Raw genomic sequence first — 57,671 nt, forward strand, 5'->3', positions numbered from 1 at the left:
AGTGCTTGGTTTAGGTATTGCAGTGCTTTTTGTTTTTCTCCTAAAGCGTCGTAAACTGTCCCGATATTATTGACAGTTGTAGCTTCTCCACCCCTGTCGCCCACCGCACGACGCAGTGGAAGTGCTTGGTTTAGGTATTGCAGTGCTTTTTGTTTTTCTCCTAAAGCGTCGTAAACTGTCCCGATATTATTGACAGTTGTAGCTTCTCCACCCCTGTCGCCCACCGCACGACGCAGTGGAAGTGCTTGGTTTAGGTATTGCAGTGCTTTTTGTTTTTCTCCTAAAGCGTCGTAAATATGCCCAATATTATTGAGTGTTACAGCTTCTCCACTTCTGTAGCCCACCGCACGAACCAGTAGAAGTGCTTGGTTGTAGTATTGCAGTGCTTTTTGTTTTTCTCCTAAAGCGTCGTAAACTGTCCCGATATTATTGAGAGTTGTAGCTTCTCCACCCCTGTCGCCCACCGCACGACGCAGTGGAAGTGCTTGGTTTAGGTATTGCAGTGCTTTTTGTTTTTCTCCTAAAGCGTCGTAAATATGCCCAATATTATTGAGTGTTACAGCTTCTCCACCCCTGTCGCCGACTGCACGATACAAAGGTAGTGCTTGGTTGTAGTATTGCAGTGCTTTTTGTTTTTCTCCTAAAGCGTCGTAAACTACCCCAATATTATTGAGTGTTACAGCTTCTCCACGCCTGTCGCCGACTGCACGAAACAACGGAAATGCTTGGTTGTAGTATTGGAGTGCTTTCTGTTTTTCTCCTAAAGTGTCGTAAACGTGCCCGATACTATTGAGTGTAAGAGCTTCTCCACGCCTGTCGCCGACTGCACGAAACAACGGAAATGCTTGGTTGTAGAATTGCAGTGCTTTTTGTTTTTCTCCTAAAGCGTCGTAAACTGCGCCGATATTATTGAGTGTTGTAGCTTCTCCACGCCTGTCGCCCACCGCACGACGCAGTGGAAGTGCTTGGTTGTAGAATTCAAGTGCTTTTTGTTTTTCTCCTAAAGTGTCGTAAACTAGCCCGATACCATTGAGTGTTGTAGCTTCTCCACGCCTGTCGCCGACTGCACGAAACAACGGAAGTGCTTGGTTTAAGTATTCAAGTGCTTTTTGTTTTTCTCCTAAAGTGTCATAAACTAGCCCGATATTATTGAGTGTTGCAGCTTCTCCACGCCTGTCGCCGACTGCACGATACAAAGGTAGTGCTTGGTTTAAGTATTCAAGTGCTTTTTGTTTTTCTCCTAAAGTGTCGTAAACTAGCCCGATACCATTGAGTGTTGTAGCTTCTCCACGCCTGTCGCCGACTGCACGAAACAACGGAAGTGCTTGGTTGTAGTATTGCAGTGCTTTTTGTTTTTCTCCTAAAGCGTCGTAAACTACCCCGATATTATTGAGTGTAAGAGCTTGCTTTGCTTTATCCCCCACTTTCTGCCACAGTTGCAAAGCTACTTCATATTTTTTTCTCGCCTGTCTTAGTGATTCTGCGCTACCTTCTTTGAAAAATGTAACTCCTTCATTAAAAGCTTTTTGTGCCGCTGCACGAGTTGCTTGTTGAGAATTAGTTTCTGGTAGCTGTGCTATCTGCAACTCTCTACCTTTCAGCGTTGCCCCCACTGAGTCGGACAGCAAAACCACACCCATCAACACAGCTAAACTGTAACGATAAAACTTAGAAAACGAGCAGCAAAAAATACACTGAAGCTTTGCACTTGTGTTCATCCTTAAGCCTCAATAATTTATCAATGACAGCGATATTCGTGCGATCGCGAATCCTGATATCAGTTGTTTATTGAATTGTTTGAGAAATTCTCCGGAGAATGTAATGTTGATTGTACGACGCTCTTCTACGCAAGCCAATATCGTTTCCGTTTTAGAAACAAAATTTCCTTAAATCTTCAGAATGACTTTTTCTGGCGTTGTTTATTGAACACATTCTGGATTTCTAGAAAGGTCGGTAAAACAGCCTAAAATCAAGCTAATTATAGGTTGAATAGAGCGATCGCAGAACAAGGACGTGCTAGCAAGGGAAGAACAACCATGACACAAAAACCCGTATTTGATAAGACTGGTACCATAAATTTGAGATGGGCGGCGGCTTAATGCTGCCAAGTGGAGGCACAGGTGTCAGCGAAGGATAAATTTCAGACAGGTGGTTAAATCTGCGCTTGTCCAAGATGGGTGGACTATTACTCATGATCCATTTCCGATTGATTATGGGGATGTACAAATGCAGATTGATTTGGGAGCTGAACGTCTGGTTGCCGCAAAACGAAGTGATGAAAAAATTGCCGTGGAAGTAAAAAGCTTTATTGCTCCCTCTACTATTTCTGAGTTTCACACTGCCTTGGGAAAGTTCCTCAACTATCGTTCTGCTTTGCGTGCCAAGGAGCAAATTTATATGGCGTATAAAGTCAGCTTTGTTATTGAAAAAGATGAATATGGATATTATGCTTATTGTCCTGAACTTCCACGTTGTCAATCTCAGGGGGATTCTTTAGAAGAAGTACAGGCAAACATCAAAGAAGCAGTTGAACTTTATATAGAAACTTTATCAGAATCAGAGAAACAGGAACTTTAGAACAAGGAAATATGAATAAATGGCATACAGCGATTTCAATTTAGAAAAAGTAAAACCAATTTTTCAAATAAATACTATTGAATAAACTAATAATTTTGCGAATGTTGCTGATTTGGAGTGCAGTCAATTATTAAAAGAAGTTCTTCAATATAATTTACCTATAGCTGTTGCAAGCAATAGTGAGAAAGCTCGTTCAGAAATGATTATTTCTCCAATTTTGTTAGACTTGAGACGACAGTTAAATGACCAAATAAATTTGTTTTCTGGGGTGGAATTTAATGTTGAACCTGCACAAGGATTAAATGGAATTTGTGATTTTATTATTACCCATTCTCCAGAAAGATTAATTGTGACAGCACCAGTCAGCCCCTTCGGGGAAGTCACGCATTCACGCATTCACGCATTCAAAAGTAAGAACCCCATAAATAAATTTAGGGGCTTGAGTCAGCGGACGCCGTAGACGCTTGCGCCTACTCGATGAAATACGTTTTTTCTTTTTCCATACCATAAGTTGGGGGCTTGTACCTTTTTCTTTCTGGTCATTATTATTGTGGAGGCAAAGAAAGAAAATATTCCCGCTGGTTTCGGACAATGTGTGGCGGAAATGTTAGCAGCAAGAATATTGAACGAACGAGCAGGTGATGCAAATCTTGTAATTTATGCCACTGTCACGACTGGAAGCATTTGGCAATTTCTGAAGTTGGAATGGCAAGTTATCTCTATTGACTTAAGTGAATATTACCTGAAAGATGTCAATAAAATTTTAGGAATCTTAGCTAGTGGTATACGCTAAAAAAATTCATCGGTTACAGTTCCCCCAGATTGTGGCATAATAAGCCGAGCGCATTCACTACTAAGCTATACATCGTGCTATACAACGATAATGAACTGGCTGATCTCTTGCAACAGCCAGCAGATTTAACATTTGAACTGCCCGATCCAGAAGATGAGGGAATTCCAGAGACGGAATTTCAACAGCAGCTGGATATAGCTTGGCAGGTGTGCGATCGCTTTGACTTACAAACCGAAATCTGGCGGGGACGAATATTACGCGCCATCCGCGACAGAGAGAAAAAGGGCGGCGATGGACGGGGTACAGGCTTTCTCAATTGGCTCAAAGAACGGGAAATCAGCAAAAGCCAGGCTTATAGTTGGATTCAGCTGGCAAACAGTGCTGATACGCTCTTAGAAGAAGGAAGACTAGAACCATCAGCTATCAATAACTTCAGCAAACGGGCGTTTGTCGAAACAGCAAAAGCAGCGCCAGAAGTCCAGCAGATGGTGGGTGAAGCAGCACAAAAAGGCGATCGCATCACTAGGCGAGAAGTGCGTCAAATCAACGACGAATGGACAGCGATGTCTTCCGATTTGCTACCCGAACCAGTCAAGCAAAAAGCAGCAGATAATTCCCTTCCTCCGCGTTACCTCGCACCACTGGTGAAGGAGATGGAAAAATTACCAGAGTCTCACCAAAACGCGATCCAAAAGGAAATAGCCCAAAATCCTGATGTGGATACCCTCAAACAAGTCACCACAGAAGCACGTAACTTAGCAAAATATCTCAAAGCCGCAGCTCAAGTCCAAGCGCTGACTGTCCAAGACGTTGACATCGAAACAGCACTCATAGAAGCTCAAAGAGTCGGCTGTTTGAGCATAGCCGCTGACTTGGTGAATCAAGCATCCCAGCTAGAACAGATGATAGCCAAATTGTACATGGCTTGGAAGAAAATTGGTAATTTATCAGACCGTCTCTATGTAGATACGGGTGCAAGTACCCCACGTTTGCGAGAACTCCTAGAATGCTTGGAACCACTTGGTGGTGAAGTTATGGAATTACAACTGATTGGTGGGACTGAACATACGATTCGCCTGCAAATTCAGGAAACAAATTAGGCTATGTCAAAACAGTGAACAGTGAACAGTGACCAGTTACCAGTCAATCCCCATCAATGAATTGAGGGGCTTGAAATAAGGATGCACTTTCATTATTTCTCCATCAATAAATTGAGGGGCAAGGAAGCGTCACCAGTACCAGCATGGTACTTGATAACTGATAACTGGTAACTGATTCGGTCAGGAGATGACGCCTTCTACTCTTATGTCAAGTTCGTTAAATTACTGATAATAAAAGCACCCCACCCCTAACCCCTCCCCTTGCTAAGAGGAGGGGAACTTTGGCGTAGCCACTCATCGGGGAGGGGTTTACCGGCATTTGTGGGGTGGGCATCTTGCCCGCCCTAAATAGCCTCAATTCTTCATCCCCGTTGTCGCAATACCCTGAATAAACTGACGCTGCCCGACAAGAAATAGTAACATCACTGGTACAGTCGCGATCGTCACGGCTGCCATCATCAAAGGCCAATTGTTAGTAAATTGCTCTTGAAACTCTGCCAACGCTAACTGTACTGTCCTCAATTCCGGGCGCGTTGTAAATACCAACGGTTTAAACACATCATTCCATTCCCCGATAAAGGTAAACAGAAACAACGTCACTAAAGCGGGACGGGCTAAAGGTAACATTACCCGCCACAAAATTTGCAACCTGTTTGCCCCATCTATGGCGGCTGCTTCTTCCAACTCTACAGGAATTGTCAGGAAATATTGACGCAACAGGAAAATACCAAAACCATTGGCAGCTGTTGGTAAAATTAGCGCCCAATAGGTATTTATCAGGTGTCCCCACTTTAACACCAAAAACACGGGAATCACTAGTAACTGAAAGGGAATCACTAGTGTTGCCAACACAATGAGCAGCAGTGCTTGCCTGCCGCGAAATTTCAGCCGTGCCAAGGCGTAACCTGCGAGTGCCGAAGTGATAATTTGAAAGGCGGTCACAGCGATCGCTACTAAGGTAGAATTAGCGAAAGCAAGTAAAAATTTACCTCTGTCCCAAGCATCGCGATAATTGGTTAAAGACCAGCCATTTTTGGGTAAAACACTAGGAGTTGCGCCAGGAGGTGCAAAGGATGTCAAGAAGACGACAACCAAAGGTAACAAGACGATAACACCTCCCAGTAGTAGCACTCCTAGGCTCCAGGGAATTTTGGATTTAGATCCTTCGCTGCGTTCAGGACGCTTGGTGTTTTGGATTTTGGATTCGTCATTTATCATTTGTCCCTGCTTTCCTCACTCTCATGTGAATTAGCTTGAGCGAATGCTGCCAGCAAAAGCTAATCTAGAACATAGAGACTTGTTAAGTAAAATTAAACCACAGTTAACATTGCCCTGAATTCATAGGGGTAACTCAATTTTGGTATCCAATGATTCACATCACAGGAGTGAACGTACCATGCAGCAGCTTGCAGCTCAATCTGAAATTGACTTTCACAGCGAAACATACAAAGACGCTTACAGCCGCATTAATGCGATTGTGATCGAAGGAGAACAAGAGGCTCACGAGAATTACATCAAACTTGCTGAACTGCTGCCGGATTCTCAGGATGAACTCATTCGCCTATCAAAGATGGAAAGTCGCCACAAGAAAGGATTTGAAGCTTGTGGGCGCAATCTTCAAGTCACACCGGATCTGAAATTTGCTAAGGAGTTTTTTAGCTCACTGCATCAAAATTTCCAAACAGCATCTGCTGAAGGTAAGGTTGTGACTTGCTTGCTGATTCAGTCTTTAATTATTGAATGTTTTGCGATCGCCGCATACAACATTTACATCCCGGTTGCCGACGATTTTGCTCGTAAAATTACTGAAGGCGTAGTTAAAGACGAATACAGCCACCTCAACTTTGGAGAAGTGTGGTTGAAAGAACACTTTGAAGAATCAAAAGCTGAGTTAGAAGAAGCAAATCGCCAAAATCTTCCCATAGTTTGGAAAATGCTTAACTCTGTCGCCGAAGATGCTCACACTTTGGCAATGGAAAAGGAAGCTTTGGTGGAAGACTTCATGATTCAGTACGGAGAAGCCCTCAGCAACATTGGTTTCTCTACCCGCGATATTATGCGCCTGTCAGCCTACGGACTTGCAGCAGCATAGATAAGAGAGACAACAAGACGCGCGGAGAGAGAAAATGTCCCCGCGTCACCCCCTCTTCAAGGAGTCGCCCCTCATTTTTCGTGACTTTTTGTGTAGTATTTTTAAGGGTTAGTTGTCTCTGACCCATTCATTCCACCCCTTTAAGAAAGGACAAGGCTAACACAACAGTTCATGTTTGGTCTAATCGGACACCTTACTAGTTTAGAACACGCGCAGGCAGTAGCCAGAGATTTGGGCTATCCAGAATATGCCGATCAAGGGCTAGATTTTTGGTGCAGCGCCCCGCCTCTAATGGTCGATAACATTACCGTCACCAGTGTTACCGGGCAAAAAATTGAAGGGCGGTATGTAGAGTCATGCTTTTTGCCAGAAATGCTGGCAACTCGTCGCATAAAAGCTGCAACACGTAAAGTCCTCAACGCTATGGCTCATGCTCAAAAGCTCGGGATAAACATTACAGCTTTAGGCGGATTTTCTTCGATCATTTTTGAAAACTTTAATTTAGAGGAGTTGAAACAAGTCCGCAATATAAAACTAGAGTTTGAACGCTTTACTACAGGAAACACTCATACGGCATACATCATTTGTCAACAGGTAGAAAAAGCCTCGAAACAAGTAGGCATTGAACTATCAAAAGCAACTGTTGCTGTCTGTGGGGCGACTGGAGATATTGGGAGCGCTGTCTGCCGTTGGTTAGATGCCAAAACAGATATCAAGGAAGTCTTGCTCATAGCCCGTAACCAAGAACGCCTGCAACAGCTGCAAGACGAACTAGGACGTGGAAAAATCATGTCTTTGGAAGAAGCACTTCCTCAAGCTGATATTGTGGTTTGGGTTGCCAGTATGCCTAAAGGTATGGAAATCGAACCCACAGTTTTAAAGCAACCTTGTTTGCTGATAGATGGTGGCTATCCAAAAAACCTCGCAACCAAAATTCAGCATCCTGGTGTGCATGTCCTCAATGGTGGCATTGTCGAACATTCGCTCGATATTGATTGGAAAATTATGAGCATCGTCAATATGAATGTTCCAGCACGCCAGTTATTTGCTTGTTTTGCAGAATCAATGCTACTGGAATTTGAGAAGTTATACACTAACTTCTCTTGGGGGCGGAATCGGATTACTGTAGAAAAAATGGAGCAGATTGGTCACGTATCGAAAAAGCACGGATTTAGACCACTGCTGGTATAAAAATTAAGAATTAAAAATTAAAAATTAAAAATTTTTAATTTTTAATTCTTTGAACGCTCTTCACTGTTCACTTTTCAATCAAAAAATGGCTACTACTGAGCGTAAACCGCTACTGTTGGATTTTGAAAAGCCCCTAGCCGAACTTGCTACTCGAATTGAGCAAATTCGGCAACTAGCAGAAGAAAATGGCGTCGATGTAACTGGTCAAATTCGTCAGCTAGAAGCACGCGCTATGCAACTGCGTGAGGAAATTTTCAGTAGTTTATCGCCGTCTCAGCGATTGCAAGTCGCTCGTCATCCGCGCCGCCCTAGTACCCTTGATTATATTCAAGCTATCAGTGATGAATGGATGGAGTTGCATGGCGATCGCTGCAATTCTGACGACCCTGCTATCGTAAGTGGTGTGGGTCGCTTGGATGGCAAACCCGTGGTATTCTTGGGTCATCAAAAAGGTCGTGATACTAAAGATAATATCGTCCGTAACTTCGGTATGGCTTCTCCTGGTGGCTATCGCAAAGCCCTACGGTTGATGGAACATGCTAACAGGTTTGGGATGCCGATTATAACTTTTATCGATACGTCAGGCGCTTTGCCTACGGTGATCGCTGAACAACAAGGTGCTGGGGAAGCAATTGCCTACAATTTGCGGGAGATGTTTTCCTTTGATGTCCCGATCATCAGCACAGTGATTGGTGAAGGTGGTTCTGGCGGTGCTTTAGGTATTGGTGTGGGCGATCGCCTACTCATGTTTGAACACGCAGTTTATTCAGTTGCCCCACCTGAAGCTTGTGCCGCCATATTATGGAGAGATGCCAGCAAAGCTCCCCAAGCGACAGTTGCCTTGAAAATCACAGCACCGGATCTGAAAAACTTAGGAATTATCGACCAGATATTGCCTGAACCGATTGGCGGCGCTCATTCTGACCCCCTGAAAGCTGCTACCACTCTTAAGCAAGCTCTGTTGGACAATTTAGAGGAACTCAACCGCTTTACTCCGCAAGAACGACGCCAAATGCGTTACGAAAAATTCCGCAAAATTGGTGTTTTCACCGAAGTTTCCCACTCATAAAACGTGAGATGCTTGATTAGTATAGTAGCAGTGCTATAATTGCCTATGGAAGTTAAAGATTTTTAACAATCTTTTAAGCCATAGGCATTTGTGTTTTTAGTCATTAGTCATTAGTCATTAGTCATTAGTCAAAAGTACTTTGACAATGAACTGTATACTGTGTATTTATGACTACTCAATTGAAAATCAGGGTGGTACAAGATTTTTCAGGTAAAGATATATAGTCTTCCTTTGGAGGATATGGTATTAGCAATATATCTTCTTGACAAAGCAGCATAGCAGTTGTCAAAGAGAATTAATTGGATTTTTAGGTTTGTTTAATCTATTTAGACCACGAGAGTGCAATCATTGGGTGGCGACGCGGTTATCAAACCGTTCAAAAATTGGGAGACAGCATGAGTGTTGAGCACAAACGACGTGCCCTAATTACTGGGGCAAGTAGTGGCATTGGGAAAGCAACAGCTTTAGCATTTGCGAAGGCAGGAATAGATGTTGCCCTAGTGAGCCGTTCAGTTGATAAGCTGACACCAGTGTGTGAAGCTGTATCACACGCAGGCGTGGAAGCGAAAGCTTACGAAGTGGACTTAGCTTGTGTCGCTCAAGTGCAAGAGAAGATGCAGGCAATAGCCCTTGATGGGGACATAGATATTTTGGTCAACAATGCTGGCATGGGTTATACCGGCACTTTGACTGAAACCCCCTTGTGCGACTGGCAGCAAGTGATAGACTTAAATCTCACGAGTGTATTCCAGTGTATTATGGGAATTTTGCCCAGAATGCGGACTCGCGGCACAGGTACAATTATCAACATTAGTTCAATATCCGCAAAGCAAGCATTTCCCAATTGGGGGGCTTACAGCGTCAGCAAAGCTGGTTTGATTGCCCTTTCTCAAACTCTTGCACAGGAAGAACGTGCCCACGGTATTCGTGTGACTGCTATCTGTCCCGGTGCGGTTAATACAGAACTTTGGGATACACAAACCGTCAATGCCAACTTTGACCGCTCAAAAATGCTTACTCCAGAAATTGTTGCTCAGTCAATTCTCCACGCTGCCTTGCTACCACAACAGGCAGTTATTGATGAATTGATAATTATGCCTAGCGCTGGCGCTTTATAAGTGCTGAGGAGCCACTACGGGGGTTTCCCCTGGGTTCCGCAAGTGGCGTTTTTAAGTGATGAGTACTGAGTCATTTCCACTCAGCACTTAGCATTTATGATTCAGCACAAGAGAAATGATCTCAACTACAGAAACTCTAACCAACACTGACATCATGACTATTGCTAGTTCCAACGGTACCAACAGCTCTCAATCTCCTCTGATTCCCGACTTAACAGAAGCCATCACCCCAAGACCAGACCGCAACACTCATAACGGGCGGCAAGCTGATTTGCACCCGCAAACAGAGGAGCAGTTCGAGCAAATGACGGACGCCGTGCGGACTCTACTAGTGGGTGTTGGAGAAGACCCCGAACGCGAGGGACTACTGAAAACACCCAAACGGGTAGCAGAGGCAATGCGGTTTCTCACCAGTGGCTACAACCAATCGTTAGAAGAAATCGTTAACGGTGCCATCTTTGACGAAGGTCATAACGAGATGGTGCTCGTGCGGGATATCAATTTCTTTAGCATGTGCGAACACCATATGTTGCCATTCATGGGCAAAGCTCATGTTGCCTACATCCCCAACCAAAAAGTTGTGGGACTGAGCAAGCTTGCCCGGATTGTCGAGATGTATTCCCGCCGTTTGCAAGTGCAAGAAAGGCTCACCCGCCAAATTGCTGAAGCCGTTCAGACAGTTCTGGAACCGCAGGGAGTTGCCGTTGTGATGGAAGCTACCCATATGTGCATGGTAATGCGGGGTGTGCAAAAACCCGGTTCTTGGACTGTCACGAGCGCAATGCTGGGTGTCTTCCAAGAAGAACAGAAAACCCGTGAAGAATTCTTTAATTTAATTCGCCACCAGTCATCATTCTTTTAGGTATTCGGGACTGAAGATTGGGGATTGGGCTATTTCCCTCATTCCCAACCCCCAACCCCTAGCGCCGAATTGCCAGCTTTTCAAACAACTTAGCTACCTTGTCTAAATCCTTATCCCCAGGGGCACGTTCTACACCACTGGATAAGTCAATGCCACTGGGGCTAACTTGTGTTAAAGCTTCGACAATATTATCTGGAGTCAGTCCACCAGCCAAAAACCAAGGACAACTAGGGCTGAATTCCTGTAACATTACCCAGTCTAAAGTTGTCCCTGTACCACCTAGTTGCTGCGGATGATAAGCATCTAGTAACAGCGTATCTGCGACTGTAGTATACATAGCTGCTTTGTCAATATCTTCAAAACTACGTATTCTCAAAGCTTTGAGAATTTCGACGTTTGGTAGCAATTGACGCAACTGCACAGCAAACTCTGGAGATTCATCTCCGTGCAGTTGGACACCAGTCAAACCAGAATTTACTACAGTTTGAGTAATTTCAAGAGCCGTCGAGTTGGCAAAAACTCCAATTTTGTCGGTTTTTTCGGGCAGTTGTTCCACGACGGCACGAATTTGGTCTACGTTAACATAACGGGGTGAAGCTGAAACACAAATAAATCCCAATGCTGTCGCGCCCAGTGAGGCGATCGCTTTCCCCTGTTGTGGTTGAGTAATTCCGCAAATCTTAATCCGCATAGATATTTTTGATAGTGGTAGTAATAGTTACAAAAAATCTCAATTGTATAAACAATTGCAAGTTTTTTCCTTTGTAATTCTATAATCTTTGTGGTTTACACAGTAAGTAATCAGTATTGCTCTCGGTAATTCCAGATTACTGACCACTTGTCAATTTTTAACTTAGGAGAGAAAAATTTGATTTCATCAATCTTACTAACAGCCGCCGCAACTGTTCCCGCAACACCTGCATGGAACACTAATGTATCAATAATTATCAGCGTCAGCTGTTTAGTAGCTCTTTTGCTCACTTTCAAGATTGAGAAGCCCAAAGTTGGTCCCAAAGTACCTCTATTGCCTATAAGCATTCCGGCATTCATCGGCGCTATGTGTTTTGGGCATCTTATCGGAGTTGGCATCGTTTTAGGGCTAACTAATATCGGTAGCCTGTAAGTTGCAAACAGAGACGTTCTATTGCAACGTCTCTATATTTAGATATCAAATTTTTTCTCCGGCTATCTAGCTATTCCTTTGGGTGGAGATTGACACCTATCTTTAGAAAGAAGATTCAGCTACTCCATTAGGCGGAGCATAAACATTGATTGTAGAGACAAAGAAGCGCGTTGCTCTTGAGGGAGCAAGTCAATTTCGTGCCTCTACATAGATAAATCAATGTATTCATGCTAGGAGAAAAATCTGTGATTTCATCATTGTTATTGGCAGTCCAAGCTACCGTTCCCAACTCTGCCGCAGAGTTTAACTGGACCGGATCGGCTATTATCATTGGCAGCAGCATTTTAGCTCTTTTGATTATTCCTCGGGTGGTTCGCTACCCCCATGTTGGTGCTAAGATGCCGCTACCTTTCCCGTCGGTGTTCAATAATCCCAGTGTCGGTTCATTCCTCGCCGCAATGAGCACCGGTCACCTTATCGGTATTGGTGCAGTTTTGGGCTTGACCAATCTCGGCATTATCTAGATTTTACTTTACACGCATACTACATTTGAATCACGACAGGCGGCAGGTCTTCTCCTTCAAGGCTCATCCTGAAGGGTAAGATCTGCCTTATTGTTTTTAATTTTTAAATTGCTGCGTTCCTATTTGAGTTTGGCTCGCTGGCAGGAATTGTCTATTCTAGAAATTAGAGCTAATCAACGAGCAATTGCTGATTTTCCAGATTTCAGCCAGGATTTGTTGATATGGCAAAACTATATATGTGTAAAAAAGAACATATGAAACCTATTTCTGGACGGTTGAAAATATTTAGTTATAGGAAAAAGTAATGCAAACAAATTGGAAAATCGGGTCTTTATTCGGAATACCCCTGTTTTTAGACCCTCTATGGTTTGTGATTTTAGGGCTGGCAACCCTTAACTTTGGGGTGGCTTACCAAGCCTGGGGAACATCTCTAGCTTGGAGTGCTGGAGTGGTGATGGCATTGCTGCTGTTTGGTTCAGTATTATTGCATGAATTGGGTCACAGCTTAGTAGCGCGATCGCAAGGCATAAAAGTCAATTCGATTACGCTGTTTCTGTTTGGTGGGATTGCTTCTATCGAAGAAGAATCCAAAACCCCAGGAAAAGCGTTTCAGGTGGCAATTGCTGGACCTGCAGTGAGTGTTATCCTGTTTTTACTCCTCAGACTGCTGGGTGATTTTTTGCCGCCTAACAGCCCTGCTAGCATGATGGTGGCAGACTTAGCGAGAATCAACTTAGTTTTGGCACTCTTCAACTTGATTCCTGGCTTACCCTTAGATGGCGGACAAGTTTTAAAAGCAGCACTATGGCAAGCAACAGGTAACCGCTTCAAAGCTGTACGGTTAGCAGCAAGGGCGGGGCAAATTTTGGGTTATGGTGCGATCGCCCTGGGTTTGGCAGTAGATTATTTTACTGGCGAACTCGTCACTGGTTTGTGGATAGCCTTGTTAGGTTGGTTTGGTATCCGTAATGCTACCAGCTATGACCGCGTCACGGTATTACAAGAAACTTTGCTCAATTTAGTTGCTGGCGATACCATGACACGTGACTTTCGCGTAGTTGATGCCAACCAGACTTTACGTTCTTTTGCCGACTCATACCTTTTGGACACCACCGCGCCTGGGGTTTATTTTGCTGAATCTGATGGACGTTACCGGGGCATAGTTTCCATCGACGATTTGCGCCTTGTAGAAAGAAGTCAATGGGAAAGCCTAACGGTGCAAAGTATTGTACATCCCTTGACAGAAATTCCCACTGTTACCGAGTCAACTACCTTGGTAGAGGTGATTAACAAACTCGAAAAAGAACAATTAGCCCGTATCACCGTGCTTTCTCCCGCTGGTGCTGTCGCTGGTGTCATTGATCGAGGGGATATTGTACGGGAATTAGCACAAAAGTTAAATTTGCGGATAACCGAAGCTGAGATTAAGCGCATAAAAGAAGAAGGCAGTTATCCACCAGGTTTGCAATTGGGAGCGATCGCGAAATCAATCACCAACTCATGAAGTTTTGGGTTATAGATTAGCTTAACGGGATGAAAAGTAGGGTGCGTTAGCTTCACGAACGCACTCTACAAAAACTCTTTTAAAATAAAATCTAGGTTAGCATTGGAATCGTATTCAACAATTGGTTGATTAAACTTGAATAAACGCATCGGTTTATTACCAATCAATTTCATTGATGAACCTTCAATGTTCAACATTGTTCCTTCTTGTAAACCAACAACATAAATATCGGGATTTAGAACTAAAAATTCTTTAATCCTTGTTTCTCTTGTTTCTCCGTTGTGATTTGGTATCACTTCATCTGTATAGTGAGGGTTTATCTGAAAAGGAACGAGATTTAATCCGTTAAAACTTCCAAGCTCAATGATTGGCATATCGTTGGTTGTTTTGATTGTAGGACAAGCAACATTTGACCCTGCGCTCCATCCAATATATGGTGTTCCGTTGTTTACCTTTTCTCTTATAGTTTCGATAATTCCGATTTTGTGTAACCAATGCATAAGATGAAAAGTGTTTCCACCCCCAACGACTATGGCTTCTGCTTTTTTAATCAATTCATGAGGATTTTCAGCTATATGAATAGCGTCAATCTCATAACCAATATCTTTAAAAAGTTTACCTACTTTTTCGGTATAATCATCACAATTTGAAGTCACACCAGCAAAAGGTATAAACAGTATTTTTTTTACATAATCTCCTAAAAATCTTTGAAGTTGCTGACGGGGATAAAATAAATACTCTTCACCCAAATTAGTTGAATTACTAAGCAATAATAATCTTTTCATGATTTGTTTATTTGATTTCGTTCCTCTTTAAGTGGAGACTACTACTATACAAATAATTCGCTGATTTGCTGGGTAGAGTCACTCAAAAAAAGCCTACCAAATTTTGGGCTGTATTGCCTGCTCCGCCCTACATCTAATTAGATGACAACTTTGTAAGAGAATATTTGAGCATGGTAGTTTTCTAGAGGTTCCAAATGACAATCAGCCGACTCACTCAACAAATACAGTTCATCATCGAAATTGACCAACTTAAGCAGGTGCTACGTCAAACCCTGCTCAACGATGGGTCACGCCGGGAAAACAGTGCAGAACACTCTTGGCATTTGGCGATGATGGTGATAGTATTAGCAGAGTATGCTCCGCAAGGGGTTGTTCTGTTAAATGCCATCAAAATGGTGCTGGTTCACGATTTGGTGGAAATTGATGCAGGTGACACCTTCTGCTACGATGTGCAGGGCAACGAGAGCAAGGCACAACGGGAAGCACAAGCAGCGTTACGGCTATTCGGACTTTTGCCAGCAGATCAAGCAAGCGAGTTGCGTTCGCTTTGGGAAGAGTTTGAAGCACAGGAAACACCAACCGCCAAGTTTGCAGCAGCCTTAGACCGGATACAACCTTTGCTGCACAACCAGCAAAACCGTGGTGGTACTTGGCTCATTCATAACATTACGCGCGATCAGGTCATGAAACGGATGGCTCCTGTGGAAACAGGTGCGCCGGAACTTTGGTTGTTTGTCCAGCAAGTGGTTGAGGATTGTGTGGCGGCGGGTTATCTTAAAGATACTCCTGCGAATGCTCCTGCAAAATGATATACCCAAAAAAGACAAAGGGGCAGCATTATAGCAGTTTTCAATTCATTAGAATACAGGTTGGCTGTAGGGGCACAGCAGTGCTGTGCCCCTAGCATGTGGTTTGGTAGAGTGAATAGCATTGGCTTGTGCAAGCCTCATCATGCCTTAATGTCACAGATTTTTGAAATCGTTAACCAGTCTCCAAACTCTGTTGCGCCAAAATTGTCTCCCACTCAAACTGAGAAAGTGGTTGCACCTCTAAGTGCATATCAAAACAATCTTCAGCAGCAGTAATTAAAGCGGCAATAATCTTTTCAGTATCTAATTTCTGCGAAAGTTGCACAGGAGTAAAAGATTCTGTGCCAAATACTTGAGTAAATAACTCAGCATCAGGGTGTAAGCGGATGGAACCATGTTGCAAAATTGTCCCACCCCGTCTTAGTTGGGCGCTACCAATGAATTTAGTACCATCTGGCAAAACCAAATCTGCACCTGTTGCAGTGCCGAAACAGTTGGGGTTATGGATGTAACCGCGCCCAACTGTACCGTAGTGCAATTCTATGCCAAGCGATCGCCATCCTTGAATCAAAAAGGAGCAAATTTTTTCGTACACCTGGACACGAGTCCCAATCAGTCCAGATGTCACGACAGCATAAGTTAAATCACCTTGATGCAACACCGCCCGTCCCCCTGTGGGACGTCGCACCAAGTCCACTTTTTCACCTTGCCAAACAAGATGCTGCCAATGTTCGGGATATTTATGTTGATGGTAGCCCAAGGAAATGGCAGGTGGCGACCAAGTGTAAAACCGCAAAGTTGGAGGATGTCCCGACTGATGCTGTTCTAACAACCAGCGGTCGATCGCCATCTGCATCTTACCAGAGGCGTTTAGTAACGGAATCAGTCGCCACACAAAAGTCAAGCAGCACCAAACTCCGATTCTAATGCTTCGTCGTTATTATCGGCGATCGTTGCCACCACAGTAATTATGCGGGAAACTTCGCTAGGAGACAAATCTGCTAAAGTGCGTGTTGCCAGTACGACAACCTGATTTTCAACGATCGCAAAACGCGCTTCAAAGGTGCCAGATGCGTTCATCTCCAACAAATGCCGCGTTAACCTGGGTTCATCTTTGGCTGGTAACTTGAGCACTACAGACCAAACTGTTAATGTATCTTCATCGGTTGGTCCCGTCAGTTGGACAAACACTTCCACCGTGCCGTACTTGAACTTCCACCGGTTCCCACCTTCTGAAGGATGACTCACCATTGCGCTGTCATCTTGTTCCAGAGTGTCGATAACGTTTTCGATGATCTCCACGTAGTTGATGTGCTGAGTTTCTTCGATAATCTCATTGATGAGTTCACCGGTTGATGTGGATTCGTTTGCAACCGTTTCTGGATTGGATTGGTAACTTGTCATATGGATATTTGCCTCAACAGGATAATTGTTACACCTAGACATACTTTATAGCTTGTGATTTGCTAATTTTTAGCTCCTTAGGTAGTAGGCTGACCAAATCAGTGAACAGTGAACAGTTACCAGTTATGAGTAAGAGGATTTGCGCTACATTCTAATCCAGTAGTGAGGATGCGTGAATTTATGTCTCCTGTTTCCCAAACTGTCCAAAGTCATGATATCCGTCAGTTGGGTATGTTCTCCATATTTTATGAGTGCAAAATAAATACAAGTGTCTAAAAGCCTTCAATATGAGCCACTGCCTGAATCCCAATTGCCAGAAACCCGCCAGTAATCCACCAACGGCAAAATTTTGTCAAAGTTGTGGCACTAAGCTGCTGCTGAAAGACCGCTATCGAGCTATTAAGCTCATTGGTCAGGGTGGTTTTGGCAAAACCTTCTTAGCGGTAGATGAGGACAAACCATCAAAACCGCCTTGTGTCATTAAGCAATTTTTTCTTGAAGCGCAAGATACGAACAACACCCAGAAAGCCGCTGAGTTATTTGAGCGAGAAGCATTGCGGCTGGATGAGTTGGGCAAACACAACCAAATTCCAGAGTTGTTCGCCCACTTTAGCCAGGATAATCGCCAGTATTTAGTACAAGAGTTTATAGATGGGCAGAACTTAGCTGAAGTCCTCGCAGAACAAGGGGCTTTTAATGAAGGACAAATTCGAGACTTACTTAATAGTTTGTTGCCTGTACTTAAGTACATCCATAATCACTCTGTGATTCACCGAGATATTAAACCAGAAAACATTATCCGCCGCAATGATGGACAATTAGTTCTGGTTGATTTTGGAGCTGCTAAGTATGTTACAGTATCTTCCGTGCGACAAACAGGAACGAGTGTTGGTAGTCCAGAGTTTGTCGCTCCTGAACAACTTATGGGTAAAGCCATTTTTGCCAGTGATTTGTATAGTTTAGGCATAACTTGCATTTATCTACTCACTCAGGTTTCTCCTCTTAACCTATTTGACATATCAGAATATGATTGGGTGTGGCGGCAGTATTTGGTGAATAATCCAGTCAGTGATGAACTGGGTCGAATTTTGGATAAGCTCATACAACACACTACCAATTGCCGCTATAAATCAGTAACTGAAGTACTACAAGACCTGAATCCTACATCTGTACAGCCGCTCAGTGTTGGTCATTCTAATACTATAAGTGTTGGTCATTCTAATACTATAAGTGTTGGTCATTCTAATACTATAAGTGTTGCTCATTCTAATACTATAAATTACGCCTCGTTTCGGGACATCCACACCCTTAGTCATTCAGATGCGGTTTTTGGTGTTGCTTTTAGTCCGGATGGACAGATACTTGCTAGTTGCAGTGGCTACTGGGATAAAAGCATTAAGTTATGGGATGTAGATACTGGGCAACAACTTTGCACATTTCAAGGGCTACTTGATGGGGTTCGTTGCGTGACTTTCAGTCCGGATGGACAGATCCTTGCTAGTGGTGGTAGCTCTAGAGATCCAACCATTAAGCTATGGGATGTTAGCTCTGGGCAGAAGAAAAAAATTCTTAAAGGGCATTCACATGTTGTTTATTCTCTTGCTTTTACTCCAGATGGACAAACCCTTGTCAGTGGCAGTCAAGATAAAACGATCAAGCTATGGGATGTCCTTACAGGACGCGAACTCAGCACCATCAAGTATCATCACTGGGTGCGTTCTGTGGCTGTCAGCCAGGATGGACACATTCTTGCCTGTGGTAGTAATGACCAAACTATTAGGCTGTGGAATATGCTGACAGGACGACAACTTTGCACTCTCAAAGGACATTTTTTTGGAGTTAGTTCTGTTAAGTTTAGTCCAGATGATTTAATCCTTGCAAGTGGCAGTGATGATCGAAGTGTCAAGTTGTGGAATGTTCACACCGCCGAAGTAATTTATACACTTAATAGGCATTCAAGTGCTGTTTTTTCCATAGCCTTTAGCCCAGATGGACAAATTCTTGCTAGTGGCAGTGATGACGACACTATTAAGCTGTGGAACGTTATGACAGGGGAAGAAATTTGCACTCTCAATGGGCATTCATCGGGGGTTAATTCTATTAGGTTTAGCCCAAATGGAAAAGCTCTTGCAAGTTGTAGTTGGGACAATACTGTCAAAATTTGGCAGTGCGATTAAGTGCAACAATTGAAAAAAAATGTGAGTTAGTTAATGCAGCAATCGGGGTGTTGCTTGCGCTAAGTCATGCGACATGCAGGGAGTGTTACAGGACTACAACAAAGCATATACTAAAATATAGTCAAAATGTCTAAAATAGTCAAAGTTTAAGTCTTACTATGCAGACCTACACGCTCACAGATGCTTGTGACAAACACGGTGAGGTGTTTGATAAGGCTTATTTGATTCATTTCACATCTTTAAAATGTCTTTTGACGATTACACAAATTACCTGTGTGGTTTCGTCGGTTTGTGAAAGATAGTTTGTTTGGTGCGGCGCAAAAGTTACTTGATGGGTTAGTGCGACAAGATGTACAGATGATTGAGGAGGAACAGCAAGCGTATTTGCAGAATCCCCAGAGGCGAGGTTATGAGTTGAATCGAGCGTTGGTGAGCGTGCAAAGGTTGATGAGGAGTGAGGTTGAGCATAGGGAGTAGGGGAAGTAATATATTAAACAGCACTAAGCGTAAGTAAGTCGGCAAGAAAAAACCAAACTATGTAAAGAAAAGTAAAATTTCTGTATTTGGCTCTTAGTAGCGCTTCAGCGCTAAAGCGCTACTACAAACCAGTGATGATTATTTGCGCCGACTTACTTAGAGAACGCAAAAAAGTTTCCATAAAACCTCTTTCATAAATACCCAACTAAATTTCGGTTGGCAAAATAAATACAAAGCTTCTCAAAACCCTAGAGTATGAGCTATTGTCTGAATCCTAAGTGCCTAAGTCCCCAAAATCCAAATGATGTAGAATTTTGCCACCATTGTAAATCTCGGTTACTGATCAATCAGCGTTACCGTCCCTTGGAGCCAATTGGTCGAGGTGGTTTTGCTAGAACCTTTAAAGCTATAGATGATTACAAGCCGTCTAAACCATACTGTGTGATTAAACAATTTCATGGTAAAGGCTTTGATGATGCGGAAAAATCAAAAGAGTTATTTCATCGAGAAGCAGTATTACAAGAGAAGTTAGGTAAGCATCCCCATATTCCCGAACTATTTGCACATTTTACGCAGGATGATTACCTGTATTTGGTGCAAGAATTTATTGACGGACGCAACCTGAATCAGGAACTCAAGGAGAAAGGCACTTTCAGCGAAGCCAAAATTTGGCAATTACTTGAGAATTTACTACCTGTATTGCAGTTTGTCCACAAGAATCAGGTAATTCATCGAGACATTAAGCCTGAAAACATCATACGCCACAGTGTTGATAACAGGCTTTACTTGGTGGATTTTGGTATTGCTAAACTTGCAACTGAACCTATCTTACCCAAAACTGGAACAGTAATCGGTAGTGAGGGGTATACTGCCCCAGAGCAACACGAAGGTAAACCCCGCTTTACTAGCGATCTGTACAGTTTGGGTGCAACCTGCTATCATCTTTTGACTTGGGCTGACCCCTCTAGGCTGTTGTATAGCTGGGTAGATTGGCAAAAAGAGTTAACAGACAGATTAGAAACGAGAGATATCAGTGATGAACTCATCCAAATACTAAACAAGCTATTGCAACCAGACATTAGCCAACGCTATCAATCAGCAGAGCAAGTTCTCCACAATTTAGACCGAGAAGGCATTCAAGCAACTACTGAGCCACCGCTAGTTTTTCCAACATCAGCAGCCAAAACTCAACCAGAATTTTGGAAATGTGTAAATACTTTCACTGGACATCAATGGGATGTTTTCACTGTCGCAATTAGTCCCGACAGTCAGATACTTGCCAGTGGTAGCAGTGACCACACAATCAAAACTTGGGATCTGCAAACTGGAACAACTCTCTACACTAAAGTACACCATACAGGTGAGCGTTCAGGAGATGTTTATTCCATTACTTTTAGTCCTAGTGGAGAAACACTTGTTAGTGCTAGTTGGGGCAGTGCTTATTATGCCCAAAGAACTACCATGACAAAGACAATTCAATTGTGGGATTTAATCACTATGGAAGTGCTTCGTAGTTTCCCTGGGCATTCAAGCAGCGTCAACTCTGTTGCAATTAGTCCCGATGGGCAAACTCTTGTTAGTGGTAGTGGAGATAAGACAATTAAATTGTGGGATCTGCACATTGGAAAACTCATAAACACACTCACTGACCATTCAGAATCGGTTAACTCAGTGGCTATCAGTCCTAATGGTCAAATTCTTGCCAGTGGTAGCACAGACACAACTATCAAGATTTGGCATTTTGCTACTGGAAAACTCATAAACACACTCACTGACCATTTGAAATCGGTTAAGTCAGTGGCTATCAGCCCTGATGGTCAAATTCTTGCCAGTGGTAGCACAGACACAACTATCAAGATTTGGCATCTTGCTAGTGGAGAACTGCTAAATACGCTCACTGAACATTCAGAATCAGTTAACTCAGTAACTTTCAGCCCTGATGGTCAAATTCTTGCCAGTGGTAGCACAGACACAACTATCAAGATTTGGCATCTTGCTAGTGGAGAACTGCTAAATACGCTCACTGAACATTCAGCATCGGTTAACTCAGTAACTTTCAGTCCTGATGGTCAAATTCTTGCTAGTGGTAGCGCAGACACAACTATCAAGATTTGGCGTTGTGATTAATCTGCTAAAAGAAATATAGACAAAATGTACAAAATAGTCATGATCAATATTAACTCAGACTATGCAGACCTACGCTGTCACAGATGCTTGCAACAAAGACGGTGAGGTTTTTGATAAGGCGATCGCTACCTCCAGCTAAAAAAATCAAGCAACTACCAAGCTCTGCATCTGCCCACAACCGCGATCGCCCAAAAGGCACTGCGCTACAAGCAGCGATCGCTCCCTCAAGAAGTGCCATTCGCCTAAATTCCAACTTCACCCAGTGCGCGTATCGCTTCGTCGGAATGACCAACCTTTCGTAGTGGTGTAACAATGTCGCGTTCCAGATCCGGTACATAGCAAGCAATCAAGCTTGCCGTTCCGTCCTGCTGAGTGGGCATGATTCGCACTAAAGTAGGGGCTGTCTTACCGTATGGCAGAGCACAGAGAACTTATATCTGTATAAAAGCTTACAACCTTTCCTTCTGCCCTCTGCCCTCTGCCCTCTGCCTTTCTTCGGTCATGTTGAGCGGAGCGAAACATCTGGTGGAGATTCCTCGCTACACTGCATTTCGCGACTAATGACATTCACGTTTTTTGAATGAATGCAAGAAGTCTATTGTCTAGCCCAATTCTGGTAGTTTAGTAACCTTAAACCGCAGACGATGTAAGCCACCAGATTAAGGTGCCAAGACCAGCAACAATAATGGTTGTGGTCACCGGATGCTTCTCAGCCTTCACGTAGAGGCTGCCTGATCGAATCCAGCCTTGGTGAGTCCCCCGCTCATGCATGCCGTAACCCGCGTGATAAAGTGCATTGTCTTCTCGATCGCGCGAGGGGCGATCAGACTGTTGCGAGGGAAACGCCCAAAGCTCTATCAACTTGTCCGTGAGCCGTGGTGAGATACCAGCCAACACCGCCAGAGCCTTGGCTTGGAAACCGACGAACATGTCTCTCTTTGGATGTTCTGCTGAATACAAGATTGCTTCAGCGACCGCTTCGGGTGGGTAGATCATGCCGCGATGCGCGGGTTGTTTTGGCATGTAGCTGCGGGCATGTTCGTTGTATGGAGTGTCAATCCGTCCGGGGTGAATCAATGTTACTGATACAGGAGCGCCTTCAGCCTCCAACTCGGTTCGCAGGGCATCTGTCCAACCATGCAGCGCATGTTTTGAAGCCGAATAGGTGGACTGAACCGCCACCGCTCGATCGCCCAGAAAGCTGCCAACATTGATTAACGCCCCACTGCCGCTTTGGCGCTGTTTGAAGTGGTTGACGGCGGCGCGGGAGCCATACACAACACCCCAAAAGTTCGTGTCAAACATGCGCTTCATGTCGGGGATTGAAACATCCATGCAGCGACCAAAGATGGATACGCCTGCATTGTTAACCCACGTATCAAAGCCGCCAAATTCAGCGATCGCTCTTTGGGCGATGCGATTCACATCTTCTTCTTGCCCGACATCAGCGACGACATAGATCGCCTGCCCGCCAAGCCCGCGAATTTCATCAACCAGTTGACGCAGGGCATCTTCATTTCGTGCTGCCAGGACAAGCTTTGCGCCCTGTTTTGCTGCCATTCTTGCGGTCACTAAGCCAATGCCACTAGAGGCACCTGTAATAACAACGACTTGGTTTCGCAGAGGTTTCAGTGAAATAGCCATGACTTTTCATGCAAACAAGATTTTTGTACGTTTATTTGTCATTGGGCATAAAGCAGAACGTCAGAGTACAGCTTTATGCGGCTTCAACTTGTGGTGAGTCAAGTCTTGAAGGTGAGTTGATCGCGTCAACGCTAAGATTGGTCTACTGCTCGAGTGCCAATCTGTTATTACCCATGGACGATTGCCGCGCCAACCCGCTCGCCGGACTGCTGGAGGAAGTTTGCGATCGTCGCGTTGAACTTTTCTGGTTCGTCGTGAAAGAGCATATGGCTGCTCTCTTCAAAGAACACGGTTCGTGCCTTCGGCATGTGTTCGCCGACCCACGCTGGTCCTTACCAGGGAAAGGTGCTGTCCTGGCGCGCCACCAGCACCAGTGCTGGAACGTCCAAAACGGGGAGAAGGTCACGCCAAAAACCTGATCGTCATGGAAGGACGGGCTGACCGCCAGTAACGGGAATAACCGCACCCGAAACGTAACTGGCTTCATCTGAAGCGAGCAGCACATATATCGGCGCGAGTTCCGCTGGCTGCGCGGGGCGCTTGATTGGGTACTGCTGCCCGAACTGTGTCACCTGTTCGTTTGGCATTGTCGCTGGGATCAAGGGTGTCCACACGGGACCCGGCGCGACACTGTTAACCCGGATGCCCTTGTCAGCAACCAATTGCGCTAACCCACCAGTGAAGTTCACGATCGCTGCTTTGGTAGCCGAATACGCCAGTAGTTTGGGCTTCGGTTCAGATGCATTGATGGAGGCGGTATTGATGATGGCGCTACCTGGCTGCATGTGGGGCACGGCGGCTTTACACAGGTAGAACATCGCGTAGATGTTGGTTTTGAATGTGCGGTCGAACTCCTCTGACGAAATCTCATCGAGGCTCTCTCGCGTCATCTGGAAAGCAGCGTTGTTGACGAGGATGTCGATCTTGCCGAATTCGTTACGCGCCTGCTCAACGATCTGTTGACAATGGGCTTCTTGCTGGATGTCGCCTGCGATCGCGACGCACTTGCGCCCCTCCTTCTCAACGATACGAACGGTTTCCTGCGCGTCCGACTCTTCATTGAGATAGGCAATCAACACGTCAGCACCTTCGCGGGCAAAGGCAAGCGCGACTGCCCGCCCGATACCAGAATCGCCACCGGTGATGATGGCGGCTTTGCCTTGCAGTTTTCCGGAACCCTGATAGGAATTTTCGCCGTAGTCCGGCTTCGGGTTCATCTGTGACTCTAGTCCCGGCTCCTGTTGTTGTTGTTCGGGAAACGGCGGCTTCGGTCTTTGTTCCTGTAGGTTTTGTGAGGTCATTAACTCTCCTTTCAACCGAGTCTTGAGTAAAGTAAGCGCGCATACGCATAGATCTGCTCGAACGAGAGCAGCTAGCGCAGCATCTGCTGTGGTTCTTATGCGCGTTGTTTGTTCTTGCTAGTTAACAATTAACTGGGTATTACTTTACCCAACCTCTAACTACAGAATGAGATTAGTTCTAATTTCTTGTGTGTTTCAAAATACATTTGTATTTGAATGAATTGGCAATTTCCGAGAGCGCAAACGCATCTAGAATTAATGCTTTATGAAACTTCAATAAGCGTTTTCAGCTAAAAGAGCTAGAAAAAAGAGATATCAGTGCTACCTAATGTATAGCAGAAGATTAGAATGGCTCAATTAGGAGCTTATCAGCTTCAATTTCTAGGAGAGTAAACTCACTACCGCTGAAAAGTAATGTGTAAAATTCAAACTATCTTTGATTCAAAAACAGCCTTGTCTTGCAGCTAAATTTTTCGTTCAATATTTTATACTGATGCAGCAATGTGGTTTGATGGAAGCGTTGACCACAGATCATCACTTTGAGCAAGCTGGCTTCATTCGTCTTTTGAAATGATAAATATTACAGTTGTTAATCGATTGGTGCGTTACGCATACGCTAACGCACCCTACAATTAACTTCAAATTCAAACTTTAGCAGCAGCAACGCTTGGAAGGTTCACTTTCAACCGCTTAAACATCGCCTCCCGCGCTTGCATAGCAAGGGGATCATCCAGAGATGACAAAGTGATAGGCTGTTGATACTTCAACCGCAACGCTGTTTGAATCAGCCAGTCGGCGACAAAAGGATTTTTCGGTAACAGAGGACCGTGGGAATAAGTGGCGATCGCATTCTGATAAAATGCTCCTTCTGTCCCATCCTCACCATTGTTGCCCAACCCGTACGCTACACGCCCCAGTGCTTCCACTTTTCCCAGCTTGGTGCGTCCGCCGTGATTTTCAAAACCAATCAAATAAGCTTTACTACCCGTCATCTCTTCCAAGTCTCGCGCCAGACGAGTCGCTGTCACTTCTATGACCAAATTGCCAATACAGCGACGGACATTTTCCCCAGGATGCACGGACACCAAATCTAATATGCCCAAGCCTTCAATGCGCTGTCCAAAACCTGGTTCATAATAGTGTCCTAACAACTGGGGTGAACCACAGGTAAACACTCCTGGAGTTCCATTTTCAATCTTCTCGCGTATTGCTTCTGCTTTCGCACCCTGCAAATCGCGCATAACTATTTCTTGCTGACGATCTTGTGCGCCACCACCGACAATCACATCTACCGAACGAATATCAGTGACTGTAGCACTTTGATCTAAAGGTAAGACTTTGACATCGTATCCTCGCCACTGACTGCGGCGTTCTATACAGATGACATTACCTCTGTCACCGTAAGTACTCATCAGCTTTGGATACAGCCACCCGATTGTTAACTCATACTGTTGATCACTCATATCTCTTAACTCCTAACAAATCCACAGACGCGCTGTTTGAAGCATCTCTACAATTCATAATTTTCCCCAACTACGGTCAGATAATCCGGTGAATATCCAAAACTGGTGGAGCAATATCGTTTTGGGTCAGCATATCGTAAATCTGACCTCAATGGTGTATTTGATGGTTAAAAAAGTGTGTCAGTAATATTTGCGGAGAACATGGGGACATCCAGACGTAGAGAAATCCTCCGGGTAGTGCTAAAAAAGTAATGATGCATTCTCTGAGGGGGCGACACACCTCACAACGGATGCGGATATAAACACCGACAATCTCACGCGTGCCTGCGTCGAGTGCTAACCAAGCCCATTGCTTGTTGCCTTTATTGTCCACAAATGACCACACCTCGTCGCATTGAATGGTTAGCCTCCTCTTTTTTTCGGTTTCACGAAAATTACTCAAGCAGGCGAGCGCCTTTGCGGCGGGCGCGGTTGTATTAGACGAAGTAGCTGGTTTGTTTGTATAAAATACCGCGCCCGCCGCAACCATGCATTGCGGGTTTTCTATGAGTAGATAGGTCAGTCGCAGGTCAATTTTGAGCTTTCCTCAGTCCAGGGGTGTCACTTGCACGCTTCGTGGCACAAGAGCATATTACTCATTGATATAGGTTTGCAACCATTGCTCACAAACCTGAACTGCCCGTGCAATTCCAGCAAGTGAAATGCTCTTAAAGTTCGCCAATAAAGTCAATCACTGCGTCAATTCCTGAAAATTTTCCACTAATGATGCATTATTAATGATAGGTATCTTAAAGTCTTGTTCAATAGGTATATCTGAATAAATTAGAGGAAATTTATATTCTAGTTCCTTATTTTCATTTGCAATTCTATTTAAATAATTGGCATAAATTATAGTCTCACAATTTTGAACACTCATGGTTTTTCCAAAAACTCCAGCCCCATAGGCTAATAAAAGTTCCTTTTCTGGGTTAAATCTATCTAAGCCCTTTTGGTATGGAATGACAAAATCTGGAGTTGCGGCTATTCCAAGTACATCGGCTACAAAGAGAGTGCGGATTAGTTTTCTATCGTAGCATAGCTCATCATAGGTTAAAAATTGATTTTCTACTATCCGACACCATATATTAATAGGAGCTTCTAAAATACCTGGGACACTTGATTTGATCGATTCAAAAGTAAATGGAGTAAGACTGATACCGACTTTACTTCTAACATAGTCTATCTCACTGACACCTTTCTTGACCTTTTCCGCAGCGCAACTTACAGCTTCTTTAAGGCTGTAGTCGCAAATATTCACGACAAAATCTTTGTTTTCTATTATGTTTTCATATGTATCGTTATTATTTCTAATTCCTATGGCAATTCTTGGAGGCTTATGTGAAGCTTCCATAAATAAACAATAGGGAGAAAGATTTATATATTTTTTATTTTGATTTGTTCCTACAGTAGAAACTAAAGATACGAGGTTGGGTCTCAGAATTAGCCTTAAGCTTGATTTACTATCACACAACTTTTTCATGGCTTTGTCTTCCAAATAAAATAGACTGTTACTGGTGTTCGGATACAGAGGTTTTCCTGGTCGTAGCAGTTTGTCGTTGAGACAATAGCTCTGTATAAGTTTAGGGAAAGGGCAGGAGAAAGAAGTACAGACAGGCAGTCGGGATATAAATCTCCCTTCACTACCTCTTCCAACCGCCCTCGTATTGTTTTGAAGCAAAGTAGAAAATCTTTCCAAGCGACTCCTAGTCGCCGTAATACTGGTGCTTAAGTAGCAAGTTTAGATCAGTCTAATTCACTATCTCTCGCTGATAGCTGAACGATGACAAATTACTTTTCTTCAATGAGACCTTCTATTTCAATAAGTAACTCTGAGCGGCATATATCTGAGTGTAAATAAACGATATCCTTTTCTTCGGCATTGAAGAGCTTTTGAGTCAGTTCTTGAACTATTGTTGTGTCTACTTCATTTTTAATGTAGACCTTAAAGGTTCGGTTATATTTTGAAGGATCAGGAATCCCTCTACCAAATCCCAAAACTTCAAACACTAAACCCATATTATCAACAGTTGTGTAAATTTGCTTAGTGATATCGTTGATCCCTACTGATTCGTGTCCCTTAACGCTGGCTGTTCCAGACAAATAACCTATTCGTTTTCCACCCTGAAAAGTCAATGTACCTCTGGCGAAACTGGGTGCTTTAGGTCCATATTCTTTAGGATAAGAGGAAGCTGAGACTTGTTCAGGGTTTTCAACATGAACAGCCTTCTGTTTACCTGCAACAAAATAAATACAAAGTTTGTTATCATTGATTCCTACAGCTGTGGCAGATGGCAATTTGTTGTCTAAATCTGAGCCATAAAATTCTTCAAATGCCAATGAACGACCCTTGCAGTAAGACTGGTAGTTTTCCAAACCGGAAGTTTCGCCAATAATGTAAGGAACATAGTTGCAGATGCGAAAGAAATTCCAATCTTTAGTCAATCTCAAAAGATTGTGGTAAATTTCATAAGCATCTTTTTCTAACGGAAAGCTAATGTCTTTTATCAAAGTCCCAACTAGCTTATCTTCTGTCTCGAAAAGGTAAAAATCTGAGTCTTGGTATATTTTTCCTGATTGAGAAATTAAATCCTCTATATTTTGCTGACCCAAGACAGGAATTTTTAAGTACAAGTCGATAGTGTTGTCTTTTACTATAGAATAGGTTTGCTCTTGTCCATATAAGACTCGAATTGTTTTGGTTTCAGTAGCGACTGATGTAATCATAGCAATACACTCCATTTGTATATTTGGATGATCTTGTTTAGTACGAGGTATCCTGGCAGGAAAAAGAGCATCTCGGTCTGTTTACATCTTGCACAAACAAAAGGTAATGTTGTTTTTACACTCAGTAGTAAACCTGAAGCTCTTAATTTATCGATAAAAGCCAAGAAAACTGATGTAACTTTATGCGCTGCTTTAGACTCGGTCTAGCTTTATACGGATAGATGCAAGATATAAGCCTGCCAACTGAATCGTTTATTATCCATCTGGTTACCTTATTTCACTATTTTTTTGCAGCATAACTGGCAACTCTTGGAGCAGATTGCTGCAACGAGATATCTTCTAGGGAGCTAGTTGAGAGCAGGTTCTGAGACCAACGACCAACAGCTTTACCAATCACAGCCATCTCCTGGGTTAATGTCTCATATCGCTCCAGAGTCAGAGACTGGGGACCATCTGAGAGGGCAAGCTTCGGGTTCGGGTGAACCTCGATCATAATGGAATCTGCCCCAGCTGCGATCGCCGCCATAACCATTGCTGGTACATACTCAGCCCGACCAGTTCCGTGGCTAGGGTCAACCATAATTGGTAGGTGAGTGAGCGATCGCAAGACAGGTATAGCTGCAAGATCCAGCGTATTCCTTGCATATTGCCGATCAAAGGTGCGAATTCCTCGCTCGCACAAAATCACGTTTGGGTTGCCTGCTGCCAGAATGTACTCCGCAGCCATCAGCCAATCTTCAATCGTGGCGGCTAAACCTCGCTTCAACAGAACCGGCTTACCCAAGGCACCTACTTTCTTCAAAAGTGAAAAATTTTGCATATTGCGCGCACCAATTTGGATAATGTCAGCGACCAAAGCAACTTTATGTAGATCTGCTGTATCCATAACTTCAGTGACAATACCCAAACCTGTAGCCTCACGTGCTTTGAAGAGCAAGTCTAAAGCACTCTCACCATGTCCTTGGAAAGCATAAGGAGAGGTTCGCGGTTTATAAGCTCCACCGCGCAAGAACCTAGCACCAGTTGCCTTGACTCGCTCGGCTGTCTGCACAATCATTTCTTCATTTTCTACTGAGCAGGGCCCAGCTACTTGCACTATCGGATGGTTTTGACCAAAGGCCACCAATCCATTTGGTGTTTCTACAAATACTGAACTCGGCTCTCCATGGCGGAATTGAAGACTAGCCCGTTTAAAGGGGTGATTTATCCGCAGAACTTGCTCAATAAAGGGACTTATTTGTTGGATTTGTAGAGGCTCGAGATCTGCCGTATCACCCACCAAACCAATCACCACTTTTTGCTTGCCTGAAATTTTTTCTAATGTAACGTTCCAGTTGGATAACTCTTTGCAGATTCGTTCAATTTCCTGGGCAAGAGCCTCAGGTTTCATAATTACAATCATGAATTGGAACCTTCACTTCAAGTTCAACAATATTACATTTTTTGTCTTCAAATGTCCAAAAAATCACCTAATTAGTATTATTTAATGATGATGAGAATAGCTTATAAATTAATAGATAAAAAGTCAAATAGTTTATTTGTATAACCTTTATAGTTTTCCTCTAATTTCATATTAGTGTTATATGGCATATTAGCAAACTAACAGAGGAAAAGTTAAAAACGTCAATAGAGCAGAGCGCGACCCAACTGACACTCCGCTCTATACTGAAAAAACCAGCTTTTTATGATTTCTCACCCTTCAGGTAACGGTCGTTAAACAGAGGAATTAACACCTCCTCTAAAAATTAGAATTTAGCTGCATTTGCTTTAGGAGAAGCCAAGGACTTTTCGGTGAAGTACAAGGTTGAAAATTCTTGAAACAGATTAACAGTCTTTAAATTTTGCTCAGACCTGCATGCAAGAACAACTTGGCGAATTAGATTAAGGTCTGAGAAAGGTAAATGTACTATACCAGGCATACTACTATGAGTCGGTACGACTGCTAAACCAATCCCTAATGCAACAAGAGCATTAGCAATTTCGTCATCCACTACCTGGTAAGTTATTTTCGGATAAATAAATCTTTCCACAAATAATCTCTGCAAGTCCCCTCGTACCTCACATCTAGTCTGATCTATGTATGGAAGTCCATGAAGCTCACTAAAAAATAATGATTTCTTTTTGGCTAGGGGGTGTTCTTTGGCAATTGCGACTACATAATTCTCTTGGAACAAGATTTGCGCTGTTTTTCTGTCTTCCTTATCTTTGATGACACTAATCGCTAGGTCGATTGCGCCTATTTCCAGCCAGTTTTGTAATTCTACCATGTCGCCACTTAGTTGCTCAATGATAATATCTGGATAAACTTTGCTAAAACTGCTTATGAGCTTGGCTAGGGGAACTATAGGCAGTGTGTGAAGGATACCGAGCTTTAGTGTATTGTCAGTATCGTGAGTGTAGCGTAGTTCAGTTTTTACCGCTTCAAATTGGTTTAAAATGTCTTGGGCTTTTTCCATAAAGTATTTTCCTGCAGAAGTTAGTAGGACATATTTTTTACCTCGCTCGAAGAGCTTTACCCCAAGATTTTCCTCTAGCTTTTGAATACCTACTGATAGTGAAGGCTGAGTGATAAATAGGCGTTCCGCTGCTTTGGTGAAACTGCCCGTTTCAGCCACTACAAGAAAATATTTGAGCTGATTTAAGTTCATATTAATTGAAGCTTTGGTTTAGGTTTATATTTCTCCTAGAAGCCTGAGCTTCGTTAGTTTTGAGGCTACTTCTAGCGCATGACTTCATCGAGGTTGGCTGTTATCATCTACCTATACATAACGTATTTTTATGATGCCATAGCTGACTTAAACGAAGCAGCTTGATCACTAAAATCATGATTTTAATAACTCATATTATTTTATGTTTTTCAACTACTTATACTGGATTAATACTCCAGTAGTCTGCAAAGGAGAATTTGATAGTTTTTCCTGCGGTAGATGTTTAGTAAAAATTTGATTAATCGCGTCTCTACACTCATCAAAATCAGTTTGACAGTGCCAGATATTCTGGCTTATGGAATAGTTTTAATCAATGTGGTAAACCTCCAATAGGTTATCGCAAGTGAAATACAGGCCACATTCCAAACATTTCCCCTTTGTCGTTGAAGTAGCGTCGCAATTCCCAATGATCTATTGAGTTAAAAGAAGCTAAGGTTAGGAAAAGGCTATCAAAAAATAAAACACTTTAAGTTGATTGATTTACCGTAGATTATAAAACTAAAATTATTAATAAAGCAAGTGATAGCTGAACTTTGTAAAAAACTAGCTAAAAATATTCCTCAATCTAAGGGCGTGGGAAAATCTTGGGTTTACGTTGTTAAACTTAGACCATATCGCATATCTGTAACCATTCCGCACGACTAGAAATTGTGGGGAATGGTTAGTAAATAGGTATGGGACTTAAATCTTTTGGTTGCTTACAACCTTAACCGACAACCGATTTAGGCTAACCTCTGTTAAGTCTTAGCTATGGTGAAGCATACGACGGGGAACATAGAGGAAGGTCAGGATGCAACTGAATAAGAAGATCACAGCCACAATGATCTGGCCAATGTACATACCAGTCGTAAACGAGTGCTGACTCACTAATGACCCCAAGAGTGCAACACCGAGTACACCACCAACTTGACGACTAGAGTTCAGCACTGCCGAAGCGATACCCGATTGCTCTTTTGGCACAGACCATAGAATTGTTGCAGTCATCGCTGGCACAGTCACTCCAGCACCTATGCCTAAGAGTACAAAGCCAATAACAAGGATCGTGTAGCTCGTGGAAGTCCCAATAGAGACTAGCACCAGTACACCTACACCAGATGATGCCAGCCCGATAATCATTGGTAATTGCGGACCAATACGCCCGGTCAGCCATCCGGACAGAGGAGGGGTGACCGCGCTAGCGACGCTCAGCGGCAGGAAAGCTAATCCGGCTGCTGTAGCTGAGTAGCCACGAACGTTCTGCAAGAAGAGCGAGAGGATGAAGATCTGCCCGTAGAGACCAAAGCTGAAAAAAAGACCAACTGTATTTGCCACTGAGAAGGACGGCTTAGCAAATAGCTGTAGTGGCAGCATTGGACTGTAGCTCCAGTACTCAACAACTATAAACAGTGCTGCTGCCACGACGAATATTAGCAATGCAACGATAATGGGCGGTGCACCCCAGCCAGAACGTCCGCTTTCAATCAATGCATAAGTGAGCGCGCAGAGCGCAACGATAGCGAGGATCTGTCCGCCCAGGTTGAAGCCTTGCTGCCTATTAGGAACCATCTTGGGTACGAAGCGCCGCGTTAAGGCGACGGCAAGAATTCCCGGTGGGATATTGATGAAGAAGATACTCCGCCAGCCAAGTATTTCCACGAGATAGCCACCGATGAGGGGACCACTGGCAAAACCGATAGCGGCGACGCCCGCCCAGATACCCACGGCACGAGCGCGGTCCTGGGGATCAGAATAGGCTTGCCTGATCAGCGACAGCGACCCAGGAACCATCATTGCTGCACCGAATCCTTGAATGACACGGGCAGTGATCAGCACGTCGAGGGTAGGTGCAAGACCACATAACAATGAGGCAATAGTGAAGACCGCGAGACCAGCAAGATACACTCGCTTGGCGCCGAGGCGATCACCCAGGACTCCGCCACTCAAGAGCAAGCTGGCAAAGACGAGGGCATAGCCATTGACTACCCACTGCAGTCCGTGCAGCGCGCCTCCCATTTTATGTTCGATTGTGGGCAAAGCAACGTTCAGAATAGTCGTGTCGAGGAGTACCATGAAGTAACCCAGGCAGAGAGCCGTAAGCGACAGGGCTCTGCCTAGCTTTGCTTTTATGGCGTGATTCCTTACTGCTGCAGACATGAATGGCTCTTCCTTCGTCCCATGTTGAGCTTTGTTTGCCATCGGTAACTCCTTAGGGATTTTGTGTTCAGATGAGTCTGCAAGAAAGACAGGTCTGTATTTTTATCAGAAAAAATCCGATACAGACACGTCTGTATTGTTTCCTGAAAAGTATGATAAAGACAGGTCTGTATTTTTGTCAACCTGAAGATTACAATTCGACAGTTTATCAAATACTCAACACGACCTTTTAGTTATCTTTTAGAATGTGTTTCTTAGGAGGATGTATGACTAACTCACGTACCGGCTCAGTGCGTACACGCATTCTTGACACGGCATGTACCCTGTTTTACCAGGAGGGCATCCGGGCGGTCGGCGTTGACAAAATTATCGAGGATTCAGGAGTCGCGAAGATGACGCTTTACCGTCACTTCCCAACCAAAGACAACCTAGTTGTAGCTTATCTTGAGGAGCGCAAACGCATTTACTGGGTATGGTTTGAGGAGGTAATGAGTCGGCATCCGGGGTCACCGAAGGAGCAACTGCTCGACTTGTTTGATGCCCTCGGTGAGAAGCTGACAAGCCCAGGGTATCGAGGTTGTCCATTCCTCAACACAACGACCGAGTTTCCTGATCCAGAGCATCCGGGGCACCGCATCACCCAGGAACACAAGTGTTCAATCCGCAACCGATTGCGTGATCTGGCTGAGAGTGCTGGTACGCGTCATCCTGATAAACTCGCCACTCAACTACAGATGCTGATTGACGGTGCCCATGTATCCGCACAGATTTTTGGCAAAGCCGTCCCAGTGAGCCAGATGCAGGCAGCTGCTGCCTTGCTCATCGCAGCACATCTGCCCCAAAATGCCAATTTAGTAGAAATAATTGAGAAATCAGCATAAATGTGTCCATTGGTTCCCAGAAGAGCTTCAGTCATCGGAGATGTTTCACATCATGTTTGGAAAATGACTCATAATAAAACTTGTTTGTAGTCAGGACAAAAGTCCTTGCTTTCGTGGAAGAGGGCTTTAGCCCTCACTACAAACTTATTGAACAAACTTATTGAGGAGCGTTCACAGAATCTTTCTGCCTGTCAGTACTTCTCGCACTTCCAGCATGGCTGAATAGGTAGGAAGAATGTGTAATGTTTCATTTACTGGTGTGTGTTCCAGCGCAGTTGCAATTGCCTGCCGTAAATCTTCTTCAACAATCAAATTAAAATGACTATCAGGAGTTTTTTCGCTGTAGCGTAGACGCAGCGCCATGTCATAGAGGCGATCGCCACTCACTACTAAAGTCCCTCCCCGTTCCACCAATTTCTCTGTATCTACATCCCAAATCCACGATACATCAGTTCCATCAGGTGTCCGGTCATTCAATACAAGCAGTGTCGTTTTATCATGACTTTGAGTTACGACACGAATTGTTTCATTCGTCCCTACCGGATTTTTTGATAATAAAATTCGTACCCGTTTGCCGTTAATTTCTAAGTCTTCAGCACGACCAAATGCAGCTTGGAAATTGTTAATCGTATCCAGGATAGTTGCTTCATCAACTCCTAACTCGCGAGCAGCAGTAGCGGCTGCCAAAGTATTATATTTGTTGTATAAACCCACAAGAATTTGGGGAAATTCGCTGCTCTCAAGCTTAGGTTGACTTCTACTAAAGCCGCATTTAGGACATTGGAAATCTCCTAAATGAGACAAGTAAACACCTTTGTAATCTAAAGAGTGTCCGCAATTGGGACAGAATATAGAATCAACGGCGTGAGGAATTTCATCTAGATAATTTTCTGGTTCATTTAAGCCAAAGAATAACACCCGTTGGGGTAACTGCTGACCAAGATAAGATAAAGTTGGGTCATCAGCGTTAGGAATAACAACTGTTTCTGGTGGAAGCGTAGAAATGATTTTTGTCCAGCGCTTGCTAATTGTGTCAACTTCCCCATACCTATCGAGTTGGTCGCGGAACAGGTTTAAGCACAGAATAATCCGAGGCTGAATCGGTGTCAAAATCCTCGGTAAGATATTTTCATCGACTTCTAAAATAGCGTAATCAACATTCAGATTGCCTACTAAGTTGGTATTTTCCAACAGAGCTGTCATCAAGCCGTTTTCTAGATTCGCGCCTGTAGAGTTGTGAGCAACGCGATACCCTTTGCGTTCTAGAATCGTGACAAGAAGCAGCGATGTGGTCGTTTTGCCATTGGTACCAGCAATCAAAATCACCCCGTTCTTCACTTGCTGAGTTAATAACTGCAACAGTCGGGGTTCGATGCGACGCGCCAGAGAACCTGGTAAAACACTAGCTGCACCCAAGCGCAGCGATCGCACTCCGAAAGTGACGCTTTTTGCGACTGACACAGCAAAAGCCAATCGTATCCTGTCTATCAGTTGAATTTTGTTTCCCACATCAGTACCCTAGTATGCTTGAGTGTTACTACTTTGTAACTCTAAGTTTCAAATTTAATCATGTATTTTCGCCAATCGTTGCCAAAATAGCCAGTCGAGGAGATGACAGATAATATACTACAGGTGACATTTTAGTTAACTTATTATTGCTTGTCTCCTTGTCCCCTTATTTCCACCCCAGTTTGCTAAATTCAGCACAAACTTAGAAAAAAATAGACGTGAGAAGGTTCGTTTTGATGAATTGCATAAAGTGGCGCTTTTTACAGAATTTCATTCCAAACTGGCGGCGGTTTTTCTCGATATTCCTGCTGCTTAGTTGCCTGTCATTTGTAGATATGCAATCAGCCTTTGCTGGTATTAATGATGACAGATATGACGGTAATGTTTTTGTGGTTTATGCGGGAAACGGTGCACTGGTTCCTCCCAAAACAACGCTAGCAAAGGCTTTAGCGGAGCATAAACCCACCTTTTTGGCTTTCTATGTAGATGACAGCAGCGATAGTAAGAAATATGCTATTGTCATTTCAACAGTACAAGAATTTTACGGTCGGGCAGCAGAAATTATACCTGTTAATGTGGATACTATCCCTATCAAAGAAACCTATAGCACCACGGAACCGGGTTATTACTACTCTGGGGCTGTTCCCCAAGTTGTCGTCTTCAATCAGTCAGGTGAGGTTGTTTTGAATAAAAAAGGTCAAGTTCCCTATGAGGAAATAGACGACAGGTTTCGAGAAGTGTTTGATTTATTACCTCGAACCGAATCCGTGCAATTGAAGCGGCGAGCGTTCAATGAGTTCAGTAGTGAGTTAGCTAGGTAACTAGTGGGGCAGACAAAATTTGTCTGCCCTGTTTTTTAGTGTTATTAGATACCACAAACCCATCAATTCTAAAGGATAATTTGTACGAACAATATTTAAAAATTATTGAGAACTGAGGAGCTAGGAAGCCAGGAATAAGTAACTCAATAAATAATGACTATTGACTCATGACGAATAGAGTGTGCTCTGATGTCAAAGGTTTACACTACCGAGCAACTAATCCAAATTCTGCGGTCTGAACGCGAAGCTTGCCTTACAGGAAAACGCCTGAAGTTAGCAGTCACTGTCTCTGGCAATCCTGTGATAGACCAGTTTATCAGAACCGATGGGCTACAAAAGTTCACGGCATACCAAGATTTTAAAGCCACGATTCACGAATACCAAAGGGAACATCAAGTTTCAGGTATTGTCTGGCGTGAAGTGACTGTTAAAGGTAAAACTTTGCGCTATCCAGAAGTAGATGCTCAGTTAATTGCTTTATCCAGTGACATAGAAACATTAAAAGCGGCGAAAAATAGCGTATTGCAATTTTGGAATGAAGTCACTGTGGGTATGGACTTGTACTTAAGTTTTAGTCATGGTAAAACGTATCAACAAATTATAAAAGCTGATGTAGATAGAATTGCTCAGAGAACAGAATGGACAACTTTATGGAAGTGGGAAAATACGAACTTCTTGGAAATAATATTACATTTAGGATGGGGGAAACCAGAGGAAGCCTGTTATAAACGAGGCTTTCCAATGTCAGGCAGTGAGTCGATTCATGCCGTCAATCCAGGTAATCGTCCAATTGGTTGAGTGAAAAGTAGAATCCCAGAGCAACGACGGGATTTGCACCCGCATCTCCTGGTATGTACCAAGGAATTCTACTTTTTGAACTACGTTGCTGTTGGCAGTGGACCGAATCAAACGGTCTTCGTTCGTGTTGGCAGACACGTGCTTTGCCATTAAGCTACACCGCCAGCTTTAATTCCTGTAAATAATATATTGATAACTCTGCCTTTTGGTCATCAGCTATTAGTTATAGTTATTAATTCTTACCTACTGCCCCTATTGCCCCTACTACTCCTACTCCCCGCACTCCCTCCACTGCTTCTACTCCGCCGAATCCCCCCACCTCCCTATCTTTCCACTTCCTCTGCTCAGTCATATAGTGTACCATTGGGCATTGTTACTCTCCGAAGAATTGCGGCAGTAAGGTCAGCCCCGAAAATATTTGCTCCTAAAAGGTTGGCATATCTAAGATCTGACCTACTTAAATCAGCTCCTAAGAGATTTGCATTCCTGAGATTAGCATTCCATAGGTTTGCTCCGCTTAAGTCAGCCCCAATCAGGTTCGCCTCACTTAGATTGGCGTTTCTGAGATTGGCACCACTTAAGTTAATTCCACTGAGATTAAATCCACTAAGGTTATATTCGCTGAGGTCAGAGTTTTTCAGATTCACTCCCGTCAAGTCAGTTCCAGTTAGGTCAGCATCTAGTAAATTTGCCTGAATGAGATTAGCTTTGCTGAGTTTTGACCCGTTGAGTTTTGCTCTGTACAAGTTTGCTCCACTCAAGTTGGCTGCTGTGAGATTGGTGTTGGTGAGATTTGCGCCGTGTAAATCTGCTCGGCTCAAGTTCAACTGGCTGAGGTTGAGTCCACTCAGGTTTGCTCTATCCAGATTAGACCCTTTGAGGTTGACACCAGTTAAATCAGCTTCGCTAAAGTCTGCTTGTTTCAGGTTCGCTTTGATTAAGTGAGATTTGCTGAGATTCGCTTTCCTAAAGTTGACTCTACTAAGGTTGGCTTTGCAAAAATTCACCTTTTGCAGCTGAGTTTCACTGAAGTCAAATTCACTCAAGTCAGTCCTGCTGAAGTTCACTCCATTAAGGTTAGCTCCTTGGAGAACAACTCCAGTCAAAATAGCGCCATTGAGATTTGCGCCAGATAAATTTGCATTACTTAAGTTGGCATGAGTGAGATTTGCTTTGTAAAGCTTAGCCTGACTCAGATCTACTCCTCTCAAATCTGCCCAACTGAGATTCACCTCTCTGAAGTTCACTCTTGTGAGGTTTGCCCCGCTTAGGTTTACCTTGCTTAGGTTGAGATATATCCTCTCGGGATATACGCTCCTCGTTCTAAACTCGTTCCAAATGGCTACACCTTGAGCCAGTATGGAAAGGAGTTCAGACTGAGAAACAAAATTCGGTTTTTCTGGCATTGCTTTGTATGAAGGGGAGCGCTTAAGGGAAAATTGCGAATAGCTAACAGCTTAAGAGCCTTACGGTTTCTCCAAAGGGAAATGCTTCCAAGTCCAACCCACCACAAGTGACTACCCACAAAACAGGAAAAGCAGGAGGTTGTTGGGGAAAAGTCCCGTATCCATCGGTGAGGTAAACACAGACACCACTACTATGCCAGTCAGCTTGCTGGCTAACTGTTTCAAAAAATGGGACAAAAGATGTCCCTCCACCGCCCACTGCTTTCGGGAGTTGGCTGTTTATTGTCAGGTTGTAGGGTCCGTAGACATCTGCTGCTGCATAATAAAGTTGACATTTTAGGTGCGGGTAAGCATTGATAATTCCTGTAACTTCGCTAAGGAAAAGTTGTAGCTCATGGTCGCCTACAGAACCACTCGTATCCACAGCCACGAATACCTGCACCGTCTCACCTTCAAGCGCTTCTAGGTAAAGCCGTTGACCAATAAAGCGGCGGTCAAAGCCTGTGAAATCTGTGGGTGTCTGCACTAGGTAACGCCATAGGTAGGAACGCCAGTTGAGCTGCCCTTGGCTTAACGCTCCTAGTTCTCGTTGCCATCCTGCTGGTATGCTACCCTGGCTGTTGCTAGACCGCGCTACTGCGATCGCCTGTTGCATAGCGTTACGCCAGTGAGCTTCCAAAGCTGCTTGTTTTGCCTGGTCTAGAATACCACTACACTCATTAGATGCAGAAGTTCCATACAATGGCTCATATAATAAGTCTGTTTCACAGTTCGGATAACGCTTATTCTGTTTCAGCAGTAATTCATAAATCTCCTCGACGCTCAAATTCTCTAGCTTTGGGTCACGTAAAGCACCCGCAGGTAGTTCAAAACCATGTTGTTGGGCAATCATGCCATTGACAACGATGTCTGCGGCAATGTTCCACTGCATTCGCTCCCTAGCACCACGACGGGGGATATGAAGCAGAGCAGCGTGCAAGACTTCGTGTAACAATAAACCATCGACTTGCGATGATGGAAGAGATGCGACAAAATCGGGATTGATAAATATGTCCTCTCCATCCGTGGCTGCGGTAGCAATTGTTTCAGTCGAAATGACGCGAGCAAACAGCGCCAAAGTTGCAAAAAAAGGTGACTTCATTCGCACCCGCAGCATAGAGGCACTGATAATCTTATTTGTTTCTGTTGCTAATTTCATCTTTCTATCCCTAATTTTAAGAGCTTTTTCTCACTCTTGACGGAATTCCTCCAACAATTGGGGAAAATAATTTCAACTCATCTATAGCAGTTCTATCTGAAACGTAGACGCGCTCTTCGGCGTACAAGACGCCAAGGGATGAAAGAAGAACCGAAAAGTATAGTCTTACAACTCCTTAACGGATGACTGAATTATTATATTGATTCTGATGCTGAATAAAATTTTGTAGCAGATTTAGCGTTCACTTTATCTATGTATGCATAAAACCCTTGATTATGTAGAAATATGAGCAGAGAATTCAGTAACTCTTTTCGAGTCATTGTTGCAAAATTTGGTTTGGTCATCATACTCTCCAAAAATCATAACAATTTATCAAGATGACTTTCTTGTTTCTAGGCAATAAAAATACTTGCCTAGTTGTTTTCATCTACAACTAATGATATAAATCGAAAATTCCATTTTTCTTGCTCAGTAACTGAAAATGAAACAAGTTAATTGCTACAGTGTGGGATAAATAGTGAAATCAGTGAACAGTGAACAGTCAGCAAAGGCATATAGTGGGGAACTTAAACGAGCCTTATAAAACTGATAACTGATAACTGATAACTGTTAATTATCAAGAGACAGTTTTCACACTGGCACAAATCTACTCTAGCTGGTATTAACAGCATTCTAAATTCTACAAACCCATTAACTCTTGAAAATCCTTAATAAACTTTTGAAGATTCTCGTCTTTTTGTACCAATTGTGCCAAAGCACCGATTTGTTTTTTACTTCGCATAGTGCGAAACAAGTCTGTAGCAAATAACTGTACCCATTCCATTGCTGCTACTTGAGAAATCCAAGTAAAGGCATTGTAAGCTTGGTTAGCATCTGCCGCTCGTATTGCTAAACCAATAGTTGTGGCGTAGCGCACAGAAGGCTCAGACGGAAATTTGATGGCATCACCTCTACCTGTAAAAATCTGAGTTAAATTAGGCAGGTTATCATAAAGTTTGATATAGGCATTAAACTCAGCAGCTGTTGCTATTCCCACAGCAGGAGCAATATCTAGTCCAACTGTATGCAACTGACTTGCCATCTCCCATGAGCGAGGAGAGGGCCAAGCAGGCTGCTGCGGATCAAGTTTGTGTAGTAGGGTCGTACGGAAAGAGAGAAAAGCAATGACTTGCTCGTGAATTTTCGCAGAAAGAGCGTAAGATTTGAAACTTTGAAAGTCCGGCTCAACATGCAAATGTAAAAAGCGATTTGCGAGTGGAGAAGGCATATCAAATACAGCCGCTCGGTCTTCTTTACGGTTGCCTGCTGCCCAAACAAACCAACCTTCTGGTACACAGTTGCCGCACCAAGCAAGTTTGCCATCGCGTTCAACCATAATAATGTGGTTGGGAACAGTGATGCAGTAGATCCGACCTGAGTAAGCAACGCGTTCTAATTTAGCAATGACAGGTTCAATATTCTTGTGGTTGAGGTTGACGACCCAAGTAAAATTGTCGCTTGAACTGTATCCAGACCCCTGCCGTTTGCTAAAGGTGACACCATAACCCAATTTGATGGCAATTTCACAAAAGTCATCACGTAAACGGTCGGATGCTGTGTAATATTTTCGGTTGCTATCGCCGCCTCCCGCTAGCATAACATTAAGCAAGGTTTGCAAATAAGGCTTGGGAAGAGCTTTGACATCTTGCGGAATATACTTGGTCTTTGACTTTCCGAGAGGAGCTAGGTAGTCATAGAGTGCGACAGAGCAGATAGTGAAACCACTTTCCGTTGCTTGATAGGACAACTTCATGTGCTGCAACAGCACCTCAATACGAGTATACTTGTCAGGGTTAGCACTTTTGCTTTGTGAAATAGTCACGCGGTAGTTGTGTGCTTTTGAGCAGGAGCCTTCAGTCAGGTACCAGCCAAGGAATGTAACCCAGTCCATCATGTCAAAGCTCAAATCGAGCTTGTACGACTTGCGAGGGTCCTTACCATAGTACAGCCTTGAATCTATCTGTCCCTGCGTCATTTTAAGCGCAACAGCAATGCCAGACGGTGAAACACCGTTATCACGTAGCGCCTGAATACGGTCATAGACCTCAATTCTGTCTTTAGCACATTGAGGTATTGGAACAGTAAATTTTTCGTCACTGTTGCTGTACCAGTTACCGTTTTTCTTGACCTTAAACTTGAAGAATGGACGAGAAGCTAGCTCGGCAGCTGTCATTACTTCAAACTCCGAACGGTACTTGCTACGAACATACATTCTGTGTTCAGGGGAAACACACAAGCTCACGCCCCGACCTCTGAAATGAAGCATCTCCCCCTGATAGTCTAGTTCGATGTACTGTTGTGGCTTTTGGTACTCAACCAGTTTAGTGTAGGGATTGAGCGTCATGACTTCGTCGTTCTGATTAAGATCACGAAAATACTTGAGACCGTTTTGTGTCATCACGCGAGTTTGGTCGTCGTAGCAGTAACTCCCTACTCTTCTATCTAAAATCAGCTGTTGAGCTACACCCTGCATTGCTGGAGGAGCCATATTTAGTTCATCTAAAAACAAAATCCCTCTGCCAGAACTAGGCAGAAATTCCGGTGGATACCACTTAGAGATACCGTCCTCAGGCACTGGCAAACCCCTTAAGTCAGTGGGAGCCAGTTGGGAGAGACGCACGTCTATGAAGTCAATTTGATGTTTGCGAGCCAGTTGCGCGACGATGCTGGATTTACCAATACCAGGAGGTCCCCAAATCATTGTGCTGAGAAGTAGGTTCTGGCTCAACAGATTATTAAGGTAGGCTTTGAGGTCTGCTGGTGTCATGGGATTTTGGATTTTGGATGAATGAAACCAAGTTGGCAGGACTTTTGACCCCACCAAAGTGTAAATTGAAACTTAAATCATGAGAAATTTTTCTCCTAATTTCAACAATACTTTTGTCGGGTATTGGGGTTAGGCGTGACATTACACACGGTAATATCATCGCTGCTACTTACAAGAACTTGGTAGCAGATCTGGAGGAGCGCTTGATTGCTGGCAACTAATTTAGCTTAGTCTATGCTATGTGCAACAACTTCTTACAGGCGAATTCCACCAATTTTTTCTTCCACTGCCTCTTATTCAACGATAAGAATATGGCTGAGGCTGAGTGGTGATAGTTAACTCTTACAATGCTGTCTCACTCAAGTTAAACAGCTTTTTTAATATATAACGCACCCATTACAAATTTAACATAGTCATTCTATTTGACTATGCTAAACTCAACTATTCATAATGTAAGTATAAAGACACAAACCAGTTTCATAGAGAAATTGGATTTTTAGAGTTTAAACTTGGCATGAAATCTATTCAAAGCCTGTACTCTTCACAATGACCGCCCTTGCACGCCCGGGCTTTTAACTCTAAGTAAATAGCTCAAGTCCATCAAAATAGACTGATTTCTTCGTGTATTAAAGCGTTTATTCCTCTTTAAAGGACTTGAGCTATTTGCTGTTGATTGAAAGTACTGGCGCTCAGAAACAACAAATGATAATCATGCCAGATATCCGCTGACTACATATCACCGTTAAACTGCTGCCGATGGTTGCATTTGACACAGTAACAAAGCAAACCATTGATTTGAATCAGTCCACACTCTTTGTGGTACTAAACCCTTTGCTTTTAACTCCTGTTGGATAACATTCAGGTCAAATTTGCGCGAAATTTCAGTGAGGATAGTTTCGCCTAAGCTTAAATGAACACTCAGGTTCAGGGCGTGTAATTGAACGGTTTGCGATCGCAAACTCCTAAGATGCATCTCAATTTGGTTTTCCGTTTCGTTGTAAAACGCCCAATGTTCAAATTGTGTGGTGTCAAAATTGCCCTCAAACCGCTGATTTAAATGCTGCAACATATTGAGATTAAACGCCGCAGTCACTCCTTGGCTGTCATTATAGGCAGCTGACAACAAATGTTTTGGCTTTTGCAAGTCTACCCCCAATAAGAAAAACTCCCCCACTTGCAGGGCATCTGTAATTTGAGAGAAAAATACATCACACTCTTGCGGATTCAAATTACCCAAACTACTTCCGATAAAACAAATCATCCTAGTAGGTAATGAAGTAGGTTCAAGTTGTGCCAGTGCCATTTCGTAAGTTCCCGCCAGAGCTTGAACTTGTAATGTGGGATAATCTCCCAGGAGCGCAAGAGCGCTGGTTTCCAACATTCCTGCACTGACATCAATTGGTACATAGTGGAGAAAGTAGCCAAATTGATGATACGCATCTAGTAAAATGCGCGTTTTGGTAGAGCTCCCGCTGCCAAGTTCCACGAGTTCGCAAGAACCTGTAATTTGAGCAATTTCCGGGGCGTACTGTTGCAAAATTGACGTTTCCGTTCGCGTCAAGTAATATTCTGGTAACTCACAGATTTGCTCAAATAGCTCAGAACCCAGGTTGTCGTAGAAGTAACGCGGGGGTAACGACTTGGGTTTTTGAGTTAATCCCTTAACGACATCACTTCCAGCACTAGGAGAAACAACTTTAGTTGGTTCCAACAAACGCTTAATTTTTAAGCGCGTTTCCACAGTATTTTGAGAACTTACCTTGTTGCTGGCAGCTTTAGATATTGACATTCAACCTCCGTTTGCTTGATGTGATAAGTTGCTTTTGGGTGCAAACCTCCAACCTGAGCCAGTGAAACACACAGCCATAACCGATAACATCACGCCTGAGCAAGATTAATTAGGCGTAACTGTTATCTTTTGGGATTTTTGCATGAAATTGACAGGGATTGGGTTTGTAGTAGGGTTTACAGTAATTTTCACGCTTTTAGACTATGGCAAGAAACCTAACCCCCAACCCCTTCCCTACAAGAGAAGGGGAGTAAGCTTCTCTTCTTATAGGAGAGAGGTCTTTCCTTGTGGTCGATTTACCTAAAAAATGCTGTAAGTGCTACTACAAACCCAATCGCTAATCAGCAGCACAGCGAAAACCTGCCAAAATTTGGCGCACGCAGGGATGATACCAGTTGCGAAAACTACAACGCAGCGCCCAAGGACGAGTTGCCCAGCTACCACCTTTTAAAACACGGTGCTGTTGGTCAAAATAAACTTGCGAATATCCTGTGTAAGGATAACTTTGGAAACCTGGGTAGCCATCAAACCAGGAAGCTGTCCATTCCCAGGCATTTCCCAAAGCATCATACAAACCATAGGGGCTTTGCCCAATAGAAAAGGCATCTACAGGCGTTGTTTTTCCTATGAAATTATCATGGTTACAACGCTTGAGCGTTGGTTCTTCATTTCCCCAAGGATAAATACGACGACAATGAGCTTGTGCATCCCAACTCGCTGCTTTTTCCCATTCGGCTTCTGTGGGTAAGCGCTTACCTACAAACCGTGAGTAGGCTTGAGCTTCGTACCAACTAACACCACAGACTGGATGATTCTTCCACATGGGATTTTCGCACCAGTAGAGCGGTTGTGTGACCTGCTCAGTTTGCAACCATTCCCAGCCAGCTTTAGACCACCAACGAGGATTTTGATAGCCTCCCGCTGCCATAAATACTCGATATTGCGCGCAAGTGACAGGGTAACGGTCAATCGAGTAAGTCTCTAAATAGACTGTCTGCAGGGGTTGTTCGTTATCCAAAGCATCAACTGAATCATCACCCATCTCAAATTCGCCTGCTGGAATTTGAATCATCTCGCTCAGATTATGGGCAGAGTCGGGGAGTGAAGGACTGTCTGAGTGAAGGACTGAGGGAGTCAGGGACTGAGAGAGTGAGAGAAGTTCCCCCCCCTGCCTCACTCTCTCCCTCTCTCGCTCCTCTTCTCCTCTCTCCTGCTTACTCAGTTCCAAAACAAAAGAAATAATCTCGCTGTGTTGACTTTCGTGCTGAAGTATAAAGCGCCAAAGACGCTCTTGTTGCTCTACATCCGCTACTTCCAAGTAATGCAAAACTTTTTCTCTGACTGTGTCTAGGTAATAACGGATTTCCTCTAGGTTTGGCAATTTGACGCGCTCTTTTTTGGGTAACCCATCTGCTGCAAACAGCTTGCGGTATCGCGGGAACAAACACGGTAAACCTGCACTGCGTTCTAGCAACCATAAAGACTCGGTATAAGCAATATGCCCCAAATGCCATCCAATAGGGCTAAAGTCGGGATGAGGTTGACAGCAAAAAGTAGCTTCGTCAATCCCGTCAAATAACGCCAGAGTTTTGGCACGACATTGGGAAAAAGCACGAAAAAATGTTTCTTTTAAACTAGATTTGTGCAATTTGGATATCACGGTCTTCTCCAACACTGATGATGCTATTCTCAGAGCAAGGAATCCAATTTCCAGTAGAGAGCGGTTCCGATGCAATGATTACGGACTTGGGGAAAGTGGGATGATCAGCTGTCCAGTACAGAGAGGGAGCAGGTGATTTTGTGCTAAAGCGAGAAGCAATGAGGCGATGTCCATCACTGATGATTACATTAGCGAAGACATCGGTTTGATAACTTTGCGCTAATTCTTGAAGCTTAAGCAACGTTATTTGTAAAACCTGCTCTAAACTTTTACTAGGGTTAGCTTGCCACTGGCTTAGCAGCAAAGCAAAAATATGTTCAGAATCTGTCGTTCCTTTTATCCACTGGTAAATTTCATCGCTTAACTGGCTGCGTATTGGTCTGTAAAGCGTCTGTCGAAACTTGTCAATTCTACCATTATGAGTAAATAGTAGACGTTGGTACTCAAAAGGCTGACAGTTACTAAAATCGAGCGCTTGACCTGCTGTTGCACTACGAACATAAGCGAGCATACACCCTGACTCAACATAACGGCTGAGGTTTGGCAGGTTAATGTCATTCCAAATAGGCAGTGTACTTTTGTAGGTAAATGGTTCGATATCCTTTTGAGGATGATACCAACCAACACCAAAGCCATCAGCGTTGACTACCCCAGAGAGCATTTCGCGGGGTTGATAGCTTTGAACGACAAGCGAGTGTTCAGGCTTGTACAGGAGAGGCTCTAGAGAAACAGGTGAACCAAGGTAGCCAAGTAATCGGCACATAAAGATTTTTGCGCTCCATGCTGTAGAGATTAAGCTTTGAAGATGATAATTTCCTGAATAGAGGATGAATTTCTGCTATAATTATGAGTTAGCAGCTTATGATGCAAAAATTTTACCAATCAATACTTTACATATAGTTACATAACATATAGTTACATAATTTTAGCGTCATACTTTTGTGTAGTGGTGGAGGAGGTGAGTGACCAATTCAAAATTCGCAACGAGGAGAAATTCAAAATGGAAAACAGCAATTATGACAAGCATCTTGGCTGCCAAATATATGTACATAAAATGTGAGGAAGTTAGTAGTTAGTAGTACTGTTGGACAACTCACTAATAACTAATAAGTATTAATATAAAAATTCCCAAATATATCAATAAAATTATTTTTTAGAATAGAATCTTTGAATTTTAAGAGTACCTCTAAGAAAATTCAGAAATTAACCTGAAACCCCGACTGACCGCCCAAGGCAAGCCGGGGTACTTCACATAGAAGTCATTTGCCACCTAACGCCAACAACTGCAGCGACCCAAATTTTTCAGAGTTGTTCTCTACTTTGTGCCGCCACTGGCTCTGGTAAATAAAGCCGTTCTTCGCTAGCATCGTACTCAAACAGCTCTGTGTAGCGTCCCCAATCAACTGCTGTAGCAAATTGTCGCTCGGCTTCTGCATGGGGAAAATGTTCATCCAGTAAATCTAGAAAGAAATCTGCTCGCATCGAGCCATTTTGTTTTTCTCGCAACGTCTGTAGCATGCTCACCAACATAGGCACACGTTGCAGGACTTGCTGCCGAAACAGGTCTTTACTTCGCAGAATGGTTGTAGTGGCAAAGTCGCGCCCAATTTCAGTAAGCTTAACATCCCCTTGTGTGACTTCTGCAAAGCCCAGCATCACAGCAGCATCAAGAATCGGCAGAAGATCATCCACTTCTAGCTGAATTCGTTCTGCCAACCGGGGGATATCCTCCTGACCTTCTGGTTTCTCCACAATCAGTTCTAGTAGACCACTTATACCACCAACTCGTACATGCGGCAGCGACTGGGCATAAGGCGATTTGGATGCTTGTACGGGTGTGGGAGCTGCGACAGCGACTTCTCCGGTGACTTCGGCTTCTGGGTTAGTCATGACTGTGTAGATATAGTCTACCAAGGCTTTGAAGCGGGCGTTTGTGCGATCGTGGGGGCGCGGCAAATCAATCACGAGTTCACCACGAACGTGCCCTGGATTCGATCCCAGGATAATCACTCGATCCGCAAGAAATACGGCTTCCTCAATGTTATGGGTGACAATCAAAATGCTTTTGGACGGAAAGGTTCCAGCATTCCACAAGTCGTCGATTTCACCCCGTAGGTTCTCAGATGTGAGAACATCCAGCGCACTGAATGGCTCATCCATAAACAGGACTTGCGGTTCCAGAACAAATGCTCGTGCAAAACCAACCCGTTGCCTCATACCACCGGATAACTCCTTGGGATAGGCACTTTCAAAACCATCCAAGCCCACCAAGTCAATTGCCTTGAGTGCGCGTTGTCGTCGCTGATCCCGCCTCACGCCTTGCGCCTCGAGTCCCAACTCGACGTTTTCTTGTACTGTCAGCCAAGGTAGCAGTGCAAAGCTCTGAAAGACCATTGCAACATCTTGGTTAGCTCCTTGCAAACGTTTCCCATTGCTGATCACCCGCCCTTCACTTGGTGGAATCAAGCCTGCCATAATCCGCAATAAGGTGCTTTTCCCACTACCACTGCGTCCCAGCAACGCCACGACTTCACCTGCACGAACCGTTACATTGATGTTGCGCAGAACTCTAAACTCTCCTTTGCCTTCTGGCAGTGGAAAACTTTTATTAACCTGTTCGACGGCAATCAGTACTTCATTAGTTACCCGCGTAGTCGTTGTCATGGTTGATGCTCCCCTTATAGATGATATTTTTTTTCTGCAAGTTGATACAGTTGTCGCCACAACACTCGGTTTAGCCCAACCACATACAGGCTCATCATTCCAATTCCCAAGGTGATGCGCGGCCAGTCGCCTACTTCCGTTGCCTTAGCAATGTAAGCCCCCAACCCGGTTGCAGTCAGGGTGGTTTGCCCCCAAGCGACAACCTCAGCAATTATGCTGGCGTTCCACGCTCCACCACTAGCAGTAATGCCGCCTGTGACCCAAGCAGAGAAAATACCAGGAATGATTAACTTGCGCCACAATCGCCAGCCACGCAGACCAATATCCGTTGCCATCTCGCGCAGATCGGTTGGAATGCTCATCGCTCCGGAAATGGAGTTGAACAGGATGTACCACTGAGCACCAAGAGACATCAAGAAGATGCTACCCCAATTGATGCTGATATGGCTACGAATGAAGAAGAGAGTCGCGAAGGGAAAAATGAAATTTGCTGGAAACGATGCGAGAAATTGCACCACTGGCTGCAACAGGCGCGATAGTTGGGGGTTAAACCCGATCGCCACACCAATCGGTGTCCAAATCAGCGTTGCCACCACCAGCAGTACCAGTACGCGCCCCAAGGTAAGTAACCCCAGCCAAAAAGTCTTGAATACCTCACCCAGTCCCACTGTAATGAGAATAAAGTGCAACCCAGTCACCACCAATGCGCCAATCACGACCAACAAAGCGAGGTTGTAGAGGCGATCGCCTATTACCTGTTGAGTTTTACCTACAGCAAGCGGCGGACGCTGTGGGGTAAGTGATGACAGCAAGCTGTTAATAGTTTCTCCTACCGGAGTCAACGCCCGCCCAATCAAACGGGGAAGTCGAGCTGCTTTGAACAAATTGAACAGCCAGGAATTGGGAGCCTCTGCTGCCGAACTCTGTTCTAGGCGGAACTTATCCGACCAAGCAATTAGCGGTCGCCAGAACAATTGGTCTACTAGTAAAATGACCACAGCAATGGTCAGCAATGCCCAAGCCAAAGCAGGCAAGTTTTGAGCGGCGATCGCTGCTGCCACATAAGAGCCAATCCCTGGTAAGGTGTACTTCTGGTTCAGTACACTAATCGCTTCACTGGCAGCAACAAAGAACCAACCGCCCCCAAAACTCATCATTGCGTTCCAAATCAGCCCAATCATCGCTGTCGGTACTTCCAGCTTAGTGAACCGCTGCCAGAGTGAAAGCCGATAAAGCCTTGCTGCCTCGTCGAGTTCGCTTGGTACCATTTTCAGCGACTGGTAGAACGAAAAGGTCATGTTCCAGACTTGGCTTGTGAAAATGGCAAAAATCGAGGCTGCTTCTAATCCCAGCAGGCTGCCCGGAAACAGGGCAATGAAGCCTGTCACCGTAATCGACAAAAAGCCTAGAACCGGAACTGACTGTAAGATATCGAGGAGTGGGATTAAGACTCGTTCGGCACGGCGGCTTTTGGCAGCAACGTAACCATAAATTAAAGTAAACACCGTGGACCAAAATAGCGCGATAAACATCCGCAGCGTTGAGCTTGCAGCATAGTACGGCAGATGACGCGGGTTTAAGCTCACACCAGGTACGACATCCGGCGGCACAAAACTGACGAGAGTTCCCGCACCCACACGCGCAATCAGCCCTATTAAAACCAATGTGCCAAGAATCAGAGCAATATCAGCTAGACCGAAAGGGAAGCGTCGCAGTGCTTCTGGGGATGGAAAAGTCCGCTTCAGCATAGGTTATGGAAGTTTTCCCCAAATGGTAGACAGTCTCATTTTAAACATCAAAGTTATAAATTCTGTCTACTTTTTTATATGGGCAAACCGACTGCGACTCCAACTTTACGTTGGGAGTTCCAATGTTTTATGTCGATTCACGCGGGTTTCGATTGCGCCTCCGGCGCACTGCCCCTCTGGGGCAATCGCCCAAACAAAGCAAATTGCTAACCTTACTGAGGAGCGATGCTGGATTCTCAAGTTTTTTGGTGCCCCTTGTCGGAAATATTATCTCGTTTGCTGATCAACCCTAAGGAATGTGGGTTATTAGTGGGCGCTCCGCACCATCGAACTTATTGCCTACCTACACCGACCAGGGTGATGCCGCTCTGGGCTTTTTGGGTCAAAAGCCAAGGGAAAAATTACCCAAATCCAAGGTACTCTATGAATAATTAGAACAAGTAAATATTCCACTCATGACAACTCAATCAATCACCCCTGTCCGCTTACTACGGGATTCATTAATATCAGTTCTACCAATTTACAAATCACTGCTGATTTTCTTTATTCCCTCATTGATTTTATCTTTGTCAAAACTTGTAATTCCTAAAATATTATTTAGCATCATAGACGAATTGTATTTTTTATCTATAGGTGCTGTTTTCTTTGAAGCAGCATTGTTTTTCTGTTATAAAAAACTAAATCAAGAAGAAATAACTATTTCTCAATCTCTACAAAAAGCGATTGAGAACTTTCCAAAAATCCTTTTTTTAAGAATATGCTTATCACCGCTACTATTAATTTTATTTTTATTTCCTCGTTTATACTTTGTGTTTTCTTTAGTTATAATCAAGGATCTTTCAACAAGAGACGTATTTAAGCGATGTTGGCAACTGACTAAAGGTTATGGTTGGCAGATTTTCTGGAATTTCCTAACACTAATTCTTATCAGTAACGTGCTAGATTTTATCTCTAGCTTAATCAGTGAATCTATTTTTGGAGTTTCAGGGGAACTCAATGGGGGGGAATTATCAACCTCTGATCCTGCTTTTGTTTTGAATAGATTGCTTACTACAGCCATTAATTTCTTTGTCTACAACCCATTATTAACTATCTATGTAACGTTAATGTTTATTAGATTATTAGCTTTAGAAAAAAGAAAATTAGGTTCAGTGGCTATGTAGAGATTCCATATACTGAACAACAAAATCAGCAAATTCACCAGGCTCAAATATCTCTCCATAATCTTCTGGTTGACGACAGAGATTGAGATTATCTGGTGTAACCGATGGTATATAAATGTAATCGCACTCTACTCCATCGAGTTTAGTTGAACTTGTAATATTACAGTCTTGAATATAAGCGCCAGTCAAACAAGCGCCAGTCAAATCAGTTTGTTCGAGTTGAGTTTCTATGAGCTTTGCACCAGATAGATTGGCGTCTTGTAAATTAGTGTAACTTAGGTCTGTACCAATAAAACTCGCATCTACCAAATCAACCTCAGATAAGTTTAAACCACGCAGGGATAGGTCATCGAAGTTTTTGCCCTGTCCCAAGCGTTTTATTACTAATTGTCTTATTTGTGGAGACTTCAAATAACTTTCTCCAACATGGGCAAGTTCGAGTTCTTTGGCATGAAACCATGAGGTACGTGTGAGGTTAGCATCACTGAAATCTACACCTTTAACCTTTGCCTCAGAAAAATTGGCATCAGTTAGATTAGCTCCTCGAAAACTTGTACCTTTCATCCAAAAACTTATAGCAGCAACGGCAGCATTTACAACGAAAGCATATTTCTCATTTCGGTTGATGGCTTGCCAACCCACGTATACACCTAGTCCAGCTATGCTTAAAAGTATCAGCACACTCCCAGATGAGCTAAGTTCTGTTTGAGCCTGAATTAAAAATAAAAACCAAAACAAAAGCCCGCATAAGCCTACTGTTAAAGCCGATGCTTTACTAACAATATTAGCCAAAGCCATACCTATGGCTTCAGCCAGAATTAAACCAACAGTTCCAACTAAACTTACAATAATAGCCGAATCAATTGCTGTATTCACATTCCCATTGAATGCAGTCTCAAGCCAAACCTTAAATTTGCCATCAGGAATATCTGAGAATTCGTATACAAAATTGTTTATACCAAGAACTTTTCGTATGTCAATATATCCAATTTGCGAATGTAACACGCCTATAGTTATAGTCAAACGAGTAGCCCATTTCCCAAGGAAGCTTAAAACCCCCAACCTAGCACCACTACCACCAATAACCAGAGCAATAATTCCAGCAATTGCTATAGCTACCCTTATAAACCAATCCCCAAAAGCTGTAGCTTGTGTTATGGCTAAAGTTAGAGCTAAGATGCCAGTTATAGCTAAGGTTATAGACCCTAAAGTTGCCTCAATACCCCGACGGATAATGACAACACCAACGACTGCAAATAATAGCAAGACACTTACTGCAAAAATGTAAGTTGGTTCATTATTAAGACCGATTAAATACATTTTTTCTAGGAAATCTCCTGTCATAATTGCGCCCAAGCCTGATGAGAACGATAGCAGCATTGAGCATAATATTAATCCTATTATCCAATAACTTTGTAATCCTGCGGTGGTGTGTGCGAAGTTAGCGCCAACAAGAATAGCATCGGAAAAATCTGCACCTCGAATATCTGAATAACTAAAATCTGCATCTGTTAAGTCTTGCCCTTTAAAAGATTTACCCCGCAAATTAGCGCGGCTGAAATTACGAGTGCGTTTTGAACGCAATGCATTTAGCCTTGATTGGACAGGGGCGGGAATAGGCAATCTTACACCTGCAATTCGGATTCGGTTATCTGCACCCACTAATTCCTTCAAATGCGCCGTTGCCACTTCAATGTTTCCGTGCACAAAAGCTGCTATACCGCACGCGTACGTTAATAAAGATTGAAACTCAGGTAGTGGCAATGCTAAATTCTCCAACAACGACAACATACGTAGGATTTCAGCCGGATTATCAAAATTTAGCTGAGAAAACGCTAGTGCTAATTCGTAGGTAGTTTTGTGGGGACGGGTGTAGGCTAACGCTGCCCATCGCTGCGCTTTTGCAAAATTTTGAATATAAGGCTCATCACTTTGAAGTTGTTTCTGAATATAATCTAGCAAGAAGTTTGATAACTCTTTAATTCGTGTTTGACCAAAACAATTATCTTCTTGCAGACGATTTAGCAACTCATTTCGCACCGTTGCGTCCATCTGGTATAGTTGATACCCAACTTCGTTACATAAGCTTGAAAGTAACAAATCGGCTACAGCAAACCAAGGAATATTCAGGGCTTGACCACGGATATCCTGCCGGAAGTTGATCCACAAAGAGTAAAGTAGATCCGAGGTAAGTACCAACGGGAAAGCGGCGTGATATGCTAGCAGTAGATGTGCTTGACCAAAGCGTTTTTCAAAAGACGCAATCTGTCGAGCAGCGATACCGGGTTTTAGGCTAGAAGTAACTGTCATACAACTAATTTATTTTCAAAGTTTTGAAACCCCAAAATGTCCAGACTGACCGCGTAGGACAGAAATTGCATTATGAAAGCCTTGGCGACTTAATTCAAACATCGGCACCAATCGAGCAATTTGACCTGCAGTAGTGCCAAGCCAGCGATAACGAGGCATTGGATTGAGCCAAGCAATATGACGAACCTGCTCTCTAAGTTGCTCTAAAAATTGTGCAGTTACTTCCACTCGCTCTGGATTTAATCCACCTCTTGCAGCACCAGCATCGCTAAATACCAAGGCAGAAGTATGGGGAAAACGCAAGCTGTTTAGAACATCGTCAATTGTTTTTGGCATTTGATAGTAGCGATCGCGATAAAGGTAACCATTTGGACAATTATGGAAATAATAAATATCTGTATTTTCCAAACGTCCACCTCGGATGGCAGTTTCTGCTAGTTGGTGCGATAAATTTTGAAATGGCATCATCGAACCATCTTGATCGATAAACAGCAACAGTTTACTCCGGTTCACACGACGCGGCACAATCACAGGTTCAAGCAATACTCCCTGTCTGCTAATGCGCTCAATTGTTGCCTCGACATCGAGTTCTGTTGGTACTCCTTCTCGAAGCATACGGCGTAGATAACGCCAACTTTGTTTCATTTGGCGACGGGTTAGTGCAGGCTCTTCAGTTATTTGAATAAAGCGGTTGAGAGCTTTTACAGTTTTTGCTTGGAAAGTTTTTTGTTGAGCTTCTAGCACTTTTTTTTCGTCGCTTGTATTCTCCAAAGCTTGAGATGTATTATCAGGTATTGTGTTTTCTGGTTCAGAATGTAGTGGATTTTTAACCTTGCTATCCCTACTATTTTCTACTCTTCTGGAGATAGCGTATGCAACAGCAAAAGTAACAAAGAATATAAAGAAAATAAACCGTAGTGGAATTACCGTACGTTGCATATTATTAACAACATATATTGGATAACTCGGCTCTTCCTTTTGAAGAAGAACGTGATTTGAAGGCCAAATCTTGATAGCAACTACAAAGAATAAACTAAAAATCACTACTGGAATTACATAATGTTGTAGTAATTTTAAATAGTTGGAAATTAGAAATGATTTATGCCCTTTTTTCTGAGGATTATTTTTGAGCGATTTACCAGAGATTGAAGGAGGTGAAGTCATCATTATGGAAGAGTTAATTGGCTCATTTTGAGACAAAATAATTTTTTCAAAATGATACTCAAATAATTGTTTATCTTGTTTTGATTTAACCCATAGAGTACGGCATAATCTAGCTAAAGCATTTTTGTTTGAAATGCCATAACCTGCTTGCAATGCCTTTAAAACTGCCAAATAATCATCCACGCCTAGCGGTAATCCAGCTTGGCGTAATCGAGTAAATAATTCTAGGAGAGGAAGGTTATCCATATTAGTAGAAACTGGAGAGTGAGGTTCATAAGCTCGAAGTTATAAACATATAAGAAATTATTTGAGATAACGCTTATGGTCATCCCAATTTTTCAGTAAGACACCTGCAAATGGAATTTTGCCATCCAACTTAGCTAAAATATCATCTTGGGGATATCGACCCAGCACACGAAGCCAGTCAATTAATTCGCTAGTACTAACTTTTTTTCCTGCCTCCCCTTTGTCTTTCTGCATTTCTTTACGTAATTCAAGGAAGCGGGCTATAGCTTTTCTTACCAATGCTTCTGGTTCAGTAGGAAAGTGAGCATTTATAATAGCAAAGAGTCGTTCATGATTCGGAAATTCAACGTAATGAAATAAACAACGTCGTAGAAATGCGTCAGGTAAGTCTTTTTCGTCATTACTGGTAATAAAGACAATAGGGGCAATATTTGCCCTAATCATCTGGCGAGTTTCATCAACAATAAAAAAACGCTGATCTAGCTCCAACAGCAAATCATTGGGAAAATCAATATCAGCTTTATCAATTTCATCAATTAAAACCACAGTAGGTTGGTCAGAAAGAAATGCTTCTCCTAATGCTCCCCAACTGATGTATCCTGAAGGTTGATTAATTCGTTGTTTTTCCTCTGGCGTTAGACTATTAGAAGTTGCAAGTTGAGCATCTCGTAAACGTCCAACTGCATCGTAGGTGTATAAACCATCTTTTGCTCGACTTGTAGATTTTATATACCAGTCTTTAAAGTCAAGTTTCAATTCATAAGCAACTGCTCTGGCTAACTCGCTTTTACCGCATCCAGGTTCTCCTTTTAACAGCAAAGGACGTTGCAAGTAGATCGCAAGATTAACCGCTTCCACTAATTCAGGATCTGGTAAATAGGGATATAACAGTTGACCTGTTTTAGGGTCGCATTCTCCTGGCTTAGGTTGGACTAAGCCTGTATATTCAGATACATAATTGCTCAACAAATTTTTAACCATTCCTCAAGCCATTCACATTCACATAAATTACATATTTCACGAAAAGCTGGTATCGGTATACCAGCTTCACTATTTTCTAGAATTGTTTGTATGACTCCATCTATATTTTCTACTAATTGATCTGGTAAGTAAACAGATTCATGGTTAATCCAATCTCGCAATGCTATATCAGAAAAAACATTATTTTTAGGTAGTATAACTGGTTGATGACATCTCCAGGTTGGCTCAAAATTTTCAGCGAATGAAACGTTCCAGCTTTGGCTTTCAACTTTGCTTACATTATCTATTAGGAACATCAGTAATTTGAAATTAGTCTGGGAGGCAATACTTTGAGCTTGAGTAGCAAGTGGCAACCAAAACTTCTGTATTAGTTCCTGTAGTAGCTGCTCAGACATGGATTGCACATTGTCAACAACAATATAGATATTTTTAGTTGTCCAAGATTTTAATACTTTCCCTGCAATTAAATCTGGAGAGTCTTTTATTCCCCCAAAGTGACGACCTAATTCCCTCCACATTGTTTGAGAATTTCGATTATGAACAAGACAGTCGAGATCCACCAACACAGGTTTATCCGATACTCTGCGGATTTTTTTAAGCAATCGATTCGTCAACCAATGTTGTCCATAGTCTTGAGAAGACCCATGAATCAAAAATGCCGCTATTTGATTTGTCGTAATAAACCTGGAAAATAGTTGCTCCTGATCTGTGTAGTCCAACTTAAGTAAAACGTGATAGAGTTGCTGGTTCTTGATTTGACTGTCATCTGCGATACTAATATGC

Annotated in this window: 50 protein-coding genes, 1 tRNA gene and 2 pseudogenes (1 of these 53 running past the window's edge); 22 read left to right on the forward strand and 31 right to left on the reverse strand. The window is 43.3% G+C overall.

Annotated elements, in window-relative coordinates; all coding sequences use genetic code 11:
* Positions 1-1,718, reverse strand: a 1,718-nt coding sequence (locus tag AACT52_RS10455; RefSeq protein ID WP_198940894.1) for a tetratricopeptide repeat protein, incomplete at its 3' end; no start/stop codon positions are given.
* Between the two features lie 430 nt (positions 1,719-2,148).
* Here AACT52_RS10455 and AACT52_RS10460 point away from each other — a divergent pair.
* The 4 genes from AACT52_RS10460 to AACT52_RS10475 all read left to right on the forward strand — a co-directional run bounded on the left by AACT52_RS10460 (position 2,149) and on the right by AACT52_RS10475 (position 4,470).
* Complete coding sequence (locus tag AACT52_RS10460; protein WP_233153906.1) at positions 2,149-2,577, forward strand: element excision factor XisH family protein; 429 nt, start codon at positions 2,149-2,151, stop codon at positions 2,575-2,577.
* A gap of 199 nt (positions 2,578-2,776) precedes the next feature.
* Entirely contained in the window at positions 2,777-3,037 is a 261-nt protein-coding gene (locus AACT52_RS10465) for a hypothetical protein (RefSeq protein WP_143172767.1), read from the forward strand.
* A 90-nt stretch (positions 3,038-3,127) separates the two neighbouring features.
* Positions 3,128-3,370 (forward strand): hypothetical protein, encoded by a 243-nt coding sequence (locus tag AACT52_RS10470; protein WP_337251576.1) that lies wholly within the window; start codon positions 3,128-3,130, stop codon positions 3,368-3,370.
* Between the two features lie 74 nt (positions 3,371-3,444).
* On the forward strand, positions 3,445-4,470 hold the full coding sequence (locus AACT52_RS10475; RefSeq protein ID WP_073630643.1) for a hypothetical protein: 1,026 nt from the start codon (positions 3,445-3,447) through the stop codon (positions 4,468-4,470).
* Between the two features lie 354 nt (positions 4,471-4,824).
* On the opposite strand, the gene AACT52_RS10480 is transcribed toward AACT52_RS10475, so the two are convergent.
* Positions 4,825-5,688: a carbohydrate ABC transporter permease gene (locus AACT52_RS10480; protein ID WP_073630645.1), complete on the reverse strand. Its 864-nt coding sequence runs from the start codon at positions 5,686-5,688 to the stop codon at positions 4,825-4,827.
* Between the two features lie 178 nt (positions 5,689-5,866).
* Here AACT52_RS10480 and AACT52_RS10485 point away from each other — a divergent pair, with 178 nt between their 5' ends.
* The 5 genes from AACT52_RS10485 (at position 5,867) to folE (ending at position 10,802) form a co-directional block, all read left to right on the forward strand.
* On the forward strand, positions 5,867-6,562 hold the full coding sequence (locus AACT52_RS10485) for an aldehyde oxygenase (deformylating) (protein WP_073630647.1): 696 nt from the start codon (positions 5,867-5,869) through the stop codon (positions 6,560-6,562).
* 171 nt (positions 6,563-6,733) lie between these two features.
* Positions 6,734-7,753: a long-chain acyl-[acyl-carrier-protein] reductase gene (locus AACT52_RS10490; protein WP_073630649.1), complete on the forward strand. Its 1,020-nt coding sequence runs from the start codon at positions 6,734-6,736 to the stop codon at positions 7,751-7,753.
* 85 nt (positions 7,754-7,838) lie between these two features.
* Entirely contained in the window at positions 7,839-8,822 is a 984-nt protein-coding gene (locus tag AACT52_RS10495; protein ID WP_073630651.1) for an acetyl-CoA carboxylase carboxyltransferase subunit alpha, read from the forward strand.
* Between the two features lie 395 nt (positions 8,823-9,217).
* Positions 9,218-9,940, forward strand: coding sequence for an SDR family oxidoreductase (locus AACT52_RS10500; RefSeq protein WP_073630652.1), 723 nt, complete (start codon positions 9,218-9,220; stop codon positions 9,938-9,940).
* 154 nt (positions 9,941-10,094) lie between these two features.
* Entirely contained in the window at positions 10,095-10,802 is a 708-nt protein-coding gene (folE, locus tag AACT52_RS10505) for a GTP cyclohydrolase I FolE (protein ID WP_073630835.1), read from the forward strand.
* 58 nt (positions 10,803-10,860) lie between these two features.
* On the opposite strand, the gene AACT52_RS10510 is transcribed toward folE, so the two are convergent.
* Positions 10,861-11,493 carry a phosphoribosylanthranilate isomerase gene (locus AACT52_RS10510; protein WP_073630654.1) on the reverse strand — a complete coding sequence of 211 codons (633 nt, stop codon included), beginning with the start codon at positions 11,491-11,493 and terminating at the stop codon, positions 10,861-10,863.
* 177 nt (positions 11,494-11,670) lie between these two features.
* Between AACT52_RS10510 and psaK (AACT52_RS10515) the strand changes: the two genes are divergently transcribed.
* The 3 genes from psaK (AACT52_RS10515) to AACT52_RS10525 all read left to right on the forward strand — a co-directional run bounded on the left by psaK (AACT52_RS10515) (position 11,671) and on the right by AACT52_RS10525 (position 13,953).
* Positions 11,671-11,925 carry a photosystem I reaction center subunit PsaK gene (gene psaK, locus AACT52_RS10515; protein WP_443216628.1) on the forward strand — a complete coding sequence of 85 codons (255 nt, stop codon included), beginning with the start codon at positions 11,671-11,673 and terminating at the stop codon, positions 11,923-11,925.
* A 227-nt stretch (positions 11,926-12,152) separates the two neighbouring features.
* Positions 12,153-12,449 carry a photosystem I reaction center subunit PsaK gene (psaK, locus tag AACT52_RS10520; RefSeq protein WP_198940896.1) on the forward strand — a complete coding sequence of 99 codons (297 nt, stop codon included), beginning with the start codon at positions 12,153-12,155 and terminating at the stop codon, positions 12,447-12,449.
* A gap of 304 nt (positions 12,450-12,753) precedes the next feature.
* The gene (locus AACT52_RS10525; protein ID WP_073630656.1) at positions 12,754-13,953 is read left to right on the forward strand and encodes a site-2 protease family protein; all 1,200 of its coding nucleotides are present in this window, start codon (positions 12,754-12,756) and stop codon (positions 13,951-13,953) included.
* Positions 13,954-14,018: 65 nt separating this feature from the next.
* On the opposite strand, the gene pepE is transcribed toward AACT52_RS10525, so the two are convergent.
* The gene (gene pepE / locus AACT52_RS10530; protein WP_233153907.1) at positions 14,019-14,738 is read right to left on the reverse strand and encodes a dipeptidase PepE; all 720 of its coding nucleotides are present in this window, start codon (positions 14,736-14,738) and stop codon (positions 14,019-14,021) included.
* Between the two features lie 194 nt (positions 14,739-14,932).
* On the opposite strand from pepE, the gene AACT52_RS10535 reads away from it, so the two are divergent.
* Positions 14,933-15,547, forward strand: coding sequence for an HD domain-containing protein (locus AACT52_RS10535; RefSeq protein ID WP_073630659.1), 615 nt, complete (start codon positions 14,933-14,935; stop codon positions 15,545-15,547).
* A 172-nt stretch (positions 15,548-15,719) separates the two neighbouring features.
* Here the strand turns inward: AACT52_RS10535 and AACT52_RS10540 are convergent, their stop codons facing one another.
* The gene (locus AACT52_RS10540) at positions 15,720-16,403 is read right to left on the reverse strand and encodes a lipoate--protein ligase family protein (RefSeq protein WP_083630244.1); all 684 of its coding nucleotides are present in this window, start codon (positions 16,401-16,403) and stop codon (positions 15,720-15,722) included.
* Between the two features lie 44 nt (positions 16,404-16,447).
* Positions 16,448-16,951, reverse strand: coding sequence for a YbjN domain-containing protein (locus tag AACT52_RS10545; protein WP_073630663.1), 504 nt, complete (start codon positions 16,949-16,951; stop codon positions 16,448-16,450).
* Positions 16,952-17,238: 287 nt separating this feature from the next.
* Between AACT52_RS10545 and AACT52_RS10550 the strand changes: the two genes are divergently transcribed.
* The 3 genes and pseudogenes from AACT52_RS10550 (at position 17,239) to AACT52_RS10560 (ending at position 21,732) form a co-directional block, all read left to right on the forward strand.
* Positions 17,239-19,128 carry a WD40 repeat domain-containing serine/threonine-protein kinase gene (locus AACT52_RS10550; protein WP_073630665.1) on the forward strand — a complete coding sequence of 630 codons (1,890 nt, stop codon included), beginning with the start codon at positions 17,239-17,241 and terminating at the stop codon, positions 19,126-19,128.
* A 200-nt stretch (positions 19,129-19,328) separates the two neighbouring features.
* A pseudogene (locus AACT52_RS10555) lies at positions 19,329-19,605 on the forward strand (aromatic ring-hydroxylating dioxygenase subunit alpha); the annotation flags it as partial.
* A gap of 255 nt (positions 19,606-19,860) precedes the next feature.
* Positions 19,861-21,732, forward strand: a complete 1,872-nt coding sequence (locus tag AACT52_RS10560) for a serine/threonine-protein kinase (protein WP_073630667.1) — start codon at positions 19,861-19,863, stop codon at positions 21,730-21,732.
* 49 nt (positions 21,733-21,781) lie between these two features.
* Here AACT52_RS10560 and AACT52_RS10565 read toward each other — a convergent pair whose 3' ends face one another.
* The 3 genes from AACT52_RS10565 to AACT52_RS10575 all read right to left on the reverse strand — a co-directional run bounded on the left by AACT52_RS10565 (position 21,782) and on the right by AACT52_RS10575 (position 23,376).
* Positions 21,782-21,970, reverse strand: a complete 189-nt coding sequence (locus AACT52_RS10565) for a hypothetical protein (protein ID WP_073630668.1) — start codon at positions 21,968-21,970, stop codon at positions 21,782-21,784.
* A gap of 4 nt (positions 21,971-21,974) precedes the next feature.
* Entirely contained in the window at positions 21,975-22,112 is a 138-nt protein-coding gene (locus AACT52_RS10570) for a hypothetical protein (protein WP_198940897.1), read from the reverse strand.
* Positions 22,113-22,362: 250 nt separating this feature from the next.
* Positions 22,363-23,376 carry an SDR family oxidoreductase gene (locus AACT52_RS10575; protein ID WP_073630671.1) on the reverse strand — a complete coding sequence of 338 codons (1,014 nt, stop codon included), beginning with the start codon at positions 23,374-23,376 and terminating at the stop codon, positions 22,363-22,365.
* 173 nt (positions 23,377-23,549) lie between these two features.
* On the opposite strand from AACT52_RS10575, the gene AACT52_RS10580 reads away from it, so the two are divergent.
* Positions 23,550-23,795: a hypothetical protein gene (locus AACT52_RS10580; RefSeq protein ID WP_158054602.1), complete on the forward strand. Its 246-nt coding sequence runs from the start codon at positions 23,550-23,552 to the stop codon at positions 23,793-23,795.
* A 3-nt stretch (positions 23,796-23,798) separates the two neighbouring features.
* On the opposite strand, the gene AACT52_RS10585 is transcribed toward AACT52_RS10580, so the two are convergent.
* From AACT52_RS10585 to AACT52_RS10620, 8 genes are all read right to left on the reverse strand, one after another.
* Positions 23,799-24,677 carry an SDR family oxidoreductase gene (locus AACT52_RS10585; RefSeq protein ID WP_073630675.1) on the reverse strand — a complete coding sequence of 293 codons (879 nt, stop codon included), beginning with the start codon at positions 24,675-24,677 and terminating at the stop codon, positions 23,799-23,801.
* A 644-nt stretch (positions 24,678-25,321) separates the two neighbouring features.
* Complete coding sequence (locus AACT52_RS10590; RefSeq protein WP_073630677.1) at positions 25,322-26,140, reverse strand: type 1 glutamine amidotransferase; 819 nt, start codon at positions 26,138-26,140, stop codon at positions 25,322-25,324.
* Between the two features lie 148 nt (positions 26,141-26,288).
* Entirely contained in the window at positions 26,289-26,513 is a 225-nt protein-coding gene (locus AACT52_RS41335) for a hypothetical protein (protein WP_443216629.1), read from the reverse strand.
* A gap of 357 nt (positions 26,514-26,870) precedes the next feature.
* Positions 26,871-27,659: a flavin reductase family protein gene (locus AACT52_RS10600; RefSeq protein WP_073630682.1), complete on the reverse strand. Its 789-nt coding sequence runs from the start codon at positions 27,657-27,659 to the stop codon at positions 26,871-26,873.
* A 308-nt stretch (positions 27,660-27,967) separates the two neighbouring features.
* Positions 27,968-28,903 carry a chorismate transformation enzyme, FkbO/Hyg5 family gene (locus AACT52_RS10605; protein WP_198940898.1) on the reverse strand — a complete coding sequence of 312 codons (936 nt, stop codon included), beginning with the start codon at positions 28,901-28,903 and terminating at the stop codon, positions 27,968-27,970.
* A gap of 280 nt (positions 28,904-29,183) precedes the next feature.
* Positions 29,184-30,305, reverse strand: a complete 1,122-nt coding sequence (gene aroF, locus AACT52_RS10610; protein ID WP_073630686.1) for a 3-deoxy-7-phosphoheptulonate synthase — start codon at positions 30,303-30,305, stop codon at positions 29,184-29,186.
* Between the two features lie 343 nt (positions 30,306-30,648).
* Positions 30,649-31,551 carry a LysR family transcriptional regulator gene (locus AACT52_RS10615; protein ID WP_073630688.1) on the reverse strand — a complete coding sequence of 301 codons (903 nt, stop codon included), beginning with the start codon at positions 31,549-31,551 and terminating at the stop codon, positions 30,649-30,651.
* A gap of 804 nt (positions 31,552-32,355) precedes the next feature.
* Complete coding sequence (locus tag AACT52_RS10620; protein WP_083630246.1) at positions 32,356-33,786, reverse strand: MFS transporter; 1,431 nt, start codon at positions 33,784-33,786, stop codon at positions 32,356-32,358.
* A 224-nt stretch (positions 33,787-34,010) separates the two neighbouring features.
* On the opposite strand from AACT52_RS10620, the gene AACT52_RS10625 reads away from it, so the two are divergent.
* The gene (locus AACT52_RS10625; protein WP_073630690.1) at positions 34,011-34,625 is read left to right on the forward strand and encodes a TetR/AcrR family transcriptional regulator; all 615 of its coding nucleotides are present in this window, start codon (positions 34,011-34,013) and stop codon (positions 34,623-34,625) included.
* Positions 34,626-34,796: 171 nt separating this feature from the next.
* Here AACT52_RS10625 and AACT52_RS10630 read toward each other — a convergent pair whose 3' ends face one another.
* Positions 34,797-36,134 (reverse strand): Mur ligase family protein, encoded by a 1,338-nt coding sequence (locus AACT52_RS10630; RefSeq protein WP_073630692.1) that lies wholly within the window; start codon positions 36,132-36,134, stop codon positions 34,797-34,799.
* Positions 36,135-36,370: 236 nt separating this feature from the next.
* On the opposite strand from AACT52_RS10630, the gene AACT52_RS10635 reads away from it, so the two are divergent.
* Together AACT52_RS10635 and AACT52_RS10640 are read left to right on the forward strand one after the other, a co-directional pair.
* On the forward strand, positions 36,371-36,955 hold the full coding sequence (locus tag AACT52_RS10635; RefSeq protein ID WP_073630694.1) for a thylakoid membrane photosystem I accumulation factor: 585 nt from the start codon (positions 36,371-36,373) through the stop codon (positions 36,953-36,955).
* Positions 36,956-37,144: 189 nt separating this feature from the next.
* A complete protein-coding gene (locus AACT52_RS10640; RefSeq protein WP_073630696.1) occupies positions 37,145-37,753 on the forward strand; it encodes a hypothetical protein in 609 nt (202 codons plus the stop codon).
* Between the two features lie 92 nt (positions 37,754-37,845).
* Here the strand turns inward: AACT52_RS10640 and AACT52_RS10645 are convergent.
* The 9 genes from AACT52_RS10645 to AACT52_RS10685 all read right to left on the reverse strand — a co-directional run bounded on the left by AACT52_RS10645 (position 37,846) and on the right by AACT52_RS10685 (position 51,024).
* Positions 37,846-37,917 (reverse strand) — tRNA-OTHER (locus AACT52_RS10645).
* Between the two features lie 180 nt (positions 37,918-38,097).
* Positions 38,098-39,159, reverse strand: a complete 1,062-nt coding sequence (locus tag AACT52_RS10650; protein WP_073630697.1) for a pentapeptide repeat-containing protein — start codon at positions 39,157-39,159, stop codon at positions 38,098-38,100.
* Positions 39,160-39,202: 43 nt separating this feature from the next.
* Positions 39,203-40,357: a vWA domain-containing protein gene (locus tag AACT52_RS10655; protein ID WP_073630699.1), complete on the reverse strand. Its 1,155-nt coding sequence runs from the start codon at positions 40,355-40,357 to the stop codon at positions 39,203-39,205.
* 679 nt (positions 40,358-41,036) lie between these two features.
* The gene (locus AACT52_RS10660) at positions 41,037-43,163 is read right to left on the reverse strand and encodes an AAA family ATPase (protein WP_233153908.1); all 2,127 of its coding nucleotides are present in this window, start codon (positions 43,161-43,163) and stop codon (positions 41,037-41,039) included.
* A 742-nt stretch (positions 43,164-43,905) separates the two neighbouring features.
* Complete coding sequence (gene egtD, locus AACT52_RS10665) at positions 43,906-44,952, reverse strand: L-histidine N(alpha)-methyltransferase (protein WP_073630701.1); 1,047 nt, start codon at positions 44,950-44,952, stop codon at positions 43,906-43,908.
* Between the two features lie 337 nt (positions 44,953-45,289).
* Positions 45,290-46,612 (reverse strand): ergothioneine biosynthesis protein EgtB, encoded by a 1,323-nt coding sequence (gene egtB, locus AACT52_RS10670; protein WP_073630703.1) that lies wholly within the window; start codon positions 46,610-46,612, stop codon positions 45,290-45,292.
* On the reverse strand, positions 46,587-47,375 hold the full coding sequence (gene egtC / locus AACT52_RS10675; RefSeq protein ID WP_073630705.1) for an ergothioneine biosynthesis protein EgtC: 789 nt from the start codon (positions 47,373-47,375) through the stop codon (positions 46,587-46,589). Before egtC ends, egtB begins: the two co-directional genes overlap by 26 nt.
* A 539-nt stretch (positions 47,376-47,914) precedes the next feature.
* Positions 47,915-49,276, reverse strand: coding sequence for an ABC transporter ATP-binding protein (locus AACT52_RS10680; RefSeq protein ID WP_073630707.1), 1,362 nt, complete (start codon positions 49,274-49,276; stop codon positions 47,915-47,917).
* A gap of 14 nt (positions 49,277-49,290) precedes the next feature.
* The gene (locus AACT52_RS10685) at positions 49,291-51,024 is read right to left on the reverse strand and encodes an ABC transporter permease (RefSeq protein WP_073630709.1); all 1,734 of its coding nucleotides are present in this window, start codon (positions 51,022-51,024) and stop codon (positions 49,291-49,293) included.
* Positions 51,025-51,102: 78 nt separating this feature from the next.
* On the opposite strand from AACT52_RS10685, the pseudogene AACT52_RS10690 reads away from it, so the two are divergent.
* Positions 51,103-51,307: pseudogene (locus AACT52_RS10690) on the forward strand (hypothetical protein); the annotation flags it as partial.
* A gap of 172 nt (positions 51,308-51,479) precedes the next feature.
* A complete protein-coding gene (locus AACT52_RS10695) occupies positions 51,480-52,187 on the forward strand; it encodes a hypothetical protein (RefSeq protein WP_073630711.1) in 708 nt (235 codons plus the stop codon).
* Here the strand turns inward: AACT52_RS10695 and AACT52_RS10700 are convergent.
* The 4 genes in view from AACT52_RS10700 to AACT52_RS10715 are tightly spaced (at most 57 nt apart) and all read right to left on the reverse strand, a layout consistent with a single transcriptional unit that may run on beyond the window.
* The gene (locus AACT52_RS10700; RefSeq protein WP_073630713.1) at positions 52,173-54,497 is read right to left on the reverse strand and encodes a pentapeptide repeat-containing protein; all 2,325 of its coding nucleotides are present in this window, start codon (positions 54,495-54,497) and stop codon (positions 52,173-52,175) included. The two genes, AACT52_RS10695 and AACT52_RS10700, sit on opposite strands and share 15 nt — an antisense overlap.
* Positions 54,498-54,512: 15 nt before the next feature.
* Positions 54,513-55,907, reverse strand: coding sequence for a hypothetical protein (locus AACT52_RS10705; protein WP_083630248.1), 1,395 nt, complete (start codon positions 55,905-55,907; stop codon positions 54,513-54,515).
* Positions 55,908-55,964: 57 nt separating this feature from the next.
* Entirely contained in the window at positions 55,965-56,888 is a 924-nt protein-coding gene (locus tag AACT52_RS10710; RefSeq protein WP_073630714.1) for an AAA family ATPase, read from the reverse strand.
* On the reverse strand, positions 56,870-57,671 hold the 3' portion of the coding sequence (locus AACT52_RS10715; protein ID WP_073630716.1) for a hypothetical protein. 152 nt of this gene lie beyond the right edge of the window; 802 of the gene's 954 nt are visible here — the last part of the coding sequence; the start codon falls outside the window, past its right edge; its stop codon occupies positions 56,870-56,872. Before AACT52_RS10715 ends, AACT52_RS10710 begins: the two co-directional genes overlap by 19 nt.

The sequence above is a fragment of the Scytonema sp. HK-05 genome (assembly GCF_963872035.1).
Classification (GTDB): Bacteria; Cyanobacteriota; Cyanobacteriia; order Cyanobacteriales; family Nostocaceae; genus Kalymmatonema.

Excerpts from the sequence above, each read along its gene's own strand:
- AACT52_RS10550 (WP_073630665.1), top strand. The coding sequence starts at position 17,239 with ATGAGCCACTGCCTGAATCCCAATTGCCAGAAACCCGCCAGTAATCCA.
- AACT52_RS10600 (WP_073630682.1), bottom strand. The coding sequence starts at position 27,659 with ATGAAAAAGTTGTGTGATAGTAAATCAAGCTTAAGGCTAATTCTGAGA.
- AACT52_RS10465 (WP_143172767.1), top strand. The coding sequence starts at position 2,777 with ATGATTATTTCTCCAATTTTGTTAGACTTGAGACGACAGTTAAATGAC.
- AACT52_RS10710 (WP_073630714.1), bottom strand. The coding sequence starts at position 56,888 with ATGGTTAAAAATTTGTTGAGCAATTATGTATCTGAATATACAGGCTTA.
- AACT52_RS10540 (WP_083630244.1), bottom strand. The coding sequence starts at position 16,403 with ATGCAGATGGCGATCGACCGCTGGTTGTTAGAACAGCATCAGTCGGGA.
- AACT52_RS10580 (WP_158054602.1), top strand. The coding sequence starts at position 23,550 with ATGGACGATTGCCGCGCCAACCCGCTCGCCGGACTGCTGGAGGAAGTT.
- AACT52_RS10620 (WP_083630246.1), bottom strand. The coding sequence starts at position 33,786 with ATGGCAAACAAAGCTCAACATGGGACGAAGGAAGAGCCATTCATGTCT.
- AACT52_RS10695 (WP_073630711.1), top strand. The coding sequence starts at position 51,480 with ATGACAACTCAATCAATCACCCCTGTCCGCTTACTACGGGATTCATTA.
- AACT52_RS10660 (WP_233153908.1), bottom strand. The coding sequence starts at position 43,163 with ATGACACCAGCAGACCTCAAAGCCTACCTTAATAATCTGTTGAGCCAG.
- AACT52_RS10490 (WP_073630649.1), top strand. The coding sequence starts at position 6,734 with ATGTTTGGTCTAATCGGACACCTTACTAGTTTAGAACACGCGCAGGCA.
- AACT52_RS10705 (WP_083630248.1), bottom strand. The coding sequence starts at position 55,907 with ATGGATAACCTTCCTCTCCTAGAATTATTTACTCGATTACGCCAAGCT.
- AACT52_RS10655 (WP_073630699.1), bottom strand. The coding sequence starts at position 40,357 with ATGAAATTAGCAACAGAAACAAATAAGATTATCAGTGCCTCTATGCTG.
- AACT52_RS10685 (WP_073630709.1), bottom strand. The coding sequence starts at position 51,024 with ATGCTGAAGCGGACTTTTCCATCCCCAGAAGCACTGCGACGCTTCCCT.
- AACT52_RS10565 (WP_073630668.1), bottom strand. The coding sequence starts at position 21,970 with ATGGCACTTCTTGAGGGAGCGATCGCTGCTTGTAGCGCAGTGCCTTTT.
- AACT52_RS10635 (WP_073630694.1), top strand. The coding sequence starts at position 36,371 with ATGAATTGCATAAAGTGGCGCTTTTTACAGAATTTCATTCCAAACTGG.
- folE (WP_073630835.1), top strand. The coding sequence starts at position 10,095 with ATGACTATTGCTAGTTCCAACGGTACCAACAGCTCTCAATCTCCTCTG.
- aroF (WP_073630686.1), bottom strand. The coding sequence starts at position 30,305 with ATGATTGTAATTATGAAACCTGAGGCTCTTGCCCAGGAAATTGAACGA.
- AACT52_RS10575 (WP_073630671.1), bottom strand. The coding sequence starts at position 23,376 with ATGGCTATTTCACTGAAACCTCTGCGAAACCAAGTCGTTGTTATTACA.
- egtD (WP_073630701.1), bottom strand. The coding sequence starts at position 44,952 with ATGTCAATATCTAAAGCTGCCAGCAACAAGGTAAGTTCTCAAAATACT.
- AACT52_RS10485 (WP_073630647.1), top strand. The coding sequence starts at position 5,867 with ATGCAGCAGCTTGCAGCTCAATCTGAAATTGACTTTCACAGCGAAACA.
- AACT52_RS10480 (WP_073630645.1), bottom strand. The coding sequence starts at position 5,688 with ATGATAAATGACGAATCCAAAATCCAAAACACCAAGCGTCCTGAACGC.
- AACT52_RS10625 (WP_073630690.1), top strand. The coding sequence starts at position 34,011 with ATGACTAACTCACGTACCGGCTCAGTGCGTACACGCATTCTTGACACG.
- AACT52_RS10680 (WP_073630707.1), bottom strand. The coding sequence starts at position 49,276 with ATGACAACGACTACGCGGGTAACTAATGAAGTACTGATTGCCGTCGAA.
- AACT52_RS10700 (WP_073630713.1), bottom strand. The coding sequence starts at position 54,497 with ATGACAGTTACTTCTAGCCTAAAACCCGGTATCGCTGCTCGACAGATT.
- AACT52_RS10500 (WP_073630652.1), top strand. The coding sequence starts at position 9,218 with ATGAGTGTTGAGCACAAACGACGTGCCCTAATTACTGGGGCAAGTAGT.
- AACT52_RS10495 (WP_073630651.1), top strand. The coding sequence starts at position 7,839 with ATGGCTACTACTGAGCGTAAACCGCTACTGTTGGATTTTGAAAAGCCC.
- AACT52_RS10510 (WP_073630654.1), bottom strand. The coding sequence starts at position 11,493 with ATGCGGATTAAGATTTGCGGAATTACTCAACCACAACAGGGGAAAGCG.
- pepE (WP_233153907.1), bottom strand. The coding sequence starts at position 14,738 with ATGAAAAGATTATTATTGCTTAGTAATTCAACTAATTTGGGTGAAGAG.
- egtC (WP_073630705.1), bottom strand. The coding sequence starts at position 47,375 with ATGTGCCGATTACTTGGCTACCTTGGTTCACCTGTTTCTCTAGAGCCT.
- AACT52_RS10535 (WP_073630659.1), top strand. The coding sequence starts at position 14,933 with ATGACAATCAGCCGACTCACTCAACAAATACAGTTCATCATCGAAATT.
- AACT52_RS10545 (WP_073630663.1), bottom strand. The coding sequence starts at position 16,951 with ATGACAAGTTACCAATCCAATCCAGAAACGGTTGCAAACGAATCCACA.
- AACT52_RS10615 (WP_073630688.1), bottom strand. The coding sequence starts at position 31,551 with ATGAACTTAAATCAGCTCAAATATTTTCTTGTAGTGGCTGAAACGGGC.
- AACT52_RS10650 (WP_073630697.1), bottom strand. The coding sequence starts at position 39,159 with ATGCCAGAAAAACCGAATTTTGTTTCTCAGTCTGAACTCCTTTCCATA.
- AACT52_RS10525 (WP_073630656.1), top strand. The coding sequence starts at position 12,754 with ATGCAAACAAATTGGAAAATCGGGTCTTTATTCGGAATACCCCTGTTT.
- AACT52_RS10640 (WP_073630696.1), top strand. The coding sequence starts at position 37,145 with ATGTCAAAGGTTTACACTACCGAGCAACTAATCCAAATTCTGCGGTCT.
- AACT52_RS10560 (WP_073630667.1), top strand. The coding sequence starts at position 19,861 with ATGAGCTATTGTCTGAATCCTAAGTGCCTAAGTCCCCAAAATCCAAAT.
- AACT52_RS10605 (WP_198940898.1), bottom strand. The coding sequence starts at position 28,903 with ATGATTACATCAGTCGCTACTGAAACCAAAACAATTCGAGTCTTATAT.
- psaK (WP_198940896.1), top strand. The coding sequence starts at position 12,153 with ATGCTAGGAGAAAAATCTGTGATTTCATCATTGTTATTGGCAGTCCAA.
- AACT52_RS10590 (WP_073630677.1), bottom strand. The coding sequence starts at position 26,140 with ATGAGTGATCAACAGTATGAGTTAACAATCGGGTGGCTGTATCCAAAG.
- AACT52_RS10585 (WP_073630675.1), bottom strand. The coding sequence starts at position 24,677 with ATGACCTCACAAAACCTACAGGAACAAAGACCGAAGCCGCCGTTTCCC.
- AACT52_RS10570 (WP_198940897.1), bottom strand. The coding sequence starts at position 22,112 with ATGCCCACTCAGCAGGACGGAACGGCAAGCTTGATTGCTTGCTATGTA.